Here is a 54,117-nt window from a genome sequence, read left to right as displayed (position 1 = left end):
GCGATCAGTCGATCCGCTTCTGCGAGGATGTGCGCAAGCTGCGCCCCGGTATCGTCTTTGGCGCCGACATCATCGCCGGCTTCCCGACCGAGACCGACGAAATGTTCGAGAACTCGGAAAAAATTGTCGAGGAGTGTGGCCTGACCCATCTCCACGTCTTCCCCTTCAGCCCACGCGAAGGCACGCCCGCCGCGCGCATGCCGCAGCTCCGCCGCGAGGTGGTCAAGCAGCGCGCCGCCCGGCTGCGTGCCGCCGGTGAAGCTGCCTATTTCAGGCATCTGTCGTCGCTCACCGGAACGCGCCAGTCGATCCTGATCGAGCGCGACGGCCTTGGCCGCACCGAGGGTTTTACGCTTGCCGCACTCGGCACGGGCGCACCGGGTGAGATCGTCGAGGCTGAGATATCAGGCCACGATGGTAGCAGGCTGATCGCGGCGCCCCTTGCCGCCCGCGCCGCCTGAGAACACAAAGCATGGCTGGTTTTTTCAAGAAGATATTTTCGTTCGGCAAGAAAGAGGTTGTCGAGGAGCGGATCGACGAGACCGCCCCGCTGCCGCCGATCAAATGGGAAGCACTCGATGCACTGAAGCCGGCGGCCGAACAGGTCGTTCCGGAGTTCTTGAAGCGCGACGAGTCGCGGCCCGAGGCGGAAACGACGCCCGCGCCGGTAGTCGAGCCGGAGGTAATTCCTGCGCCGGAACCGGCGCCTGTCGAGGAACCGGCGCCCGAGCCGGAGCCAACCATCCCGCCAGTACCGGAGCCGGCTGTTCCCTCAGAGCCAGAACCTCTGCCGGAGCCCGAGCCGGAAGAAGAACCGGCGCCCGAGACGCCAGCCGAGCCGCCGGCGCCCGAGGAGGTACCAACACCTCCCGCCGTTCCGGAACCTGCTCCCGAACCGCAGCCGCAAGAAGTCCCTGCTCCGGCGCCGGCCGAGCCGGAGATCGTCCCGTCGCGGCCGGAAAAGCAGCCGGAGCCGGCCCCGGTCGAAGTGCCGACGCCTGTCGAGGTTCCGGCCGAAACACCAGCCCCGATCGAGGTGCCGACACCGGCGCCGTCCCCTCTTCAGCCGTCTTCAGAGGCCGGCACAGCCCCTCATCCGCCTGCCGGCACCTTCTCCCCGTATAGAGACGGGGAGAAGGGGGCTAGCGGTGAAGCTGCGCCTCCTCTTGCAAACATCGAAGACGAAGCCTCAACGCTGACGCCCCCCTCTCTCCGTCCTTCACGGGGAGAGGGTAGGGGTGAGGGGCAGCACGAACTTGCGAAAGATTCGGCGCCACCCGTGGAAGCCATGCCGGCTGCTCTCGTGGCCGAAGCGCCCGCCGCCGAAATCGCACCTTTCATTCGCCAGCCGGCCCCGGTCGAGACGCAGCCGGTCATTGCCGAGATCGCGCCCGAACCGCAGGCCGTGCCGAAGCCGGAGCCAAAGCCCGCTCCCGGCAAGGTGACCGTCACCAAAAAAGTCGAGCAGAAGGCCGAGCCGCAGAAGGCGGCGGAGCCGGCGCCGAGGCGCTCCTGGTTCCAGCGCATGAAGGACGGGCTTGCCCGCTCCTCCAAGGAGCTAACCGGCAACATTGCCGGCGTCTTCACCAAGCGCAAGCTGGACGAAGAGACTTTGCAGGACCTTGAGGATGTGCTGATCCGTGCCGATCTCGGCATGGAGACGGCCTTGCGCGTTACCGACGCGCTGGCCGCCAGCCGCTACGGCAAGGACGTCTCCGACACCGAGGTCCGCGCCATCATGGCGGCCGAGGTGGAAAAGGTGTTGACCCACGTCGCCATGCCGCTGGAGCTCGACCTCTCCCACAAACCGCATGTCATCCTGGTGGTCGGCGTCAACGGCACCGGCAAGACCACCACGATCGGTAAGCTCGCCGCCAAGCTCACCGATGGCGGCCTGTCGGTGATGCTCGCCGCCGGCGACACCTTCCGCGCCGCCGCGATCGAGCAACTGAAGATCTGGGGCGAGCGGACGAAATCGCCTGTGATCGCCTCCAAGATCGGCGCCGATGCCGCAGGGCTCGCCTATGACGCCTTCGAGAAGGCCAGGGAGGCCGGTTCCGACGTGCTGATCATCGACACCGCCGGCCGCCTGCAGAACAAGACCGAACTGATGGCGGAGCTCGAAAAGATCGTCCGCGTGCTTGGCAAACTCGACCCGGAAGCACCGCACACCGTGCTGCAGACGGTCGACGCCACCACCGGCCAGAACGCGCTCAATCAGGTCGAGATCTTCCGCAATATCGCCGGCGTCAACGGCCTGGTGATGACCAAGCTGGACGGCACGGCACGCGGCGGTATTCTGGTGGCGATTGCGGCAAAGCACAAATTGCCGGTCTATTTCATCGGCGTCGGCGAACAGGTCGACGACCTCGAACCTTTCTCGGCAAGCGAATTCGCCAGGGCGATCGCTGGAGTAGCTTAATAAGCATGTCCCAAAAAGTCGCAGACTTATTGGATCAGATCATGCGCAAGAAAGAGATTCCATGAACCCACCCATTCTCGAACGCGATCCGTCGGACCCGCAGAAGCAGAAGAAGGAAGGCGTCAATCCGCTGCTCAAGCTGGTGCTGGAGCTTGGGCCGTTGATGGTGTTCTTCTTCGCCAATGCGCGCAGCGGATGGCTGGTGCAGAAATTCCCTGTTCTGGCCGAGTTCGGCGGGCCGATCTTCGTCGCCACCGGGCTGTTCATGGCCGCCACGGCAATCGCGCTGATTGCCTCGTGGCTGCTCACCCGCACCTTGCCGATCATGCCGATGGTGTCGGGCGTCGTCGTCTTCATCTTCGGCGCGCTGACGCTCTATCTGCAGGACGACATCTTCATCAAGATGAAGCCGACCATCGTCAACACGCTGTTCGGCGGCGTGCTGCTCGGCGGCCTCTACTTCGGCAAGTCGCTGCTTGGCTATGTCTTCGATTCAGCCTTCAGCCTCGACGCCGAAGGCTGGCGGAAACTGACCTTCCGCTGGGGCCTGTTCTTCCTGTTCCTGGCCATCGTCAATGAGGTGGTGTGGCGCAATTTTTCCACCGACGCCTGGGTTACTTTCAAGGTCTGGGGCATCATGCCGATCACGCTTCTGTTCACCTTCAGTCAGATGCCGCTGATCCTGCGGCATTCACTCGAGGACACGGCCGGCAAAGAAGAGAGAACCGGAAAGTAGAAACAGCGGTTCTGCGTTCGTGAAACAATGAAACGTTCTGGGGAGAGGGACATGGAATTCATCACCACGCGCGACCAGTTGAGGACGATCTACAAGACGCCACGGCCGACCGACGGTTCTATCCGCAAGGAGTTGAAAAAACTTGACGGCCATTGCCGCTCCTTCATCGGCAAGAGCCCGTTCGTGCTGATCGGCTCGTCCGACGGTGCCGGCAACGCCGACGTGACGCCGAAGGGCGATAAGCCGGGCTTTGCCACCGTTCTCGACGACACCACCATCGCCATTCCCGACCGGCCCGGCAACAACCGGCTCGACACGCTGGAGAACATCCTCCTCAATCCCTCGGTCGGGCTGCTCTTCCTCATTCCCGGCATGAACGAGACGCTGCGCGTCAACGGCGATGCCCGCATCACCGTCGACGCAAATTTGCGCGAACGGCTCGCAGTCGACGGCAGGGAGCCGCAAAGCGTCGTCGTGGTCAGCGTCAAGGCCGCCTACATGCACTGCGCAAAAGCCTTCATGCGCTCGGATTTGTGGAAGCCGGAAACCTGGTACGATCGCGCGACGCTGCCGACGCTCGGCCAGATCATGCGCGATCAGCTGGCGGTTGCCGATTCCGCCGAGGCGACCGATCGCTGGCTCGACGAGGAATACAAGAAGACGATGTGGTAGCTTTTCCGGACGCGATTCGCGTCTGGACCGATTCCATACCTTGCTGAACATCCTTACCATTTCCGGAAGCCTGCGCGCGGCTTCCACCAATTCGGCCCTGATCGCAGCACTGGCGCGCAACGCACCGCCCGGCTGCCGCGTCAGCGTCTATGACGGGCTTGGCTGTCTGCCGATCTTCAATCCCGACGACGAGGGCGAGCGGACGCCGCTCGAAGCCTCCAAGCTGATCGATGCCGTCAGCCGAGCCGACGGCCTGATCGTTTCCTGTCCGGAATATGCCCATGGCGTGCCGGGCGGGCTGAAGAACGCGCTCGATTGGCTGGTCTCGCGCGATGCCGCTGTCGCCAAGCCCGCCATGCTGGCACACGCCTCGCCGCGCTCGCTGTTCGCCCGCGCCGCACTGGCCGAGATCATGCGCACCATGTCGTTCGCGCTTTGTGACGATGTGCTGGAGATTGCCCTGCTCGGCAAGAAGCCGCCGGAGGTGGCGGGCATCCTGGCGGCGCCGGCGAACCGGCAGGCGATGCATGACGCGCTGAATGCCTTCGCGGAGTTTATCCGCTCGCGTTGAGCGGCGGCCACCCTACATCTTCGAGCTACCCCTTTCGCAGCGTCTCCACATCGGTCTTCCCAACGTACCAATCGCGCGCGTTGACCTCTTCAAAAACCACCCAGACATCGTCGTTGCTCAGCCCGGTGGCGTCCATGATGGCCGCCGTCACCTTTTTGGCGATGTCCGCCTTCTTGCCTGCCGGATCGGCTGATATCACTTCCTTGACGATGCGGATGTTGACGAATGGCATTTTTGTCCTCCCGGGATGTTCGTGCGCGCGACCCGCTTCGATGAAACCGTCGAACGGCCGCCAGTGCTCCAGTCTCAGCCAGTGCTCCAGTCTCAGTATGTCTTGGCGCCGTTGACCATCAGCCGCACCATGTAGAGCGACGTGGTGCCGGCGATATAGAGGCAATTCAGCTTGTTGCCGCCGAACACGCAGTTGGCGGTGACTTCCGGCACCTTGACCTTGCCGATCAGCGTGCCGTCCGGATCGTAGCAATGGATGCCGTCGGCGGCACTCGTCCAGATGCGGCCGTCCTCGTCGAGCCTGAAGCCGTCGAACAGGCCGGCCGTGCAGTCGGCGAAGATTTTCTCGCCCGAAACCTTCTTGCCGCCCTTGCCGACATTGAACACCCGCATATGTGCCGGATTCTGTGCGCCATGCGTGCGGCCGGTATCGACGACATAAAGCTTGCTCTCGTCGAGCGAGAAAGCCAGGCCGTTGGGCCGGACCATGTCGGTGATGACGGCTTCGACCTCGCCGGTGCCGGGATCGACCCGGTAGACATGGCAGGCGCCGATTTCGCTCTCGGCCCTGTCGCCCTCATAATCCGTATCGATGCCGTAGCTCGGATCGGTGAACCAGATCGAGCCGTCGGATTTCACCACCGCGTCGTTGGGCGAATTCAGCCGCTTGCCCTTCCATTTGGACGCGATCGTGGTGACCGAGCCGTCGAACTCGGTGCGGCTGACACGGCGGCCCGAATGCTCGCAGGTGATCAGCCGGCCCTGCCGGTCGACGCTGTTGCCGTTCGAATTGCCGGACGGCTGGCGGAAGACGCTGACATTGCCGTCGGTCTCGTCATAGCGCAGCATGCGGTTGTTGGGGATGTCGGACCAGACGACATAGCGGCCGGCGGCGAACCAGGCCGGCCCCTCCGCCCACTGGCATCCGGTGAACAGCTTCTCGACCTGCGCGTTGCCATTAAACAGGCGCGCGAAGCGCGGATCGAGAATTTCATAATAGTCTGCGGCCGCCATGCTTTTCCTCCCGGCATCAATGACACCCGGATCAAGCCAGCCGGAGGGACAGAAGGCAATGTGGGTACGCACAGTGTCATGCAAAAGATCGCTTGCCGGCTCTGCGCATGACGTTAGCGCCGTATTAACCGGCTATGCGTCCAGCGCAATGGTGCATTGCAACATCTTCTTTTTGCAATGCACCATTACTATGTCATGCTTCGTATCGATCAAGGGAGGAAGAAACCGCCGCCGAAACGCGGCGCCAAAAAAGGAACCTTGCTATGATCCTCGACAGTCTCATGACCCGCGCTCGCAACAGCATTGCCAAGCGCAAGCACTACAACCGCCTTGTCGCCGAAATCGACAGCTTTTCCAGCCGCGATCTGGCCGACATGCGCGCCGACCGCTCGGAAATGCTCTACCAGATCCACAAGCAGATCTACGGCTGAGTCCGGCTTGAGGGGAATCCCCCTCACCCGGATTGCCAAACCGAATTGCGAGAGCAATTCCGGGGCAATCCGACCTCTCCCCGAGAGGAGAGGAGCTACCTGGCGCCGCCGCTTCCCTCTTCTCCCCCACGGGGAGAAGGTGGCCGCATAGCGGCCGGATGAGGGGGCCTAGCGCTGCCGTCTAACCCGGAACCGCCAGCGCCTTGTCGATCTGTGGCAGCAAGAGATCCCTCGCCGTCTCGGGCGTCAGCGGGCCGACATGCTTGTAGGCGATCTTGCCGTCCTTGCCGATGACGAAGGTCTCCGGCACGCCGTAGACGCCCCAGTCGATCGCCGCGCGGCCCGCTTCGTCGACCCCTATCGCCTGGAACGGATTGCCGAGATCGCCGAGGAACCGGCGTGCATTTTCCGGCCGGTCCTTGTAGTTCAGCGCCGCCATTGTGAAACGCTTATCCTGCGACAGCGCCAGAAGCACCGGGTGCTCTTCGCGGCATGGCGCGCACCACGACGCGAAGACGTTGACCAATGTGACCTTGCCGGCGAAGGTTTTCGAATCGAGCCCCGGCAGGTTGGACCCCTCCAGCGCAGGCAGGCTGGTTTGCGGCGCAGGCAGGCCGATCAGGGCCGATGGCACTTCCGAAGCATCGCGCCCCGACAGCAGCTGCGACAGGAACAGTCCGGCCAGGCCGAGAAAGATCAGCAGCGGCAACAGCACGAACAGGCGACGAGTGCGTGGGGGCGACGTTTCCGTTTCGGTGCTCATGGCTTTGCGGCCTTGTCGGAGCGCCGCCGCACGCCGGATGCCTCCAGTTCGGCGAGTTCGCGCTTGCGCGCCCGCTGGTCGAGCAGGATCCAGCCGATCAATCCGGCCAGCACCACGGCCGTAATGCCATAGGCGGCGGTCACGTAGAGTGCATGCGCGCTCATGCGACGGGCCTCGCTGAAGTGGGGGCTTCCAAGCCGATCATGTCGCCCAGTCTAGACATGCCTTTCCCTTAGCCTCGCTCCGTCGGCTTCGCAATCGGTCGCCGCGCCGCAGTCATACGCTGCGTCAATCCGTGCCATGACGCAGCGCCAGTGCCGCCGAGACCGGACCCAGCACGCTAAGAAACAAGGTCAGCGCGGCAAGAATGAGGAAGGGCTGCAGAAACGGATCGGGATTGGCGGTCGCCCCATAGCTCGCCGAAACACCGAAGATCAGCACCGGAATGGTCAGCGGCAGCACCAGTACCGAGATCAGCAGCCCGCCACGCGGCAGCGCCACTGCCACCGCAGCACCGGCGGCGCCGATGAACGTGATTGCCGGGGTGCCGACCAGCAGCGTCAGCGCCGTGGCGCCGATGCCGAGCGGCTCCATGTTCATGAACAGCCCGAGCAGGGGCGCGGCGACCACCAGCGGCAGCACGCTGCCCGCCCAATGCGCCAGGCATTTCACCAGCACCGTCAAGGCCAGCATGTGGCGGTCGTTTCCGAGCACCAGGAGATCGAGCGAGCCATCCTCGCGATCGGCCTGGAACAACCGGTCGAGCCCGAGCAGGCAGGACAGCAGCGCGCCGATCCACAGGATGGCCGGTCCGATGCGGGCCAGCAGCTTCAGGTCTGGCCCTACTCCGAACGGGATGGTGGCGATGACGGCGAGGAAGAAGATGACCCCGGTCAGCGCCCCGCCGCCCGCACGGATGTTGAGGCGGATGTCGCGCAGGAAGAGGGCTAGCATGATTTGAGATGCTCGCGCGCCATCATCAACCAGTTCCCCCGATCCTCAACTCCGTCCCCTCGATCCCCAGCGGCAAATGCGTCGCCGCGACAATCATCCCTCCGCCTTCGCAATGCTTCGCCATCAACCCCGCGAACCGTCCCTCCGACGCCTTGTCCAGCCCCGCTGTCGGCTCATCCAGCAACCACAATGGCCGGTGGCTCACCATAAGTTTCGCGATAGCCGCGCGGCGGCGTTGCCCGGTCGACAGATAGCCGAACGGCAGGTGGCCGATGCCGCCGAGCCCGACCGTTTCCAGCGCCTCTTCGACGCCGAGCTGTCCGTCGCCGTTGAAGTCGCGCCAGAAGCGCAAATTCTCCGCCACGCTGAGCGCCGGCTTCATTGCGTTCTGGTGGCCAAGGTAGTGACAGGCCGAGGCAACAGACGGGAACGCTTCGTCCCCGTCTTCAATCTCCATGGCACCCTCGATCCTCACGCTGCCTTGCGCCGCCGGCAGCAGCCCGGCGATGACCCGCAGCAGGGTCGACTTGCCCGATCCGTTCGGCCCGGTGACGATGAGCGCCTGGCGCTCCTCCAGAACAAAGCCGATGCCGGAAAACACCGCGTCGCCGCCTCGCTCGCCGCCCAGATTTTCGGCGATCAGCCGCATTCCTCGCCTGCCCTGAAACCATGTGTCGCGGCCGCTGCCGCATCGCACAAATTTGCTTTCCAACTGTCTAGAACTATTCCAGAAAATTCTCTATATGCGGTGCATCCGTGCCAGCGGTCGGCACGGGAACAGAATTAGCGCCGAACCAGCGCACGCGCCGCCTTGAACGGCTCGGGTTGCTTGGGAACGGACAGCGGAAATGGCCGTACCCGCACCTTTGCGCGTGATTGCATGCCATCGGCGTCCGTTCCCTTTCAGGCTGAACAGACAAGGATCGCACGTGTCAAAATCCCTCGACAGTTTCAATTGCCGCCGCACGCTGACCGCAGGCGGCGCGGAGTATGCCTATTTCGACCTCATCGAGGCCGAGAAGAACGGTCTCACCGGCATCTCGCAGCTGCCCTATTCGATGAAGGTGCTGCTGGAAAACCTGCTGCGCAACGAAGACGGCCGCTCCGTCACCAAGGAATCGATCCAGGCGGTGGCCGGCTGGCTGACCGACAAGGGCACCGCCGGCGTCGAGATCGCCTATCGCCCGGCCCGCGTGCTGATGCAGGATTTCACCGGCGTTCCGGCCGTGGTCGACCTTGCCGCGATGCGCGACGCCATGGCCTCGCTCGGCGGCGATCCGCAGAAGATCAACCCGCTGGTGCCAGTCGACCTCGTCATCGACCATTCCGTCATCGTCGACGAATTCGGCAGCCCGATGGCCTTCGCCCGCAATGTCGAGCTGGAATATGAGCGCAACGAGGAGCGCTACAAATTCCTGAAATGGGGCCAGCAGGCGTTCCGCAACTTCCGCGTCGTGCCGCCGGGCACCGGCATCTGCCATCAGGTCAACCTCGAATATCTCGGCCAGGTGGTGTGGACCAACACCGAGGACGGCGAAACGACGGCCTATCCCGACACCTGCGTCGGCACCGATTCGCACACCACCATGATCAACGGCCTTGGCGTGCTCGGCTGGGGCGTCGGCGGCATCGAGGCCGAGGCGGCCATGCTCGGCCAGCCTGTCTCCATGCTTCTGCCTGAGGTGATCGGCTTCCGCCTCACCGGCAAGCTCAAAGAAGGCGTCACCGCCACCGACCTCGTGCTCACCGTCACCCAGATGCTGCGCAAGAAGGGCGTCGTCGGCAAGTTCGTCGAGTTCTTCGGCCCCGGCCTCTCCAACATGACGCTGGCCGACCGCGCCACCATCGGCAACATGGCGCCCGAATATGGCGCCACCTGCGGCTTCTTCCCGGTCGACTCGGAAACCATCCGCTACCTCACAATGTCCGGCCGCAGCGAGGACCGCATCGCGCTGGTCGAGGCCTATGCCAAGGCTCAAGGAATGTGGCGCGAGACCGGCTCGACCGATCCTGTGTTCACCGATCTGCTCGAGCTGGAACTTGGCTCCGTCGTGCCGTCGATGGCCGGACCCAAGCGGCCCGAAGGCCGCGTCGCCCTGGAAGGCATTCCGGAAGGTTTCGCCAAGGCGATGGAGACCGAATACAAGAAGGCCGCCGAGATCTCCAAGCGCTACGCAGTCGAAGGCACCGACCATGATCTCGGCCATGGCGATGTCGTCATTGCCGCCATCACTTCGTGCACCAACACCTCGAACCCGAGCGTGCTGATCGGCGCCGGCCTCCTGGCCCGCAACGCCAACCGCCTCGGTTTGAAGCAGAAGCCGTGGGTGAAGACCTCGCTGGCGCCGGGCAGCCAGGTGGTGGCCGAGTATCTGGAGAAATCCGGCCTGCAGAAGGAACTCGATCAGATCGGCTTCAACCTGGTCGGCTTCGGCTGCACCACCTGCATCGGCAATTCCGGCCCGCTGCCGGCGCCGATCTCGAAGACCATCAACGACAAGGGCCTGATCGCTGCCGCGGTCTTGTCCGGCAACCGCAACTTCGAAGGCCGCGTCTCGCCCGACGTGCAGGCCAACTATCTGGCGTCGCCGCCGCTGGTCGTGGCACACGCGCTGGCCGGCACCGTCACAAAGGACCTGACCACCGAGCCGCTTGGCGAGGACAAGAACGGCGAGCCGGTCTACCTCAAGGATATCTGGCCGAGCTCGGCCGAGATCCAGGAGTTCATCGAGAAGAACGTCACCCGCGAGCTGTTCGCCCGCAAATATGCCGACGTCTTCAAGGGCGACGAGTACTGGCAGAACGTCAAGGCGCCGGAAGGCCAGACCTATGCGTGGGACGACAACTCGACCTATGTGCAGAACCCGCCCTATTTCGCCGGCATGACGGCAGGTTTCGGCAAGATCGGCGACATCAAGGGCGCCCGCGTGCTCGGCCTGTTCGGCGACAAGATAACCACCGACCACATTTCGCCGGCCGGATCGATCAAGGCGGCCTCGCCGGCCGGCAAATACCTCACCGACCACGGCGTCGGCGTCGCCGACTTCAACCAGTACGGCACGCGGCGCGGCAACCACGAGGTGATGATGCGCGGCACCTTCGCCAACATCCGTATCCGCAACCACATGCTGGGCGAGAATGGCCGCGAGGGCGGCTACACCATCCACTACCCGTCCAAGGAAGAGGAATCGATCTACGACGCGGCGATGGAATACAAAAGGGAAGGCGTGCCGCTGGTTGTCTTCGCCGGCGTCGAATACGGCAACGGCTCGTCGCGCGACTGGGCAGCCAAGGGAACCAATCTCCTTGGTGTCCGCGCGGTCATCGCCCAGTCATTCGAGCGCATCCATCGCTCGAACCTGGTCGGCATGGGCGTCATTCCCTTCGTCTTCGAGGAAGGCACCTCATGGGCATCGCTCAACCTCAAGGGAGACGAGCTGGTCGAGATCGACGGCTTGAGCACCATCAAACCGCGCCAGACGATGATCGCCAAGGTCACCTATGGCGACGGCACGGTGAAAAATGTGCCGATCATCTGCCGCATCGATACGCTGGATGAGCTCGATTACTTCAAGAACGGCGGCATCCTGCAATACGTGCTGCGCGATCTGGCGGCTTAGTAAGGGAATAGGGCAGTAGGGCAGTAAGGGAGTAGGGAATAGAGCACCCTACTGCCCTACTGCCCTACTGCCCTACTGCCCTACTGCCCTACCCGTGGCTTCCCAAACCGCGCCGCTGCCGCCAAAAGCACGCCGAGCATCACGCCGTTGAGGATGTGCCAGAGGAAGTGCGTTCCGAGCGGAAAGCTGCCGCAGATCACCGGGTCGATCATCCGGCAGATGACGGACACGACGAAGATCGCCGATCCCGCCAGATTATACCAGCCGGCGCGATTGCCGCTCACCGTCACCCAGACACCGAAGAAGGCGAGCGCCAGGAACGGCGGCAGATAGCCCGTCGTGCCGTTCGACGCCTGGCGCAGCCAGTCCGGCACGGCCAGGGTTATCGCCCCGGCAATCACATAGAAGGCGATGAAGATGGCGATGGCTTTGCCCCATCGCATGCCGAGGAAGCGACGCAGATTGAACAGCGTGTAGGCCAGCGTGAAGCCGGCGATCGGCAGCACGTCGGCCCAGACCGTGCCCTTGGTGGCAAAGGTGTGGAAGATCGTCGAGCCGATGCCGATCGCCACCACCCACCAGGCCAGCACCTCGGCGAAGGCGCCGGTGCCCAGCCTTCGCACCTCGCGCACGCCCCACAGGCCGGCGGCGATGAAGGCGAGGTTGGTCAGGGCGTTGACTGGCTCGGACCAGAATTCCGGGCCGGTCCGCTCGCAATAGAGGTCGACCGGCGCCAAAAACGTTTGCCACATCGTGATTGTCGCCCGAATCGGTTTCTATCCTGAAGCGCAGATCCTTCCTATTGCGGGGTTGCGGTCGGCTGCAATGGCAAAATTTCACCGCAACGTGACTTCCCGTTGACTTCCGCTTCTGCCACATATTTTAGCAATCAAGATAAAGCCGGCACCACCGGCGGGAATCGGAATGGCCATGGCCTCGCGAAAATCATTGTGGCTGGCAGCTCTTGCGCTGGCCTTCTCGGCGTCTGCCGGCGCCGGGCATGCCGGCGAATCTGATCGCGCCCATGCCGACCGGGTCCAGATCGACAGGCCCCAGATCGACAGGCCATTGGGCGTGGTCGAACTGTTCACCAGCCAAGGCTGCAGTTCCTGCCCGCCGGCCGATACGCTGTTCTCCGAACTTGCCGCCAAGGAAGATATCGTCGCGCTCGCCTATCACGTCGACTATTGGGACTATCTCGGCTGGCAGGATACGATGGGCCGCAAGGAGAACACCGAGCGGCAATACGACTACATGCGCGCCTTCGGCAGCCGCTCCGTCTATACGCCGCAGGCCGTTATCAATGGCCGTGTCCACGTCAACGGTGCCAGCCGCGGCGAGGTCGATGGCGCGCTCGCCCGCATGGCCAAGAGCGGCGAAGGCATGCGCGTCGCCGTCAAGGTCAGCCGCACCAGCGACCGTGTGACGATCGACGCTGGCGATGCCGGCAACGGCCCCAGCGACGCCCATGTCGTCATCGTCTATTTCGACCCGCCGCAGACGGTCAAGGTCGGCGAGGGCGAGAACACCGGCCGCAAGATGACCTACTGGAACGCCGTCACCGGGATACAGACCGCCGGCATGTGGCATGGCAAGGCACAACGCTACGAACTGCCGATGAGCGAGATTGCCAAAAAGGGCGGCTGCGCCGTGCTGCTGCAGTCGGTCGGCAAGGACGGCATGCCCGGTCCCATTCTCGGCGCCGCGTTCATCCACAAGCCTTAAGGCCTTCTTTCCTTCTCCCCTTGTGGGGCGAGCAGCCGGTTCGTCGAAGGCGAATTCATCGTGCCGGTGGCACGATGAAGGCCGGCGAACGCCGGGACGCTGCGAAGCAGCGCGGACCCGGCAGGGTGGATCGACTAACCACGCCCGGCCCTTCGCAGGCTCAGGGCGTTCGAAGCTCGAAAAGCCAAGCAATTGGCTTTTCGTTCGCTGCGCGAACCGCTTCTCACCCAATAAAAAACCGACGTCAGCTTGCTTCTGACGTCGGTCATTTAGGTTTTGGGATCGTCGCACCCGGTTCTACCGAAGAAGAACCGAGGTTGGTTCGATCCGACGCAGACCCGTGGGCGGGGGGCTTGGGGTTTACGAGCCGGTGCCGGACCGAACCGTCTCAGGCAACACCGGTAAATTCGTCGGACATTGGGGCATGAGCGCGGATAAAAAAAGGCAGAAATGTGGCGGAACATCACCAATTCCAACACGGCGTTTCATAAAAGTGACTGGACGTAACGGAAACAGCGCGGCGCGGGGCTCGGTTCGCTGGGCTTGCAATTCAGTCGCGAACACGCCAACTTTGGTTGGCAAAGATTCATTTTGAAGGATCGAGGCATGACCGATGACAGCGGCGGGACGGGGGATGGGGATGCATCCGCGATATTGATCCCGCTGCACGAGGCGCGACGCGAACGTCTCGATCAGCCGGTGCGGTTCGACCGCCGCGAGCTGGACCAGATCCTCAGGCTCTACGGACGCATGGTCGCCGCCAATGAATGGCGCGACTACGCCATCGATCATCTTGCCGATCGCGCTGTGTTTTCCGTATTCCGCCGCACCAGCGAAGTGCCGCTGTTCCAGATCGTCAAGGATCCGAAACTGGCCCGCAAGCAGGGCGCTTTTGCCGTTATCGCCGCCGGCGGCCGCATCCTGAAGCGCGGCCAGGAACTCGGCCGCGTGCTTGGTGTGTTCGACAGCAAGCTGAAGCTGGTCGAAGCCTGAGCTGGGGAATTAGAGCAGGGGAATTGAAGAACTGGAGAATTGATGAAAAGGGCACTCGACGCCTGATGTAATCGCCTTCCTCTTCAGTTCTTCAGTTCTTCAATTCCCCAATTCTTCAGTTCCTTCTTCAATCCCCTCCAAGGCGAAACTTCCGCTCCGGCAGCGATTCGGGATCGGGCGGCAGCGTCGCACCGCCATTCAGCGACAGCTGCATGAACACCGTGTCCAGCCAGCGCCCATGCTTGTAGCCGGAACCATCAAGGCGCCCTGAATGGCGAAAGCCGAGCTTTTCGTGCAACCGCACCGAGGCGCTGTCGGGACGGCCATCGCCGATCACCGCGATGATCTGGCGAAAGCCCGCCGTCGTCACTGCCTCGATCAGGCTTTGCATCAGCTTGAGCCCGACGCCCTGGCCCTTGGCCTCGGGCGCGACATAGACCGAATCCTCGACGATGAAGCGATAGGCCGGGCGTGGCCGGAAGGCGCCGGCATAGGCGTAGCCGAGAACGGCGCCGTCCTTCTCCGCCACCAGGTAAGGAAAGCCGCCGGCCGTCAGGCTGTCGAATCGAACACCCATCTCCGCACGGCTCGGCGGCTCCAGCTCATAGCTCGCCGTGCCTTGGGTCACCGCATCGGCATAGATGTCCGTGACGCTGTCGAGGTCGGCCACCGTGGCAGGCCGGATCGCAATATTGCTCATTGTTTATGCATGCCGTTTCTCTGCTCGCAATAACAGCAAAGGCCAAGACAAAAGAAAAGGGCGGCCGTTGGGCCGCCCTTCCGGAAGTTGATGGTCCAATGCCGCTTTAGCGGCGGTCGCCCATGAACTGCAGCAGGAACATGAACAGGTTGATGAAGTCGAGATAGAGCGTCAGAGCGCCCATGATCGCCTTGCGGCCGGCGACGTCGGAAGTGTCGCCCTCGAAATACATCTCCTTGATCTTCTGCGTGTCATAGGCGGTCAGGCCCGCGAAGACCAGCACGCCGATCGCCGACACAGCAAAGGACAGCGCCGACGACTGCAGGAAGATATTGATCACCGACGCGATGATGATGCCGAACACGCCCATGATCAGGAACGAGCCCATCGCCGTCAGGTCGCGCTTGGTGGTGTAGCCGAACAGCGACAGCGCACCGAAGGCGGCGGCCGTGGCGAAGAAGGTCTGTGAGATGCTGGCCGTGGTGTAGACCAGGAAGATCGAAGACAGCGACAGGCCGACGAGACCAGCATAGACCCAGAACGTCGTCTGCGCCGCCGAAACGCTCATCGACTGAACGCGGAACGACAGGAACAGCACGGCAGCCAGCGGCGCCAGCATCACCACCCAGCGCAGCGGCGAGCCGAAGATCGCGTAGCCGAAGGAGGTCAGCATCTCGCCGCTTGGCAGCGTCGCGACAGCCGAAGCCGGATCGGTGGTGGTGGCCAGCATGATCGTGCCGATCGCGGCAAGACCAGTGATGAGGAGGCCAAGCCCCATCAGATTGTAGACCCTGATCATATAGGCGCGCAGGCCCTGATCGATGTCGGCACCGACGCTGACGCCGGGCACGGCGCGCGTCTGGTAGTTGCGAATGGGATCAGCCATTGTAGTCCTCTATTGCTTCTGCCCCGTCGGGTGTCAGGTCCTTCCGGACCCAGGCGCCGCTGGCAGGGCTCCAGCATGCCTGTGGCGAAATATGATGGTTATTCGCGTCAAGAACAAGTCCGTAACCGGATGTAACGGTTCGTGAGAGGGCGAAGTGCCGATTCCTCGGCTTTTCGGAGGGCTTTCTTACCAAGATTTAATCCAGCATGCCCATTTCCGGGCCTGTCGTCACAAATTGCGCAGCACCGGCGCTGCCTTGTGGCCGAGCACCCGCCAGGTGCCGGCAAGACCAATGCCGACCGTGATCACCAGCGAAAACAGAATGGTCGCCACTGCCACCTCGGGCATGAAATGCGACGGCAATGTCATGATGCGCGCGACGACGAACCAGGCCGCCGCACTGCCCGCCGCCAGCGCGAAGATGGCGGTGGCCAGTCCGATCAGCATGTATTCGAGCGAGAAGGCCGATATCAGCGTCGTGCGTGTCGCCCCCAGCGTCTTCAGCACCACCGCATCATGGATGCGCGCCCGGTTGCCGGCGGCGAGCGCACCGGCCAGCACCAGCACCGAAGCGATCAGCGCCACGCCGGCCGCGGCCCGGATCGCCGAGCCGAGCTGTCCGACCAGCCGGTTGACGACATCGAGCGCGTCCTTGACCCGCACCGTCGTCACCGCCGGGAAGGCGCGGGTGACGGCGTTGAGGATGCGGGCGTCGTCGGCCGTCGAGGTACTCTTTTCGGTCAGCGTCGCCATCCAGCCATGCGGGGCGCCCGCGAATGTGTTGGGCGAGAACACCATGACGAAATTGATGCCCATCGTCTCCCACTCGACCTGGCGGAAATTGGCGATCCTGGCGGTGACATTGCGTCCGAGCACGTTGACGGCGATGGTATCGCCGAGCTTCAGCCCGATCTCCTTGCCTTCTTGCGCCGAAAACGAAACCAGCGGCTCGCCGCTGTAATCTTCGGGCCACCAACTGCCCTCGGTCAACGTCGCGTTCTGCGGCTGCCTGGTGTCGTAGGTCAGGCCGCGGTCGCCCCTCAGCACCCAGGCGCCTTCCGCCGGCACCTTCACCTTGTCGACATCGATACCGTTCAGCGCCATCACCCGGCCGCGCAGCATCGGCACCTTGGCCAGTACGCCCTGCGGCGCCTCCTTGCCGATCAGCGCCGAGAAAGACGCGACATCGGCGCTCTGGATGTCGACGAAGAAGAAGTTCGGCGCCCGTTCCGGCAGGCTGCCGGAGATCTGCCGCCTGAGATTGCCGTCGATTAGCGCCAGCGTCACCAGCAGCGTCAGGCCGAGCCCCAAGGACAGCACCACCGATGGCGTCAGCGCGCCTGGCCGATGGATGTTGCCGATAGCGAGCCTGAGCGCCACGAAGCGCACGCGCGGGCTCTTCCTGGCCGCCCATTGCACCAGTGCGCCGACCACGCGCAGCACTAGGAAGGCGAAGACGGTAGCGCCGACAAAGATCGAGGCGATGCGCTGGTCGCCGGAAAACAGAATGGCCAGCGCCGCCAGCAACAGCGCGATGCCTATGGCCGCCGCGACATAGGCGGGGCGCGGCAAGCCGCGGCCTTCCAGCCCCATCTCGCGAAACAGCGCGGCTGCCGGCACATCGCGGGCGCGGCCGAGCGGCAGCAGCGCGAAAGCCAACGTCACCAGCAGGCCGAACAGCGCCGCCATGCCGAGCGCGCCGGGATAGAAGCCGCCTGCGGCCGGCACCGGAATGACGGATTGCAAGGCCGCACTCGCTGCGAACGGCATCAGCGCGCCGAGCACAAGGCCCAGCACGATACCCAATGCGGCAATGATCAGGATCTGCACCAGATAGACGGCAAAGACGAAGCCGCCCGAAGCGCCCAGGCTCTTGAAGGTGGCGATCACGCCGCGCTTGCCGTCGAGATAGGCGCGCACCGCATTGGCGACGCCCACACCGCCGACCACCAGCGCCGTCAGCCCGACCAGGGTCAGGAACTGAGAGAAACGTTCAATGTTGGACGACAGCGCGGGCGCCGCGTTGCTGCGTGTGCGGATCGACCAGCCTGCTTCGGGGAAATCCGTGGCCGCCTGGTCCTGGATGCCCTTCAGTCGCGCCTCGTCGGCGTCTGCCGGTAGGCGGATCTTGTAGGCATTCTCGACCAGGCTGCCCGGCTGGATCAGTCCAGTGGCCGCCAGCCCGTCCGTCGAGATCATCAGCCTTGGCGCGAAGCCGAAACCGTCGGACACGGCGTCCGGTTCGGCGACCAGCCTGGCGCGCAGTTCGAAAGTGGCGGTACCAAGCTTCAGCCGGTCGCCGATCTTGACGTGCAGCCGCTCGAACAGAAGGTCGGGTGCCGCCGCACCGAAGACGCCGAACTCTTCGCCGAACAGTTCCTGTTTCGAGAGTGCCGGCTCGGTCTCCAGCGTGCCATAGAGAGGATAGGCATGGTCGACCGCCTTGGCCTCGACCAGCGCCTGGTCGGATCCGTCGGCCAGACGCGCCATCGAACGCATGCTGGCGGTCCGGGAAACTGTGCCGAGCCCGTCAAGGAAGCTGCGCTCCGCCTGGCTGGCGTCACGCTGGTTGATCTCGAAGCGAAGGTCGCCGCCCAGCAGCGTCTGGCCCTGATTGGCGACACCGGCGGTGATCGAACGCGCCACCGAGTTGACGCCGCCGATGGCCGCGACGCCGAGCGCGATGCAGGCGAGAAAGATCAGGAAGCCGGACAGGCCGCCGCGCATCTCGCGCAACGAGAAGCGGACCGCGAGCCTCAACGTCCGGGACAGCGGCATCAGGCCGTCACCTTGACAGGCGCCGGCGCCTCGATCCGGCCCGAGCGCATCGATACCTGGCGCGAACAGCGTGCCGCGAGCGCCGGATCATGGGTCACCAGCACCAGCGTCATGCCGCGCCCGGCCGCTTTGGCAAACAGGAGGTCGGCGACCTGCCGCCCGGTCGCCTGGTCGAGATTGCCGGTCGGCTCGTCGGCGATCAAGATGCGCGGCGATGGCGCCAATGCGCGGGCGATCGCCACGCGCTGCTGCTCGCCGCCCGACAATTCGCCGGGATAGTGGGTGACGCGGTCGCTGAGGCCAACCGCCGCCAGCTCGCGCGCCGCCACCGAAAACGGATCGGCATGGCCGGCCAGTTCCAGCGGCACCGCGACATTTTCGAGCGCCGTCATGTTGGGAATGAGATGAAAGGACTGGAACACGATGCCAATGTTTCGGCCTCGAAACGAAGCAATCTGGTCCTCGCTTTTGCCGTTGAGCAACTCACCAGCGATTCGGACCGTACCCGAATCGACCCTTTCCAGGCCTGCCAGGACCATCAGCAATGTCGACTTGCCGGAACCCGAAGGCCCGACGATGCCGGTCGCCTCGCCGGTCGCCACATCAAGGCTGACACCCTTCAGCACATGGACCGATGAAGCGCCCTCGCCAAGGGTCAGGAATACATCTTTCAGCGCGACGACGGCTTCTGTCAAAATGAAATCGTCCTATAATCTGGGAAGGCTCTGCTTGCCGGAAGCCATCGACTGAAGAATTCCTAGCTCATATGGGGCCTGCCGCATGTCTTTCAAACGCAGTATTGCCGCAGGCCTCATGGTTTTCCTCGCCATTTGCGGCGCCATGCCGTCAGCGCGTGCCGAGCCGTTCAAAATCGTCGGCTTCGGCGACAGCCTGACGGCGGGCTATGGCCTTGGGCCTGACCAGGGCTTTACCGACAGGCTGCAGGCCGCCCTTCGCGCCAAAGGCCATGATGTGAGCGTCGCCAATGCCGGCGTTTCCGGCGACACGACGAGCGGTGGCCTGGCGCGGCTCGACTGGTCGGTGCCCGACGGCACGCAACTGGTCATCCTCGAACTCGGCGCCAACGACATGCTGCGCGGCGTTTCGCCCGACATCACCAGGAAGAACCTCGACGAGATGCTGAGCAAGCTGAAGCAGCGCAAGATTGCCGTGCTTCTGGCCGGCATGCGTGCCGCACCCAATCTCGGCCCCGACTACCAGAATGCGTTCGACGCCATTTTTCCGGACCTGGCGAAGAAATACGACGTCGTGCTCTACCCGTTCTTTCTCGACGGCGTCGCCGGCCAGCCCGGCATGCAACTTGAGGACGGCCTGCATCCGAGCGTTGAAGGCGTCGACCAGATAGTCGAACGCATCCTGCCGACGGTCGAGAAGGTGATCGCGGCAGTGCCGGGCGATTCCTAGCGGATTGGAACTGTTTCCGCCCGGCGAGCTTTTAACAGGGACTGTGGCCAACAAACCTCTTGCTCCGTTTGACTATCGATGATTCGCTGGGGATGACAGTTCGATTCGAGGAAGGGAGGCTCTTCATGCCGCGTCTTTTCACCGCCCTCGAAATTCCGCGTGACGCCGCCCTTTCGCTGTCCCTGCTGCGGGGGGGCTTGCCGGGAGCCCGCTGGATCGATGTCGAAAACTACCATCTGACGCTGCGCTTCATCGGCGATGTCCCCGGCCATATCGCCGACGAGATCGCCAACGCGCTCGACCGCGTCCACCGCCCTTCCTTCTCGCTGGCGCTGTCCGGCGTCGGCGCTTTCGGCCAGAAGAAGCCGCATGCGGTGTGGGCAGGCGCTTCCGCCTCGCCCGGTCTGGCCGCCCTTCAGGGCGAGATCGACCGCATCTGCCAGCGGCTCGGCATCCCGGCCGATCCCCGCAAGTTCATGCCGCATGTCACGCTGGCACGCTTACGCAATTCTACCCCGCTGGACGTCGCCCAATATCTGTCGGCGCGCGGCAATTTCTCGACGCTGCCATTCCGCGTCGGCCGTTTCGTGCTGATGTCGTCGCGCGATTCGGTCGGCGGTGGACCCTACATCGTCGAGGAAGCCTGGCCGCTGTCAGGCACGGACGCCCGCGCGTCCAGCCTTGTCGCCAGCGCCTCCGACGCCTCGCGGATCATGCGATAGGCGGAAGCGAAGGCTTCTGCCTCGTCATGATAAGGATCCGGCACGTCGCGTGCCTTTCCCTGCGCGAACTCCAGGAACAGATGGATGCGGTCCTGCACGGCTGCCGGCGCCAGCGCCTTCAGGTCGGCGACATTCGACCGGTCCATGCCGAGGATCAGGTCGAAACGGTGGAGGTCCTGCGGCGTGACCTTGCGCGCCCTCTGTCCTGAAATGTCGACGCCGTGCCGCACCGCGATCGCGATCGCGCGTCGATCGGGGGCAGAGCCGGCTTCCCAGTCACTGGTTCCCGCTGAATCGAGCAGGATATCCCGGGCCGATCCGCGCTCGGCCCAAACGGCGCGGAAGACACCTTCCGCCAGCGGCGACCGGCAGATATTGCCGAGGCAGACGAAGAGAATGGAGTTTATGGGCTTCGCGCTCATCGATCCGTCGCTATGGTAAGGGCTCGTTTTCGAATAGCACAGGATATGGACATGGCGAGAGAGAAACTGGGCAGGCAAGCCGCTGAAGCCGCATTGACCGGTCTTGACGGCTGGGCGCTGGCGGAAGACGGCGCTTCCATCAAGCGCACATTCACCTTCGCGAATTTCTCCGAGGCTTTCGCCTTCATGACCCGCGTCGCGCTTGCCGCCGAGACGATGGACCATCATCCCGACTGGTCGAATGTCTACAAGACCGTCGATGTGACGCTGAACACTCACGACGCCGGCGGCGTCACCGCGCTCGATATCGATCTGGCCAAGAAAATGAACCGTTTTGCCGGCGCCTGAGGCCTGGTATCGCCTCGACAAGCCCAAATCGGCACCGGCATCTTGTAGCCGGGGTCGGGTTTCACCACATTTTCCCCCGCGGGCATGCGCCGGATGCGCATGGGCGCTCGCAAGGAGACACTGATGGCGCAACAATCCGGTTTTGATTTCTTCGGCTTTGGCGGCAAGCTGGCAAACGAGAGCGAAGTGCGCGAGAAATTCTGGCGCACAGCCAAGAAGGCCGCGCGGCAGATCCCCTACATGGAAGAGGTCGTGGCCGCCTACTACTGCGCCATGGACAAGAACACCCCGCTGCGCGCCAAAGGCATTCTGCTCGCGGCGCTCGGTTATTTCGTGCTGCCGGTGGATGTCATCCCCGACTTCGTCTTCGGGCTTGGCTTCACCGACGACATCGCCGTGCTCACCGCCGCGATCACCGCCGTCAGTGCCCACATCACCACTGCGCACCGGCAGGCCGCCAGGGACGCCATGGCCGACAAGGGCTGAACTCGCGCACGGAACGCCGTTGAAGCCGGCTTTCTGCGGCAGCGTAAAAAGTCAAACTCTTGCCGCTTTCGTGGCCTCCAAGTCGCCAAAGGGATGTCGCGCCAGCCGCTCGCAAGGCGGCGGCGCGGGAATGGCGGCGGTTTCCTCGGGTAAGAATCCTTTTCTCTTCGGAAATTCACCGTTTGGTAACCCAGATTAAATCAAAATGAAGCGACGGGCAGGACGCCAAGCCGGCCTGCCTCCGCACCATTTGGAATACGGGAAAAGCGATGCGCGGATTGATTGCACTAGTTTCGAGCCTGGTCCTGGTGGCCGTGGCAGCGCCGGCGCTGGCGCAGTCGGCGACCAAGATCGGCCAGCACAATGCCTGGGGCACCTACAGCTACCAGGCATCGGGCGGCAAGGTCTGCTATGTCCTGACGGTGCCGACCGACAAGCAGCCGCCTACGCTCGATCATGGCGACATGTTCTTCTTCGTCAGCCAGCGGCCCGGCCAGCAAGTGTCCTACGAGCCGCAATTCATTGCCGGCTACAATTTCCAGGACGGCTCCAAGGCCACCGTGACCATCGACAAGAAGACGTTTTCGATGTTCACCCGCGGCAAATCGGCCTGGGTCGAGAATGCCGCCGAGGAGCCGGTGCTGATCGCCGCCATGAAGACCGGCACCGACATGAAGGTGACGGCGAAGTCCGGCCGCGGCAATCCCACCTCCTATGTCTTTTCGCTGAAAGGTATTTCGGCGGCGCTGACGTCGATTGCCAAGTGCAAATAGGCAAGGAGTGCAAGCACTCACTTCGCTTTGAATGAAAGGCCGGGCCGCGAAGCCCGGCCTTTTGCTTTCAGCCTTGCGCCGATCCCGGCCCGGCCTCCGCCCGCCGCCGCCGGATCGCCTCGGCGATGAAGACGCGCGACAGCGCGTGGTAGAGCGGCTCGTGCGAGATCATGCGCGCCGTGCCATAGCCCAGCATCGAGGCCAGCATCAGCGCGATGACATTGTCGTGATTGCCGGTCATCTCCAGGATGATGACGAAGGCCGTCATCGGCGCCTGCACCACGCCGGCGAAGTAGCCGGCCATGCCGAGCAGTGCCGCAGCCCCCGTGCTGGCGCCGAAGAGGAGGCCGAGCGAACTGCCGATGCCGGCGCCGACCGCCAGCGAGGGCGCGAAGATGCCGCCCGGAATGCCCGAGATCATCGACAGCAGTCCCGCCAGGAACTTTTCGGCAAAGAAGAACCACGGCAGCGGCGTGCCTTCGACGGCGCCCCGTGCCTGCATGTAGCCGGTGCCGAAGGTCGGCCCGCCCGAGGCGATGCCGATCACTGCAACCAGCAGCCCGCAGACGGCCGCGACCAGCAAGGCGCGCCGCAAAGGCTGGCCAGTGTTCCAGCGCCGGATCCGGCGTGTCACATTCAACGCCAGCAGCGAAAACAGCGCGCCGAGCCCGCCGCCGATGACGCCGCAGGCGATCACCAGCGGCCACTCGGCGGCAAACGAGATGGTGTCTTTGGCGACGCCGAAATAGGTGTAGTTGCCGAGCAGGCCGAGCGAGGCGAGGCCGGCCAGGATCACCGCCGTCAGCACCAGCCCATTGGTGCGTGCCTCATAGGTGCGGCCCATTTCCTCGATGGCGACGACGATGCCGGCCAGCGGCGTGTTGAAGGCGGCGGCGATCCCGGCGGCCGACCCGGCCAGGATCAGACCCCGGGCCTGCACCATGCCGCCCCAGCGTGCCGCCTGCAGCATCAGCGACGCGCCGACCTGCACGGTCGGACCCTCGCGGCCGATCGAGGCGCCGCAGAACAGGCCGACGATGGTGAGCATGATTTTGCCGACCACCAGCTTGAGGGACAGGATATGACTTCGGTCCTCGTCGTCGCGAAGATGGCGGGCGGCGATCGCCTGCGGAATGCCGCTGCCTTGCGAGCCGGGAAAGAAGGTGTGGGCAAGCCAGGCGCACAGCACGAAACCCAACGGCGTAACGGCAAGCGGCAGATAGAAACGCCAGCCGCCTGCGTCTCCTGTCATCAGGTGAAACAGTTCCTGCGCCCTGTCCGCCAGCACCGCGAACAGCACGCTGATCACACCGATGCCAAGCGCCCCGGCCCAGAACACCAGGCGCGGCTGCCACACCCGCCGTGAGCCCCACATCGCGCGCGAACGCCGCAGCATGGGATATCTTCGCGATGTGCCGGCCATGTCTGTCCTCGAGCGGGGAGTATCGAGCCCTAACACGTGCAGGCCAGAGGTTAAACCGGCACAACCCATGACTCTGCCCTCAACCTGTGCTATGCGCCGCGCTTCCTTTCCGGCACGATGCGTGAAATCGGCCGCAAACCGCTTATATCAGTGCAACCATGACCCTTTCATTCGATCTCACCACTGACGGCGCCCGCGACGCGTTGCGCGCCCGCGCGGCACAGCCCGAAAAGCCGTCGCTGATCGGCCTGACGCGGGTCGAACTCGCCGAGGCTCTGGTTGCATCAGGCACTGTGCCCGAGCGCCAGGCGAAAATGCGCGCCCAGCAGCTTTGGCACTGGATGTATGTGCGCGGCGTCTCCGATTTCGCCGGCATGTTCAACATTTCCAAGGATCTGCGCGCCGAGCTGGACAAGCACTTCACCGTCGCCAGGCCCGAGATCGTCGAGGAGCAGATTTCCGCCGACGGCACGCGAAAGTGGCTGTTCCGCTTTCCGCCGCGCGGCGCCGGCCGGCCGGTCGAGATCGAGACGGTCTACATCCCCGAAGAGGGTCGCGGCACGCTGTGCATCTCCTCGCAGGTGGGCTGCACGCTGACCTGCTCGTTTTGCCACACCGGCACGCAGAAGCTGGTGCGCAATCTGACGGCTGAGGAGATCCTCGCCCAGTTGCTCACCGCCCGCGACCGGCTCGGCGATTTTCCCGACCGCGACACGCCCGACGGCGCCATCGTGCCGGCCGAGGGCCGCAAAGTGTCCAACATCGTCATGATGGGAATGGGCGAACCGCTTTACAATTTCGAAGCGGTCAAGAAGGCGCTGCTGATCGCTTCCGACGGTGACGGCCTTTCCTTGTCGAAGCGCCGCATCACGCTATCGACCTCCGGCGTCGTGCCGGAAATCTTCCGCACCGGCGAGGAGATCGGCGTCATGCTGGCGATCTCGCTGCATGCCACCAATGACGATCTGCGCGACCTGCTTGTGCCGATCAACAAGAAGTATCCGCTGAAGGAGCTGATCGCCGCCTGCCGCGCCTATCCCGGCCTGTCGAACGCCAGGCGCATCACCTTCGAATATGTGATGCTGAAGGACGTCAACGATTCCATCGAGGACGCCAAGGGCCTGATCAAGCTGCTCAAGGGCATTCCGGCCAAGATCAATTTGATCCCGTTCAATCCGTGGCCGGGCACCAACTATCAGTGCTCGGACTGGGAGACGATCGAGAAATTCGCCGATTACATCAACAATGCCGGCTATGCCTCGCCGATCCGCACGCCGCGCGGCCGCGACATCCTCGCCGCCTGCGGCCAGCTCAAATCCGACTCCGAGCGCATGCGCAAGGTCGACCGGCTGGCGCTGGAAGCGATGATGATAGCGGGGCACGGCGAGGCGTGAGCCGCCCCGTCGCCTGGCTAAGACGCTTCGCCATCATGGCGGTCGGCTATGTCGCCGCGGTGCTGACTTCGATCCTGGTGCCGGTGCTGCTGATCGCTCTTCTGGAAGGCATCGAAGACGGCAACTGGTCCATCATTTTCGCCTTCGACTGGCTGGGCTCGTTCCCGCTCGCCGTGTTGACCGTGATGATCGGCGCGCTGTTGATCGTCGGTCCGGCGCTCTTCGTCGCCGAACGGTTTTCGCTGCGGGGATGGTTCTACTTCGCCGCCACGGGTGCGATCACGTCCATCGCCTTTGGCGTATCCATGCCGCGCTCGGCCAGCAGCTTTGTCTTCAATCCGGGCTTTCTGGGTTTTCTCGCCACCGCCGGCATCGCCGCCGGTTCGGTCTACTGGCTTCTGGCTGGACGCAGATCCGGCACGCGACAGACTCTGGGCCGGGATTGATGGCGCGTCTCGTCGGCTACCTCGTCCGTTTCACCGTCATCCTGTTCGGCTATGCCGTCGCCTCGCTGGCGGCGAGCGCCTTCCTCAATATCCTGTTGCTGGCATCGCTCGGCTACACGCCGGAGCATGCGCATCCGACGGCGACGGCTTCCCTGTATTTCTCAATTCCCTTCGCCGCCCTGTTCGTCGCCTATTTCGCCCTGATGCCGGCCTCTGTCGTCATCCTGCTTGCCGAAATCCTCGGCCGGCGCGACTGGCTGTTCTATGCGCTGGCGGGCGCGGTGGTTGCCGGTGTTTTCCTCGGGCTTGCCGACCACAGCGGTGACACCGCCTTCGCCGTCAGGGACACCAGCGCCATCATGGCCGTGATCGGCAGCGGCATGGTCGGTGGTATCTTTTACTGGCTCAGCGCCGGGCGGTGGGCCGCAAGCTGGTGGCAAGGCGAACCAGGATCAAAAGAGGATGGCCAGACAGGATGACGGCGCCTACTTCGCCTGGGCCGTCAGGATCTTGAGGGCGAAGGCGGAGAACACGCCGGCAAACAGATAGTCGACCACCCGCGTGACGCGCGGGCTGGCCTTCATCGCCGCCGAAAACTTTTCCGCCGCCAGCACCATCGGTACCGTCACCGGCACCGACAGCACGATGAACATCAGCCCAAGGAAAAACAGCTTTCCCGGTGCGTTCGGATCATGCGCGGAGACGAACTGCGGCAGGAAGGTCATGAAGAACAGGATGATCTTCGGATTGAGCAGATTGACGCCAAGGCCCGCCGCCCAGCTGCGCAACAGCGAAATCTCGGGGCCTGTCTTCTTCTCCGGCGAAAAGGCCGAGCCCCTGGTGATTGCCTGCCAGGCCAGGAAGACGAGATAGCCCGCGCCGAAGATCTTCAGCACGAAGAAAGCCATCGGCGAGGCGACGATCAGCGCCGAGACACCGACAACCACCAGCGTGGTGTGGATCAGCGTGCCGCACAGCGCGCCGGCCATCGAGGCAAAGCCGGTGGCACGGCCCTGGTGGAGCGTGCGCGAGACGAACAGCGTCATGTCCGGACCCGGCGTGATCGCCAGGATGACCGTGGCAATGGCGAACTGGATCAGCGTGGCGGTGTCTGGAATGAACGACATGAGCGGCCCCAGGGAATTGGGAGGCCTATACAGGATGCGCCATGACGATGCCAGACACAGCAGCCACCCGATGTCGATCCAGAAGGCGTCCGCAAGGCATTCGCTGGACGGCCGGCCGCGGCGTCCTATGCCTGCCTGCTCAGCCGCATCCTCGCCGGCTCCTCCGCGACGAGTTGATCGTTGCGAACATCGGCGTCCCCGGTGATCTGGTCGATCGGCTTGGGCCGGCCGAGGAAATAGCCTTGCGCCTCGTTGCAGCCTTCGACCTGCAGGATGGTGAGCTGGACATGCGTCTCGACGCCTTCGGCAAGCACCGGAATGTCGAGGCTGCGGCCCAGCGTCAGCACCGCCCGGATGATGGCCTTGGCCTGCGGGCTTCGCTCGACGTCAGCCATGAACGAGCGGTCGAGTTTGATCTTGTCGAAGGGAAACGAGCGCAGCGTATCGAGCGATGAATAGCCGGTGCCGAAATCGTCGATCGCGATCGTCACCCCCAGCGCCTTGATCTGGCGCAGGACATGCAGCGTGCGCACCTTGTCGGCGACGATCGTCGATTCGGTCAACTCCAGTTCCAGCCGTTTCGGCGACAGTCCGGTCTCGATCAGGATTTGATGGATGAGCTTGGCGAGATCGGCATGGGCGAACTGTACCGGTGACAGATTGACCGCAATCTTGTGGCCATTGCCCCACGAGGCCGCCTGCCGGCACGCGGTCCGCAGCACCCATTCGCCGATCGCCATGATCGAGCCGTTCTCTTCGGCAATCGGGATAAATTCAGCGGGCGGGATCATGCCGTGCACGGGATGGGTCCAGCGCAGCAGCGCCTCGTAGCCGCAGGTGGCGCCGGTCGGGACCGAGGTCTGCACCTGATAGTGCAGCGAAAGCTCGCCGCGGTCGATCGCCTGGCGAAGGTCGGAGGCCAAGGCACGGCGCGCCCGCGCCGTCTCGTCCATGGCGGATTCGTAGAAGCAGACGGCTCGCGTGACGTCGTTCTTCGCCCGGTACATGGCAAGATCGGCATTGCTGACCAGCCGCTCGCGGTCGGCTCCGTCGCGTGGATAGACCGCGACGCCGATGCTGGCGCCCGCGGCGATTTCGAAATCGTCGAGCCGCAACGGCTCGAACAGCGACTTCTCCAGCCGCGAGACCAGCCCGAGAAGGTCCTTCTGATCCTTGAAGCGCTTGATCGCGGCGAACTCGTCACCGCCGAGCCGGGCGACGAATTCGCCCTCGCCGATGAGTCTCGACAGCCTGCGGGCGACGATCTTGAGCGCCTGGTCGCCGGCCGCATGCCCCCTGAGGTCATTGATCTCCTTGAAGCGGTCGAGATCGATGACGATGACCGCCGTCATTGTGTCCTCGCCCTCGCATGCCCGGTCGATCTCATGGTCGAGGCGGTCGTTAAAGGAAACCCGGTTGGGAAGGCCGGTAAGGGCGTCGTTGAGGGCGAGATGCTGAAGCCGCTCGAAACTCTCCAGACGGCCACGCTCATCGATCAGATAGCTGGCGAAGCCGGTGGCCGCGACGATCAGGCCGACCACGGCGACGGCGACCGCCATTGCCACCAAAATATCGGGATTGGTGCCTGTGCTGATGAAGGACAGCGGCGTCACCGCCACCGCGGCCATAGCCGTGAAATGCAGGCCGACGATCGCCAGCACCAGCAGCCCGATAGCGAGATAATGCGACCAGCCGTATGGCCGGCGCACGGCATGGCCGACGGCCAAGGCGGAGAACACCGCCGAGATGACCAGTGAGGCCACGACATAGGAGCCGTCCCATTCGACGATGCCGGCAACGTGATAAGCCATCATGCCGGTGTAGTGCATGGCCGAGATCGCCAGGCCAACGACGATGCCGCCCCATTCCGGAGCCAGGCGCCGGCTCTTGCCGGATGCGAGGGTGAAGCCCAGCCCGGTGCCGATGATGGCGATGACCAGGGATGCCATGGTCAGGACCGGATCGAAGGTGATCGGCGCGCCGGGCTGGTAGGCCAGCATGGCGATGAAATGGGTGCACCAGATCGACGAGCCGGCGGCAACCGCGGTCAGGAACAGCCAGCCCTTCATCTGCACGCCGGTGGTTTTCCTCGAACGGTCGAAGAGGCCGATCGTCACCCAGCAGCCGGTGACGCACATCAGCGCCGCCAGCAGGACAAGCCACAGATTATGCTCCATGGCGATGCATGATATAACGCGCATCAAGAACGGCCCGAGCCCGAGGACACCCGCGACAAAGCTGGCAAGAAGCCGCCCGGAACGTGCCCAAGGCGGCTTTGTCGTAAGTGTTAGCGGCACGGCGTGAAAACTTGATTAAGTCCCTCCAGCAAATGCAGCCTTTGATTGCAGCAGATTGTTTTCGCTGCCGGCCGCCCCCGGCCATGCGCTGGACCAGAAGCCATGCACGCACGCGTGCTTGCTCGCTCTGCCGTTCCTGCTAAAAGGCGCTGCGACAATCCGTGACGCCCAGGCTGGGGCGTCCGCCATCGACGGGGTAAAAATGTCCAAGGCCAAAGACATCAAGAAAGTCGTGCTCTCCTATTCCGGCGGTCTCGACACATCCATCATCCTGAAATGGCTGCAGACGGAGTTCGGCGCCGAGGTCATCACCTTCACCGCCGATCTCGGCCAGGGTGAAGAACTGGAACCGGCGCGCCGCAAGGCCGAGATGATGGGCATCAAGGACATCCGCATCGTCGACGTGCGCGAGGAATTCGTCGCCGACTTCGTCTTCCCGATGTTCCGCGCCAACACCGTCTATGAAGGCACCTACCTGCTCGGCACCTCGATCGCCCGGCCGCTGATCTCCAAGCATCTGGTCGAGATCGCCCGCGAAACCGGCGCCGACGCGATTGCGCATGGCGCCACCGGCAAGGGCAACGATCAGGTTCGCTTCGAGCTTTCGGCTTACGCACTGAACCCCGACATCAAGGTCATCGCGCCGTGGCGCGACTGGTCGTTCAAGTCGCGTACCGACCTGATGAATTTCGCCGAGCAGCACCAGATCCCGGTGCCGAAGGATAAAAAGGGCGACGCACCTTTCTCGGTCGACGCCAACCTCTTGCATTCGTCCTCCGAGGGCAAAGTGCTGGAAGACCCGTGGGTGGAGCCGCCCGAATTCGTCCACCAGCGCACAGTGTCCCCGATGGATGCGCCTGATACCGTCACCGAGATCGAGATCGAATTCCTGAAGGGCGATCCGATCGCGCTGAACGGCAAGAAATTGTCGCCGGCAACAATGCTTGCGGCACTCAACGATCTTGGCCGCGACAATGGCATCGGCCGGCTCGACCTGGTCGAGAACCGCTTCGTCGGCATGAAATCGCGCGGCGTCTACGAAACACCAGGCGGCACCATCCTGATCGCTGCCCATCGCGCCATCGAATCGATCACGCTCGACCGTGGGGCCGCCCACCTCAAGGACGAGTTCATGCCGCGCTATGCCGAGCTGATCTACAACGGCTTCTGGTTCGCGCCCGAACGGCTGATGCTGCAGGCGATGATCGACAAGAGCCAGGAAGACGTCGAGGGCACGGTGCGCCTCAAGCTCTACAAGGGCAATGTCATGGTCACCGGCCGCAAGTCGAAGAAGACGCTTTACTCCGATGCGCTGGTCACCTTCGAGGACGACCGCGGCGCCTACGACCAGAAGGACGCCGCCGGCTTCATCCGTCTCAATGCGCTGCGGCTGAGGACGCTGGCCGCGCGCAACCGCAAGGGTTGACAGCTCTATTGATCGCCAAGGGCGACACGCGCCAAGAAACCCGAGGGAGCCGCCAGGTTTATAGTTTGACCTTCTCGCAACTTCATCTTACGTCTCTTGTGGGATGATGGGGTTTGACAATGAAAACTGGTATTGTTCTTCTGCTTCTGGCGACGGCCGTCTTTGCAGGGAGCCAGTCTTCGCAGGCAGCCGGTAAGCGCGAGCCGAAGGCGGACTTGAGCAGCTGCGTCAGCGCTGTCCAGGCAGCATGGGACCTTACGTTCAAGCACGAGATCGCCTCTTTCATGGGCGTCTCGCAGGAGCGCATGCCGGCGCTGTTTTGCCACCGCATTGCCGAAGGGCTGCGCAGCGGGCGGATCAGCTATTCCGACATAAACAATCTGCAACTTGATCAGGCGACCGAATTCTGGACGGTTATCAAGGGCAAGCCAAAGCCCGCCAAGGTCACGCAAGCCCCGGCGCCACGGTCGCTCAAATTCCGCAACTGCAGCGGTGTTGACGGCGCCTTCCAAGTTCCCATTTCTCAGAATTGCCCGTTGAGCGGCTGGGCGAATCATTGAGTGATGTGTGCAGGCGCTCGGCCGTTCTTGGCACCCGTTTTCTGTCCGTGTTGGCTGTCCTGGCGAGCTTGGCCGTTGCCAAAGCCAACGACTATGACCCCGCCTCCCTCGACCTTCCCGCGCTGATCGAGTGCAGGGCGGACGTTCCGACCTACAACGACTTTGCCCTGTGGCTGTCCAGCGCACCGGGTGCCGTTGAAACGCTTGGCTGGAAGGAGGTTGACTCGGGCAATCCCTTTCTCAGCCAATACGAACTGCCGGCCAAGATCCGCGTGTTCAACCGCGAGACGGGATCGATCGTGTTTACCGCTGCGGGGCCGATGGCCGTGCTCGACGGTGTTGCCGCGCCGGAGCTTGCCAAAGAACTCAACGTCGTCGCCGTTTATTCCACGCCGCAAAAATTCCTTGGCGAGAAGGTCGTTGTCCAAAACACCGAAGAGTCGGAAGGATTGACCTTCTCAACGGACGTCAAGCTCAACGTCTCGACCGTCGAGTCGCACCCCGGCAAGACCCTGGCCGGCTGCTCCTACACGCTCGAAATCAAATAAAAACCCGGCATTCGCGCCGGGTTTTCGATCAAGTCAGAAATGGCGTCAATCGCCGTCGATCGCCGTGGCAATGCGGGCGATGGCCTGCTGATAGACGCTCGCGGAATTCCAGCCGGCAATCGCGCCCATATTCGCACTCGCGCTCGCGCCCGCCCGCCAGCCATGGCCCTTGAGGAAGTTGGCGGTGGAAGCCAGCGCCGTGCCCTTGTCGCGCAGGTTTCCGCCGCCGACGCCATATTTCAGGACGTTTCCTGGCAGGAACTGCGTGTGTCCGATCTCGCCATGCGCGGCGCCGACCGACGAGGCTGACAACGCCCCGCGATCAACCAGCTTCAGGGCTGCGATGGCATGCGGGTAGAAGAACCCCGGGCGGCGGCAATCATAGGCAAGCGTCAAAATGGCAGAGACGGTGTTCTGGTTGCCCATGGCCGAACCGAAGCCGGTTTCCATACCCCAGATGGCGAGCAACACGCCCGGCGACACGCCGTAATTCGCTTCGATCTTGGCGAACAGCGCCGCATTCGACTTTTTCAGCGACCGGCCCTTGGAAATAATCGCCGCGCCGCCGCGCCGCCGCATGAAATCCTCCACCGAGCCGCTGAAGGCCTTGTGAATGCCGCGGTCGACGGAGATCGTCTTTGTCGCGTAGTTCGCCCCGGCCAGAGCGGCCAGCCCCTTGGCGCCCACACCTTCCGACCTGGCCTGCGCGGCAAAGTCCTGCTTCCAGGCCTCGAAGCCGGCGCCGGTCTTGCCGCAGCTGGCCGCTGCCTGTGCGCCCGTCGCCAGCGCAAGCACCGCCACCACGGCCGCTGCAAACATCTTTCCCTTGGCAAGAATTGCCATGTTGATCTCCTGGTTGCCTGAATCACGTCCCAATTGCGAACTTGCCAGCGAAACGCGCACTTGTCACTGTCACCGCTGCAATGCTGGCGAATGCCGTGGAATTTGCCTAGGATCAAGTGATTATTGTGGCAAGGGGGCTGCATGCAAGACGTTGATGTCGTCATCATCGGTGCCGGGTCGGCGGGTCTTGCCGCCGCCAGGACCCTGCAGGCCGCGGGGCTTTCCTTCACGCTGCTCGAAGCGATGGACCGAATCGGCGGGCGAGCCTGGACCAGCGACCAGCATTTCGGCGTGCCTTTCGACATCGGCTGCGCCTGGCTGCATGCCGCCGACCGCAATCCCTATTTTCCCGAAGCCCAGGCGGCAGGCTGGACGTTGCATCATCACGACATGAACGTCGATCATCTCTACTACCGCGAGCGCAAGGCGAGCGAAGCGGAAGAAGCCGACATGAAGGCCGCCGACGCAAAGCTGTTCGAACTGCTGGCCAGGCATGAAGTGAAGGACGGAGATGACGATCGTCTTTCGGCGCTGTTGGCAAAAGGCCATGCACCGCGCGCCGCCGCCACCTTCGCCGGGCCGATGGATTTCGGTGCCGACGAGGACGAAATCTCGATCCTGGACTTCCAGGCCGCGGCCGATCTCGACCCGAACTACTTCAGCAAGGAGGGCCTTGGCGCGCTGGTGGCGCGTTTCGGCGCCGGCGTGCCGGTCGAACTGTCGACGCCGGTGCGCAAGATCCTGTGGGACCTGCCCGGCGTCGCCTGCGTCACCGATCGCGGCACCGTCCGCGCCAAAGCGGTGATCGTGACCGCTTCGCCGGCGGTGCTCGCCTTCGAGGAGATCGCGTTCTCGCCGGCCCTGCCCGACACGCATTTCGGCGCCTTCTTCGACCTGCCGATGGGCATGCTGACCAAATTGCCAGTCGAAATATCGGGCACCAGGCTCGGGCTGCAGCCCTTCGACGACCTGCTGATCGAACGGATGGCCAGGCACGACATCTACTTCCTCTGCTTCCCGTTCGACCTTGACTTGATGGTCGGCTTCGTCGGCGGCGATTTCGCCTGGGAAATGTCGGCGGCCGGCGAGGCGGCCGGCATCGACTTCGTCGTCGACCGGCTGTGTGGCATCTTCGGCGGCGATACGCGCAAGCATGTCGGACGCGCAATGATGACCAATTGGGGCGGCGAGCGCTTCGTGCGCGGCGCATATGCCGCGGCCCGCCCCGGCCGTTCACTGGCGCGCGCCGCACTCATGCAGCCGGTGGCCGACAAGATCTTCTTCGCCGGCGAGCATCTGGCCGGCTCGCTGGTCCAGACCTGCGGCGGCGCACGGCTGTCGGGCGAGGCGGTGGCAAGGCAGGTTGTCGCCCAGCTTGCGGCCAAATAGCTTCAGGAAAATGTGGAACACCGCGCGGCTGTTCGCGTTGGGCACGGGCCGCCGTGAACATTTGTGTCACCTCCGGTGAATTGAGACCAACATGAAACTCTTCGACTGCCCGCATTGCGGCCATCGCATCTATTTCGAGAACGCCCAGTGCCTGAACTGCGGGAACCCCGTGCTCTACGATCCCGAGCACGCCTGTTTTGCGCTGGCAGGCGTCGATGGCGTCTTCCAGTGCACCAACGCCGATGAATGCGCCTGCAACTGGATGGCGGAACCGGGTCACGCTTTTTGCCGCGCTTGCGTGCTGAACCAGTTGATCCCAGATCTCTCCGTCGACGGCAACCGCCGCCGCTGGATCCGTGTCGAAGCGGCGAAGAAGCGCGCCATCTACTCGCTGCTGGCCTTCGGGCTGCCGGTGGCGCCCAAGCAGAACCCGGCCGACGAAATCGGCCTTGCCTTCGACTTCCTCGCCGATCCGATCGGCGGCGGCCCCGGCGGCGAGCGGATTCTGACCGGCCACGACAATGGTTTGATCACGCTCAATGTCGCCGAGGCGGATTCGGCCGAGCGCGAGAAGCGGCGCGTCGAGATGGGCGAGAACTACCGCACCTTGCTCGGTCATTTCCGTCATGAGCTCGGGCACTATTACTGGGACCGCCTGATCCGCGACGATCCGCACAGGCTCGAAGCTTTCCGCGCACTGTTCGGCGATGACCGCGCCGATTACGAACAGGCGCTGAAGGCCTATTATGCCAATGGTGCGCCCCCCGACTGGCAGCAAGACCACATCTCGGCCTATGCGACCTCGCATCCTTGGGAGGACTGGGCCGAGACCTGGGCTCACCACCTGCACATCACCGACACGCTGGAAATGGTGCACGCGCTGAACTTTCCGCTCGGCCGGCTGGAGACGGTGGAGGCCAACGACTTGCCGCGCGGCGACACAGGCGGCGGGTTGCAGGCCGCACCCTCGGATCCGGCGACCGCGCCCGAGCCTTTCGAAAAGATCCTTGCCCGCTGGCTGGTGCTGTCGGAGGCCTCCAATTCGATCAACCGCTGCATGGGCCTGCCCGACCTTTATCCCTTTGTCATTTCGGACGTCACGGCGCGGAAATTGGAATTCGTTCACGAACTTCTGACCGATTTGCCGAAAGAAGCGGGAACAAATCGTGAGTTGGCGCAAGCGTTTTAGCGGGAACGCATAAGCTGCTGCCCCGTTTTGGCTGCCGAGGGACCTGAAAACGGAGAGAAACCATGAAATCCCTGTTGTTTCCGGCGGTAGCCGGAATGCTGACCGTGATGTCGGGCGCCGCGCTTGCCGATACCGCTGTCTCAGCCGTCACCGATCTTAACGTGCGCGCCGGACCCGGCCCGCAATATCCTGTGATCGGCGTGCTCACCGCCGGCCAGTCGGCAACGCTCAATGGCTGCATCGAAAACAGCAAATGGTGCACCATAGCCGAGGCCGGCGGCCAGGGCTGGGTCTATTCCGACTATGTCACGGCCGATATCGGCGGCAGCCGCGTGGTGCTGACGGAACGGCGCTCCAGCGTTGCTGTCGTCTCGCCGCCTGAGGACATCGGCAACTACTCGACCGATTATACCGGCGCGATCATCGCCAGCGATCCGGTCGTGGATGACTTCCCGCCGCCTCCGGCTGAAATCCGCACCTATGTCGACACGCATCGCCTCGATCCCATCTATCTCGAAGGCGAAGTGGTGACCGGCGCGACCCTGCCCGACACCGTCGAGCTACGCGAGATTCCGGACTACAATTACCGCTATGTCTATGTGAACGGCCAGCGGGCGCTGATCGATCCGCAGACCCGGCGCATCATGTACGTCGTTCGCTGACGACAAATCGGCACAAGCGGCCGCTGCGATTGCAGCGGCCGCCAGCAGGCGGCGCCGCCGCGCGGCGCTCTCCTGCGCCGACTTGCTTGGCCTAGTCCTTTGCGGAAAACCATTCCGATTTTTCCGGCCATCGGTTAGTCAAATAGGCGATGACTTTGGCAAGGGAGCCCGCGTGACCATCGATCCGGCCGCCTTCGAGCGTTACAGGCATTCGCCGAACGCCAAGACGACCTTACCGCGCCTGTTGCTCGGAACGGGCATCGTGGTCCTTTTTTGGGGAGCAACCACCGTGGCCGTGCTGGTCGGCGGCACCTATGCCTTCATCGCCTGGCAGGCGACCCCATCATCCGGCATTCAGGGCTTCCTCGCTTCGCCCCTCGGCATCCTCACCGCGCTCGTCTCGTTCGCCGGCATCTGGATCGGCCTGTGGGTCGCGATGCGCTGGGTGCACGGCGAGAAGCTGTCGGCGCTGCTCGGCAACAGCCGACGAGTTTCATGGCCCGACTTCCTCAAAGGGCTGATCGCGGTGCTGATCACGTCGTTCATATCCGAGGTCCTGCTCTATCTGCTGCAGCCGCAGATCACGCGTGGCCCGATCGGCCTGTCGTCCTGGCTGCTGTTTGCGATCCCGATCGCCGCGCTCACTTTGCTGCAGACATCCTCTGAAGAGGTGCTGTTTCGCGGCTATCTGCTGCGCGGTCTCGCCAACCGGTTCACGAGCCCGGTAATCTGGGCCCTGCTGCCGGCCCTGCTGTTCACCTCGCTGCATTGGAGCGCGAGTTCGTCGCCAGCCATCAATGCTTGCGTGCTGGCGTCTATCGCCGCTTTCGCGCTGCTGCTGACGCTAGTGGTCTACGCAACCGGCAATCTCGGCGCCGCCTTTGGTGCTCATCTCGGCAACAACCTGACCGGGTTTCTCTTGATCTCGCATCAGGACAGCTACAATTCCTTCGCCCTGTTCAACGCCAGGCCGCTCGAAGGGCCGGGCTGGGCGACGTCGGATGCGGTTCTCATCGCCTTCATCGGCATCGCCTGCAGCCTGCTGACCATCGTGCTGCTTCTACATCCGCGTTCGCCGCTCAAGCTCGCCGCCGAGCTTCCGGACCGGACGAGCACGGCGTGATTGCAGGCCCGGGAACGACGCAATCCGGCCTTGTCTTGACTCCGCGTCCGATTTCCTGTCTACACGCCCCGAATTCCGCGACGAGTATCCCTCCGAGCAAGCCGACCAGGACGCCGAAACCTCTTTGAGGTGAAGTGCTGTAAATCGATCCTGGAGGCCAACACCCGGCAGCGCTGAGCGCCCCCGGGTGCTTTTTGGTTTTGGCTTTTGGTTGGACACTGGGCGCGAACGCATTACCTCTCGGGCATCATCCGGGTGCCAGGGAAAAGGAAAACGAATGTTTGAATCGCTACAGGAACGTCTTGGTTCGATCCTGAACGGCCTCACCGGCCGCGGCGCGCTGTCGGAGGCTGATGTCTCGGCAGCACTGCGCGAGGTGCGCCGCGCGCTGCTCGAAGCCGATGTGGCGCTGGAAGTGGTGCGTTCCTTCACCGACAAGGTGCGCGAGAAGGCCGTCGGCGCTGCCGTGGTCAAGTCTATCAAGCCCGGCCAGATGGTCGTCAAGATCGTCCATGACGAACTGGTCGACATGCTCGGCGCCGAAGGCGTCGCCATCGATCTCAATGCCCCGGCGCCGGTCGTCATCATGATGGTCGGCCTGCAGGGTTCCGGCAAGACGACCACTTCGGCCAAGATCGCCAAGCGTCTTTCCGAGCGTCAGAACAAGAAGGTCCTGATGGCCTCGCTCGACACGCGGCGCCCCGCCGCGCAGGAGCAGCTTCGCCAGCTCGGCGAACAGGTCAAGGTTGCCACGCTGCCGATCATCGACGGCCAGTCGCCGGTCGACATCGCCCGCCGCGCCGTGCAGGCGGCCAAGCTCGGCGGCCACGACATCGTCATCCTCGACACCGCCGGCCGTACCCATATCGACGAGCCGCTGATGGTCGAGATGGTCGACATCAAGAAGGTGTCGAGCCCACACGAAATCCTGCTGGTCGCCGATTCGCTGACCGGCCAGGACGCCGTCAATCTGGCCAAGAGCTTCGACGAGCGCGTCGGCATCACCGGCCTCGTCCTGACCCGCATGGACGGCGATGGCCGTGGCGGTGCGGCTCTTTCGATGCGCGCCGTCACCGGCAAGCCGATCAAGCTGATCGGCACTGGCGAAAAGATGGACGGGCTGGAGGAATTCCACCCCAAACGCATCGCCGACCGCATCCTCGGCATGGGCGACATTGTCTCGCTCGTCGAAAAGGCCGCCGAGAACATCGACGCCGAACAGGCGGCGGCGATGGCCAAGAAGATGCAGTCGGGCAAGTTCGACCTGAACGATCTCGCCGGCCAGCTTCAGCAGATGTCGAAGATGGGCGGCATGGGCGGCATCATGGGCATGATGCCCGGCATGGGCAAGATGAAGGACCAGATGGCCGCCGCCGGTCTCGACGACAAGATGTTCGGCCGCCAGCTCGCCATCATCTCGTCGATGACCAAGGCCGAGCGCGCCAATCCCGATTTGCTCAAGCATTCGCGCAAGAAGCGCATCGCCGCCGGTTCCGGCACCGACGCGGCCGAAATCAACAAGCTGCTCAAGATGCATCGCGGCATGGCCGACATGATGAAGGCGATGGGCGGCAAGGGCAAAGGCGGCGGCCTGATGCGCGGCATGATGGGCGGTCTCGCCTCCAAGATGGGCCTCGGCGGCATGATGCCCGGCGGTATGGGCGGCATGATGGGCGGCGGCATGCCGGACCTGTCGAAGATGGACCCTAAGCAGCTCGAAGCCTTGCAGAAGCAGGCACAGGCAGCCGGCCTTGGCGGCGGCATGAAAGGCCTTCCCGGCGGCGGTGGCCTGCCTAGCGGCATGCCCGGTCTGCCCGGCGGCATGAAACTCCCCGGGCTTCCCGGCCTCGGCGGTGGCGGGCTGCCCGGCCTTGGCAAGAAGAAGTGAGGACGCCATGAACGAAGAGAAGGACATGGCCGACGCCCGCGCTCTCCTGGCCGATTACCGCGCCTCGATCGACAACATCGACGCGGCCCTCATCCACATGCTGGCCGAGCGCTTCCGCTGCACCAAGGCGGTCGGTGTGCTGAAGGCGACGCATGGCCTGCCCCCGGCCGACCCGGCACGCGAGCAGCAGCAGATCGCCCGGCTTCGCCAGCTGGCGAAGGACGCCCATCTCGACCCGGATTTCGCGGAAAAATTTCTCAACTTCGTCGTCCGCGAAGTGATCCGCCACCACGAACAGATCGCCGCTTCCGCTTCCAACGGCGTGACGAAAACCAACTGAAACCCAATCAACGAACTTAGTTTAGGAGAAAAGAAATGCCCTTGAAGATCCGACTGGCCCGTGCGGGCTCGAAGAAGCGTCCTTACTACCACGTCGTCATTGCCGACGCCCGTTCGCCGCGTGACGGCCGGTTCATCGAGTCGATCGGCTCGTGGAACCCGCTGCTGCCCAAGGACGGCGAACGCGTCAAGGTCGACGCCGACCGCGTCAAGCATTGGCTGGCGCATGGCGCCCAGCCGACCGACCGCGTGCTGCGCTTCCTCGACGAGGCTGGCCTCGTCAAGCGCGACGCCCGTTCCAACCCGAAGAAGGCCGAGCCGGGCAAGAAGGCGCAGGAACGCGCTGCCCTTCTGAAGAAGGCGCAGGAAGATGCCGCTGCTGCTGTTGCGGCCGCCGCTGCACCGGCCGAGGCGGAAGCCGCCACCGCCGAATAATTGCTCTATTCGCATCCAGGAAAACGGCGGGCCATGTGCCCGCCGTTTTGCTGTCCAGTTCTGTCTGTAAGAGCTGCCGATCAATAACCGTCCGGGCAGCGGTCGACGTAGACGCGGCCACGGCGATCACGGTAGCGGCATTCGCCACGCTCGCTCGCCCGGCCGATCAGCGCGCCGGCAACGGCGCCGACAGCACCACCGACGACGGCGCCTTCAACCGGATCGCCAGCGACCGCCGCACCGACGGCAGCCCCACCGAGGCCGCCTACGGCCGCGCCTTTTTCCGTTTGCGAACAAGCGGCGAGCGGCACCAGCAGCGCCATCAAAAGCATCGTTTTCTTCATCATCGTTCCTCTCCGATAGGAGCCGCCTCCGCCGCCAGGCAAATCTCTAACTCGCAACTCGGCGATTCGATCCCTGAGACATTGCCCGGCAAAGGGTTCAGGCTTCGAGTTGAAAGCGATGCTTCGATCTGGATCTAACGGCTGAACGGGATCAGCGCGCGGACCCTGGCATCGCGCAGACACAGGCCGCCCCACAGGATAATGCCGAGATAGACGCCGAACAGCATGTGCGAGAACAGCGGGTTGTCGACGCGGACATTGGTGGCGATAGCGCCGCCCATATAGGCGGTGAGCAGGATGGCGCCGAGCAACGAAGTGCGCGGCAGTGCATAGAGAGCGGTCGAGATCAGGCCGATGACGCCCAGCATGCGCGCGGCATTGGCATCGGCCGGCCAGCCGAGCGGCACCATCGTCTGGGTGACGACATCGAGCGGCGGCAGCTTGATGACGCCATCGAAAATCATGAACAGCACGATGACGCCGCTGAGCGCGCGGCCGGCCCATAAAGCGCCCGGCGAGACGGGCGCGATTTCGGAAATGCTCATGGTGGTCCCTCCTAGTGGTTCGAGCCCTTTTCGCTGGGGTCGAACCAAGGACGTGGCATGGGGCTGCGATCCGACAGAGGTCCGATTGTTTTAAGCCCGCGCGCCTTCGCCTAGGAAAAATAAAACTTTTCCGCGGGGATCATCTTCGGCGGCGTTTCGCCCAGCGCTTCGAACACCGAGATTTCGCAGACACGGCAGAGGCCGTCGAGTGCAAGGTCGTTGGCCTCGGTGCCGAACGGATCCTCGAGCTCTTCCGACAGCGCGTCGAGGCCGAAGAAGGTGTAGGCGATCAACGCCGTGAACAGCGGCGTCGCCCAACCGGTGGTCGAGATCAGGCCGATCGGCAGCAGCAGGCAGACGATATAGGCCGTGCGATGCACCAGCAGCGTGTAGGCGAAGGGTAACGGCGTACCGGCGATCCGCTCGCAGCCGGCCTGGATGGCTGCGATCGACGCGAGCCTCTCATCGAGGATACGAAAGCCTATCGAGTCGACGTCGCCCGCCCGGCGCTGCGCATTGGCACGCCGGCCCATGCGCCTGACCATCTCATCTGCCGGATTGGAAAAGGCTGCGGCCTTGTCCGCCTCGGCGTCGATGAAGGCGCGGGCATCCTTCATGCTGTCGATCTTGCGCAACTGCCCGCGCAGGAAATGACAGAAGGCGAGCGCTTCCATCAGCAAGGCGCGCTGCTCGGTCTGGTCCGGGATGAGGCTGGTGGTGGCGCGGGCCAGGTTGCGCATTTCGAAGACCAGCGCGCCCCACAGCTTGCGCGCCTCCCACCAACGGTCGTAGGCGGCGTTGTTGCGGAACGAGAGATAGATCGACAATGTCACGCCGACCAGGCCGAAAGGCGTGATGTTGAAGATGCTGAAATCAAGCTGGAACCGGCGCGCCACGGCCAGGATGATCGCGGAATAGAGCGCGAAGCCCAATATCTGCGGCAGGATGCGTGGCACGACCGAACCGCGCATGATGAAGAACAGCTGCAGGAATGTGGGGCGCGGGCGAACGATCATCGAAGGCCTTTCACGGACCGGCATCGGCCCTCAGCTCCTCTATTGTGCGATGCGACAGGTCCGCAAGCCCAGCCGCCAGCGACATCGCCATGTCGTCCTTGCAGCGCCAGGACTATCGGCACGCGCCGGTCGCGGATATTGAAGAGCACGTGGGCTGCGGCCCATTTCTGCAGGCGAGAGAAACGAATGACCGGCGAGACCGATCTGAAGACACTGCTGGCATCGATGACGCCGGAACTGCTGGCCGGCACCTATGTCTTCGCCACGCTGGCGCCTGGCGTCGCTCAGCCGGAAGGCCTCGAGCCGGTGATGGTGTTTCGCGAGCGCGAGGGCGTGACGCTGATCGTAACCGAGGAGAAGGCCATCGCTGCGGCACTGACCGCGTCATTCCGCTGCCGGATGGTCACGCTGAACATCCATTCGTCGCTGGAGGCCGTCGGCTTCCTCGCCGCCATCACCATGCGCCTCGCCGCCGCCGGCATGGGCGTGAACCCGGTTTCGGCCTTCTACCACGACCATCTGTTCGTCCCCGCCGACCGGGCGGAGGAAGCGCTGGAGCTGCTGGTTGGGTTGGCGGCTGAGAATCGAAGCTGAGGCTGGTGCTGCCCCTCATCCCCCTGCCGGGACCTTCTCCCCGTGAACGGGGAGAAGGGAGCTAACGGCCAAAGGCCGAACACGCGACTGCGGGCCGCCGATCGTTCGGCGCCCCCGCGGAGGGCCCGCCGCGGCAGCGGCGATACGGCCCGTGAGCGAAAACTAAGCCGCCTTCTTCTTCGGCTGGATCAGGCCGCGTTCGACCAGCAGTTCGGCGATCTGCACCGCGTTGAGTGCGGCGCCCTTGCGCAGATTGTCGGAGACGATCCACATCGACAGGCCATTGTCGATGGTCGAATCCTCGCGGATGCGCGAGATGAAGGTGGCGTCCTCGCCGGCCGATTCCAGCGGCGTGATGTAGCCGCCGTCCTCGCGCTTGTCCAAGACCTGGCAGCCTGGGGCTTCACGCAGGATATCCCGCGCCTCGTCGGCGGTGATCGGCTTTTCGAACTCGATGTTGACCGCTTCCGAATGGCCGATGAACACCGGCACGCGCACGCAGGTCGCCGTCAGCTTGATCTTGGGGTCGAGCATCTTCTTGGTCTCGGCGACCATCTTCCACTCTTCCTTGGTGGAGCCGTCGTCGAGGAACACGTCGATGTGCGGGATGACGTTGAAGGCGATGCGCTTGGTGAACTTCTTGACCTCGACGCCATCGGCGACGAAGACCGCGCGGGTCTGGGTAAAGAGTTCGTCCATACCTTCCTTGCCGGCGCCGGATACCGATTGATAGGTGGCGACGACGACACGCTTGATGGTGGCGAAGTCATGCAGTGGCTTCAATGCCACCACCAGCTGCGCCGTCGAGCAATTCGGATTGGCGATGATGTTCTTGCGCGTGAACAGCGAGATCGCGTCCGGGTTCACTTCCGGCACGATCAGCGGCACGTCCTGGTCGTAGCGGAAGGCCGACGAATTATCGATGACGACGCAGCCCTGCTTGCCGATCTTCGGCGACCATTCCTTGGAGACGCTGCCGCCGGCCGACATGATGCAGATGTCGGTGTCGGAAAAATCATACTGGTCGAGCGTCTTCACCTTCAGCGTGCGGTCGCCGAACGACACTTCCGTGCCCTGGCTGCGCCGCGACGCCAGCGCCACGACTTCGCTTACCGGAAAGCCGCGCTCTTCCAGTATGTTGAGCATTTCCCGGCCCACATTGCCCGTGGCGCCGACGATCGCTACCTTGAAACTCATCGAAAAATCTCCTGTCCCTCTCCGCTTGGTTTTTGGAGAAACCCGCTGGCCGATGCGGGTTCCGTCCCCCGGGCCGAACCCGGGAGAGGGTGGTTAGGCCAAGGGAGTCACACCGTTTTGGTGGTGGTTTTGGCCATAGTTTTGGTTGAACGCAGGAACGCGTGCTCCGACCGTCCGCGAACCATGCTGCCATGGCCGGAGAAGTCGAGTGCATAAAGCGCCATCAAAAGGCCGCGCATCGAAACTGTCCTGTTCGGTGCCGGCTTTTACGCGGTTTGCGTCAAGAGTCAATTGGCGAGCGACGCCGGTTTCCCCTGCGCCCTGTACAATCGCGGCTGCGCGAAGTACGAACGGTCAAGATTGTTTGGCTGGCGCTAGGTCGGCCCCGGCATGTGCTCCATGATGAGCGCGGACCCTAAATTCCGAAAGAGTGAGATGTCCAACTTCGAAGCACTTGTTCCAGCGCTTGCCAGGGCGCTGGAAAAACGCGGCTATTCCGAGCTGACGCCCGTCCAGAAGGCGGTCGTCGCGCCGGAACTCGGCGAGGCCGATGCGCTGGTTTCGGCGCAGACAGGCTCCGGCAAGACGGTGGCCTTCGGCCTCGCTCTGGCGCCGACCCTGCTTGAGGGCGCGGAGCGCTTTGGCCACGCCGCCGCACCGCTGGCGCTGGCGGTGGCGCCGACGCGCGAACTCGCCTTGCAGGTGACGCGCGAACTGGAATGGCTCTACGAACTGACCGGCGCCACCGTGGCGTCCTGCGTCGGCGGCATGGACATGCGCTCGGAGCGGCGTGTGCTGGAGCGCGGCGCCCATATCGTCGTCGGCACGCCCGGCCGGCTGCGCGACCACATCACCCGGCGCTCGCTCGACATGTCGGCGCTGAAGGCGGTGGTGCTCGACGAGGCCGACGAAATGCTCGATCTCGGCTTTCGCGAGGACCTCGAATTCATCCTCGACGCCGCTCCGGCCGAACGCCGCACGCTGATGTTCTCGGCCACCGTGCCGCGCTCGATCGCCACGCTCGCCCAGGGCTACCAGCGCGATGCGGTGCGCATTTCGGCCGCCGGCGAGGAGAAGCAGCATCTCGACATCGAATACCGGGCGCTGAGCGTCGCCCAGCCCGACCGCGAGAACGCCATCATCAACGTGCTGCGCTATTACGAAGCCAAGAACGCGCTGGTGTTCTGCAACACGCGTGCCGCCGTCAATCATCTGACCGCGCGCTTCAACAACCGCAACTTCTCCGTCGTGGCGCTTTCGGGCGAGCTCAGCCAGAACGAGCGCAGCCATGCCTTGCAGGCAATGCGCGACGGCCGCGCAAAAGTCTGCATCGCCACCGATGTCGCGGCGCGCGGCATCGACCTGCCCAATCTCGAGCTGGTCATCCACGCCGATCTGCCGACCAATCCGGAAACGCTGCTACACCGCAGCGGCCGCACCGGTCGCGCCGGGCGCAAGGGCGTCAGCGCGCTGATCGTTCCCAACAGCGCCCGCAAGCGCACCGAGCGGCTGCTGCAGAACGCCGGCCTCAAGGCAACATGGGCGAGCCCGCCCTCGGCCGACGACGTGATGCGGCGCGACGACGAGCGCATCCTGGCCGATCCGGTTTTCGACGAGCCGGTGAAGGACGACGAACGCGGTTTCATCGACGCGCTCCTCGCCAGACATGGCGCCGAACAGGTGGCCGCTGCCTTCGTGCGCCAGTGCCGCGCCAGTCGCTCGGCGCCCGAAGACCTCATGGAGATCGCGCCGTTCACGCCGTCGCGTGAAAGACCGGCGGGCGAAGGTTTCGCGCGCCGCGACGAGGCGCCCAGCCGCCGCGACGATTTCGGTGACAGCGTCTGGTTCTCGCTGTCGATCGGGCGCCGGCAGAATGCCGAGCCGCGCTGGCTGATCCCGATGCTGTGCCGCACCGGCAGCATCTCGAAGCGCGAGATCGGCGCCATCAAGATGCAGCCGGAAGAGACCTACGTGCAGATATCAGCCGACTGGGCCGACCGCTTCCTGGCCGCGATCGGTCCCGACCGCAAGCTGCAAGGCAACATCCTGGTGAAGCGGCTCGATGGTACGCCCGATCTTTCACGCGCCGGCTATCAGCCGCCAAGCCCCGACAAGAAGCCGCATCGCGGCAAGGCGCCGTTCGACCCCAACGCGCCGAAGCGCAAATTCGAAAAACGTGCACCGGCAGCAGTCGATCAGCGCCCGGCCGCCGCGCATGAGGCAAAGCCATGGGCGAAAAAGCCGGGCAAGCCGAAATTCGACACCACCGGCGCGCCCAAGCACAAGAAGGCGAAGAAACGGCCCACCTAGAGCATTTCACCGTTTCACGGAAACGGCGATCTGCTCTAACTCTTTGTTTTGACGCAATTCCCAAGGGAAAACACTATGCGTTTTCCCGGGAAAACGGCTTCACACTTTTCCTAGAATTGCTCTAGGACTTCGGCCGGAGGGAAGCGCTTGCCTGCAGGCCAGCCTTGATGGCAGCCCAGCTGGCCGATGCCGGCGTCGGGCGATGCTGCTTTGCGATGCGTTCCGTCAGCGATGAGCGCCAGTCCGCGTCTTCCGCCATCCTGCGGATCGCAGCGTACCAGCTGGCCTGGTCATTGGAATCGATCGCCGGCATCAGCCCGCCGCTCGCCTCGATCAGCGACGGCGCGGTCGAGACGATGACCGGAATGCCAAAATCGAGACATTCCGAGGCGCCATAGCCCCAGCCCTCGATATACGAGGGAAAGACGCCGAAGGAAGCGCTGCGATAATATCGGATGAGCTCCTCATCGCTGATCGCTCCGGTGAACGTAACCCGCTCGAGCAGTCTCGGATGAGCCTTAAGATAGGCGCGCAGCGGATCGATCATCCAGCCCCAGCGCCCGGCGCAGACGAGCCGCGGCAGCTTGACGTCCTCGTCGAGCGCCTGCTGCCATATCCGTGCCAGCAGGATGTGGTTCTTGCGCACTTCGATGGTCGAGCAATAGAGCACGAACGGCTCGTCGGCCTCGATGCGCGAAGTCTGGCCGATGCGCGAAGCCGTCTCGTACAGGATGGACGGCATCGGAAACCGGTATACCACCGGCTGCGTGACGCCTGCCTGTTGCATATGATCGGTCAGCGTCGCACCAACTTCGTCGGATGCACAAAATGCCGGCGCGCCGGAACGCACGAGGTGCTCGAGATATGACCCGTAGCGAGCCTCGCCAGGGCTCATACCAACCATGTCGGGGCGCAGTGTCGGGATGAGATCGTGGCAAAGAAACGCAAGGCCACCGGCGCGCCCCGAGACGGCGGTTCGGTCATCCCCGGTCAGAATGTGATGGCTGATCAGGACAAAGCCGCGTTCGGTCTCGTTCGGTTGGCTTGGAACCTGACGCGGGGCCGACTGGATCCGCGCCCGCTGGTACAGACGATAGGCCCTGATCAGCAGCCTCGTCGCCTGATAGGCAATCCCTTTGCGGCCATGGGTCACCGTCTTGGCGAGATGGCGGTCGGCGTCGCGCTTGCCCCATGGCTGCTGCCTCACCGCTTCGAGGGCCTGCGACATCGCCGTGCGTCTCCCAGGCCATCGTTTGAGGCGCCAGGGTGAAATCTCGCCCGTCGCCACATGGTCCTGCTCGAAAGGAGCGAGGGGGCGAAACCGACCTTCCCACGGTCGGAACGCCACCACCTCCACGCTAGGGTCGGGATCGGCCAGGGCTGCGCTGACGAGAAAGCTTTCCACCCGCGGGATGCCGACAAGTCCCTGGCCGGACGACCAGAACGTCAGGCCGGTGGCGTCGATGGCCAGCCTGGGAGGCCTTCTTTCCCCTCCATCTTCAATCACGGTTTTACTGTCAGGACTCTCGACTGTCATGTTCTGCTTCTGTCGAAGGCGGTTGCACTCGATGCCTTATGCTTCATTTGCCGCGAAGAGGGTAGCCACGGCTTGCCCATCGGCTCGGCCCTGTGCCACCTTCGGTCGGGACGTGGCGAGCGGGGGTGGCAAATGCGCGGCGAAGTGCTTCACTATGACGAGGACCACGGTTTTGGCTTCATCACCGGAGCCGACGGCAACCGTTACACCTTCACCCGCGAGAACCTGCGCCGGAAAACCGCCATGCCCAACGGCACGGCCGTCGAGTTCCAGCCGGGCGGCGACCAAGCGCGCGACGTCTTTTCGATCGCTGCTGCGACCGCCCCTCCGGCGGCCGCAGACCCCAGCATCAAGGCCGCACCGGCCCAGGCCAGCGTTCCGCCTGCAGCGGCCCCATCTCCTACGCAGCATTTCGGTCGGTCTTCCGAGACAGCCGAGCCCAGCGATCTCTGGGGCTATTTCTGGCGTGGCGTGACGCAAAACTATTTCAATTTCGGCGGGCGCGCCCGCCGTAAGGAGTATTGGGGCTACTGCCTGTTCTGGACGGTGTGCCTGCTGATCATCGGCGGCATCGGCCTGTACACCGATATGGATATGGGCGGTTTCGACAGTGATATCTCGGGCGCGATAACGGTCGGGCTGTTCGGCACGTTCCTGCTGGCGACACTCCTTCCCAGCCTCGGCATGATCGTGCGCCGGCTGCACGACATCGGCCTGTCGGGCTGGCTCTGCCTGCTGATCCTGATCCCGACCATCGGCAGCCTGATCATCCTGGTCTTCGCGCTGATCCCGACGCAGGCCAGGGAAAACCAGTGGGGGCCGGTGCCTACGGGCGTCAGGATTTAGCCGCCACGTGTATTGCAATCATAAACAACCTTGGGTAGTATTTGCGCAACGCGGGGGAGAAACATGCGTGGCACGATATTCCACTAAGATCAGGATCAGGACTACGGCTACATCGACGGAATCGACAGCAAGCGTTATATTTTTGCTCGTGACGGTGTGAGCCATGAAGTGACCCTCGTCAGGGGCACCCTTGTCGAGTTTCAACCGGATGACGGTACGGCGCACGATATAGTCGCCGTCACCCCGACAGCGCCATCGCCAAGCACGGGCCAGCCACGGCAGCCCCGCCGTTCGGCCGAGAGCAGGCCCGCCTATTCCACGGGTCTGTGGGCTTACTTCTGGCGCGCGATAATTGCAGACTATAGCAATTTCAAAGGTCGCGCCCGCCGCAAGGAATTCTGGGCCTTCTGGCTATTCTACACCCTCGGGATATTGGCGCTTCTAGGCTTCGGAATACTCGTTGACCTAGCGTTCAATGGCTTCAAAACCAATGCGGACAGGACGCCGATGAGGGCCATAGGGCTCATACCCTTGCTGGTTTTCTTTTCGGGATTGATCCTGCCGTCGATTGCCCTCGTCGTGCGGCGTGTGCATGACGCGGGTCTGAGCGGCTGGTTTGCACTGCTGGGCTTCATCACTCCCATTGGCAGCATTGCCTTGCTGGTCTTCGGACTTCTGCCGTCCCAGGTGGGCGAAAACCCTTGGGGACCAGTGCCGGCAGGCGTCAGGAGCTAGCCGCTTTTCAGCGCCTCGCCCGAAAGCCTGAGAAAGACCTTCTGGCCGTGGCGTTCGGCGCCAAGCCGGTCGTAGAAGCGCAGTGCGCCCTCGTTCCAGTCCTCGTGGTCAGGTCGATGCGGCCGATGCCTTCGCGCAGGCAATGATCGGCGAGAAAGCCGATCAGCGCCCGGCCCACGCCGGCGTTGCGGGCTTTGTCGCGCACGAACAGATCCTTGAGGAACAGCAGCCGCTCAAGATCGATACCGGGATGCGCGATCGCCACCGACGCCAGGCCGCTGACCTCGCCGTCGACGAAGGCGAGCGCGAAATGCGGATAGGCCGGGCTTTCCTCGCCAAGCCATTTGCGTGCAGCAGACAGGGCCCGGTCGGCATCGAGAGGTGGCTGCCGGTAGTGAACAGCCATCTCGCACAATATGGCCGCGAGTGCCGCGGCGTCCTCGATCGTCGCCCAGCGGACGTCGACCGTCACGGTATCAGCCCAGGAATTTGGCGATGATCGCGTCGCCCATCTGAACCGTACCGACCTCGGTCATGCCATCGGACATGATGTCTTTCGTCCGCAGGCCCGCGTCGAGCACAGCGGCGATCGCGCTTTCGACGCGGTCGGCTTCCTCGACCATGCCGAAGGAATAGCGCAGGCACATGGCGAAGGACGCGATCATGGCGATCGGGTTGGCGATGCCCTTGCCGGCGATGTCGGGGGCCGAGCCGTGCACCGGCTCGTACAGCGCCTTGCGCTTCTTGGTCTTCACGTCAGGCGCGCCGAGTGAGGCCGACGGCAGCATGCCGATCGAGCCGGTCAGCATGGCGGCGATGTCGGACAGCATGTCGCCGAACAGATTGTCGGTGACGATGACGTCGAACTGCTTTGGCCAGCGCACCAGCTGCATGCCGCCGGCATCGGCCAGCATGTGGTCGAGCTTGACGTCGGAATAGCGCGCCTTGTGGGTCTGGGTGACGACCTCGTTCCACAGCACGCCCGACTTCATCACATTGCGCTTTTCCATCGAAGTGACGTGGTTCTTGCGCGTGCGTGCCAGTTCGAAGGCGACGCCCGAAATGCGCTCGATCTCGAACGTGTCGTAGACCTGCGTGTCGATGCCGCGCTTCTGGCCGTTGCCGAGATCGATGATCTGCTTGGGCTCGCCGAAATAGACGCCGCCGGTCAGCTCGCGCACGATGAGGATGTCTAGACCCTCGACCACCTCCTGCTTGAGCGAGGAGGACGCCGCCAGCGCCGGATAGCAGATGGCCGGGCGCAGATTGGCGAACAGCTCCATGTCCTTGCGCAGGCGCAGCAGGCCGGCCTCAGGGCGCACCTCGTAGGGCACCGCGTCCCATTTCGGACCGCCGACGGCGCCGAACAGCACTGCGTCGGCCGCCATCGCCTTTTCCATGTCGGCATCGGAGATCGCCGCGCCATGCGCGTCATAGGCGCAGCCGCCGACCAGCCCCTCATCGGTGGCAAAACCGCTGCCGAGCTTGTCGTTCATGACCGCGATCAGTTTCTTGACCTCGGCCATGGCCTCGGGACCGATGCCGTCACCGGGGAGCAGGAAAAGATGCTTCGTTGCCATGGAGGAACCGTCCTGGAAAGAATTTGAACCGCGGCCTTGCTAAACGCCAAGCCGGTTGTGCGCAAGGAGTAACGCAGCGATCAAGAACAACCTCGTTCGTTTGCGATCCTTCGCGCTCCCCTCTGCCCCGCCAGCCTCCCGCAAATTGCAGCGCCTTGCCTTCACCGATGCGAGAGAATGTTGACCAGCCAGCCGAACGGATCGCGGACATAGAAGCGGCGCACGCCCCAGGGTTCGTCGGCCGGTCCGTATTCGATGGCGAAGCCCGCCGCTTTCATGGCATCGAACGCCGCATCGACATCATCGACCTCGATCGAAAGATCCGGCACCGGCGTTTCGGAGCCGCCCTGCACCATGAAGCTGACCTGGACATCCATCTTTGCTTGCGAGCCGTAGGTGGCGATCCAGCCAAGGTCCATAAGCACATCGAGGCCGAGGACATCCTGATAGAAACGCTTGGCCGCAGTGGCATCCGATGTCTCGATATTGGCAACGATGCGCCGGACTTTCATCGTCGGTCGCCTTTCATTCCGTGCGCCGCAACGCCGTCACCTCGATCTCGATCTTCATTTCCGATCTGTTGAGCTGGCAGACGATCATCGTCGCCGCCGGCCTGATGTCGCCGAACGTCTCGCCGAGGATCGGGAAGACCACGTCCACGAAGGCCTGGTCAGTGATGTAGTAATGCGCCCGCACCACGTCGGCCATCTCGAAGCCGCCGTCCTGAAGCGCCTTGCCGATCGTCGCCAGGCAATTGCGCGTCTGCGCCTCCACCGTCTCCGGCATCGTCATCATCGCATAGTCGTAGCCGGTCGTACCGGACACGAAACACCAGTCGCCCTGCACCACTGCACGCGAATAGCCGGCGGTCTTTTCGAACGGCGAACCGGTGGAGATGAGTTTGCGCATGGGGCCTCGCAGGATTTGGTGGCCATTTTGCCGGAAAAGGGTAGGGCGGGTCATGGGCCAGAGGCCACCAATTGTTGCCACGAGCCGGAGCTAGGACGGTGGAGATTAGCCGAACCCTGGCGTCTTCGTCATCCTATGGCGAAGCAAGGAGCGAAGCGACGCGGCGCAGACCCCTGGAGCTGCTCCGCAGCCCAAGGGATCCATGCCGCGACTTCAAAGCGTTGCAGCGGTTCAGAATTCTGCTCCGCCGCGCCCTCCGACAACCGTCACGGCATGGATCCTCGGGTCAAGCCCGAGAATGACGAAGGCGTGGTGGTCGCTGCCGCGTCTAGTTCCCCAGCGCCTTGTCCAACGCCGCCTTCACATCCGCCGGCCATGTCGCTACATCAGGCCACGCCTGCGGCTGGCCATTGTCGCCGCGGCGCGCAAAATAGAGCTTGTGCTGGGCCGGGTCGACCGCCATGAAGCCGTCATTGCCGCCGCAATTATGCGGCACGCAGCCGCTGGCGTAGAAGGCGCCCGAAGCGGCCTTTTCGGTACCGCCGCCGACCAGCAGGCTGGTCGCCATGTCGGGCATGTCCTTGCCGAGCAGCTTTTCGGCTTCCTTGTAGACGGCCTCGTTGTGGAAGGCGTCGATGATGTTCTGGTACTTTTCCGGATCGATGTCTTTCCAGTCCGTGCCGGGTTCCGGCATGTAGGTCAGATTGCCCGAAATCGTCAGCCCATCGGTCGGCGACCATTGCAAAGCCGGCTTCTCATCCCCCGGCAGCAGATAGGGCACGAAATAGATGGCGTTGTCGGACACCGCCGAGGGCGGCGCGCCGCACTGGTCCTGCTCGACCGTGGTGCTCTGGATGGTGCCGCCTTCCGGTTTCCAGACGATCACCGTCGCCGGCCCGCATTGGTTGCCGCCGTCGCCGACATCGAACAGCGCCACCTTGACGCCGCCGACCTCGACTATTTTGTCGAAGAAGACGTCATAGTTGGTGGCCAGCTGCTTGCCGTCATAGGCAAGCACCTTCTCACCGTCCTGTTCCGGTTGGGTGATGGTCAGCGTGCCGCCCTCGAAGGGGACGCGCGCCTGCTTGTCGTCATCGGCAGCGTCGGCGGCGTTCGTCCCCTGATCGGCGGACGGCTGGTCCGTCGCCGGGGCCGGCTGGGTGGCGGGTGCCTGTGTCTGCGCAAACGCGCTCACGGTTTGCCCTAGCAACAAGGCCAGCCCGCAAACGCCGGCAAGAAGCAAACGTGTCATGACTGTCCCTCCACTCAATCGCAACGAACCCGGCGCAACGAAGGCCTGAGAGCGGCCGGGCCTCCGCCTGGAGTGTGTACCGCTCAGGCCCAGGGGCGCTGTTCGGCGTTGCGCTTCTCGAACGACGCGATGGCGCCGGCCTTCTCCATGGTCAGGCCGATGTCGTCGAGCCCGTTCAAGAGGCAGTGCCGCTTGAAATCGTCGAGGTCGAAGGTGACGACACCGCCGTCGGGACCACGGATTTCCTTGGCTTCGAGGTCGACCGACACTGTGGCATTGGAGCCGCGCGAGGCGTCGTCCATCAGCTTCTCGAGATCCTCGGGGCTGACGGTGATCGGCAGGATGCCGTTCTTGAAGCAGTTGTTGTAGAAAATGTCGGCGAACGAGGTCGAGATGACGCAGCGAATGCCGAAGTCGAGCAGCGCCCATGGGGCATGCTCGCGGCTGGAACCGCAGCCGAAATTGTCGCCGGCAACCAGGATCTGCGCCTTGCGGTAGGCCGGCTTGTTGAGCACGAAATCCGGATTTTCCGAGCCGTCATCCTTGTAGCGCATTTCGGCGAACAGGCCGGTGCCGAGCCCGGTGCGCTTGATCGTCTTGAGGTAATCCTTCGGGATGATCATGTCGGTGTCGACATTGACGATCGGCATCGGAGCGGCGACGCCGGTGAGCTTGGTGAACTTTTCCATGGCTTTTGCCCGTGTTTTCGTTGCGGGGGGATTGCTGAGGCACGGTTTACACAAAGCCGGCAGCAAATAAAAGGCAACTGTTCGTGCACGGTGGCACAAGCCAGCCCGATGGTGCAGTCTGGCGGCCATGGCAGAAAACGCACACGTCCTCTATAACAGCGAACCCGCGCTCGACATCGCCGAATTCCGGCGTGTGCTGGTCGAATCCGGCCTCGGCGAGACACGGCCGGTCGATGATGAAGCACGGCTGCGGGCGATGCTGTCGAGCGCCAATCTGGTGCTGACCGCGCGTCTCGACGTCGAAGGCAAGCCGCTGGTCGGCGTGATCAGAGGCATCACCGACTTCTCCTGGGTCTGCTACATCTCCGAACTCCCCGTTTCCCGATCGGCACAGGGGCTCGGCATCGGCAAGGGCCTGACGGACGAGGCGCGCCGGCAGCTTGGACCGTCGGTCGCCATCAGCCTGATCTCCATGCCCGATGCCGTAGGCTTCTACGAACGTATCGGCATGAAGCGCATGGCGGATGCCTTCTGGTTCGACCGCAAGGGCTGAGGTCTCTCTGGTTGGGGAACGAGAGAAGCGCGCCTTTCCTTCTCCCCCTGTGGGAGAAGGAAACGCCAACGCTCAAATCACATTCAATTCCCGGAACGCCCGCCCTTCCGCGACTCGACCGTACCCGAACGCCGAACAATCCACCGTGCGATAGCCGCCATGCACGATCAGTTCGGCCAGCGCCTTGCCGACCGCCGGCGCCTGCTGCAGGCCATGGCCGGAGAATCCGTTGGCGAACAGGAAATTGCC

The 54,117-nt window shown here is 63.7% G+C and carries 60 protein-coding genes and 1 pseudogene (1 of these 61 only partly in view); 32 read left to right on the top strand and 29 right to left on the bottom strand.

Annotation, left to right across the window (positions count from 1 at the left end; all coding sequences use genetic code 11):
* From mtaB to AC0L24_RS26815, 5 genes are all read left to right on the top strand, one after another.
* Positions 1 to 461: the final stretch of a tRNA (N(6)-L-threonylcarbamoyladenosine(37)-C(2))-methylthiotransferase MtaB gene (gene mtaB, locus AC0L24_RS26835; protein ID WP_473564374.1), read on the top strand. 853 nt of this gene lie to the left of the window's left edge; 461 of the gene's 1,314 nt are visible here — the last part of the coding sequence; its start codon lies off the left edge, out of view; it ends in the stop codon at positions 459 to 461.
* A gap of 11 nt (positions 462 to 472) precedes the next feature.
* Complete coding sequence (ftsY, locus tag AC0L24_RS26830; protein ID WP_473564373.1) at positions 473 to 2,422, top strand: signal recognition particle-docking protein FtsY; 1,950 nt, start codon at positions 473 to 475, stop codon at positions 2,420 to 2,422.
* A gap of 61 nt (positions 2,423 to 2,483) precedes the next feature.
* The gene (locus AC0L24_RS26825; protein WP_127808692.1) at positions 2,484 to 3,158 is read left to right on the top strand and encodes a septation protein A; all 675 of its coding nucleotides are present in this window, start codon (positions 2,484 to 2,486) and stop codon (positions 3,156 to 3,158) included.
* Between the two features lie 51 nt (positions 3,159 to 3,209).
* Positions 3,210 to 3,830, top strand: a complete 621-nt coding sequence (locus AC0L24_RS26820; RefSeq protein WP_023811295.1) for a pyridoxamine 5'-phosphate oxidase family protein — start codon at positions 3,210 to 3,212, stop codon at positions 3,828 to 3,830.
* Between the two features lie 40 nt (positions 3,831 to 3,870).
* Complete coding sequence (locus AC0L24_RS26815) at positions 3,871 to 4,401, top strand: NADPH-dependent FMN reductase (protein ID WP_127808691.1); 531 nt, start codon at positions 3,871 to 3,873, stop codon at positions 4,399 to 4,401.
* 25 nt (positions 4,402 to 4,426) lie between these two features.
* Here the strand turns inward: AC0L24_RS26815 and AC0L24_RS26810 are convergent, their stop codons facing one another.
* Positions 4,427 to 4,633, bottom strand: a complete 207-nt coding sequence (locus tag AC0L24_RS26810) for a tautomerase family protein (protein ID WP_023811297.1) — start codon at positions 4,631 to 4,633, stop codon at positions 4,427 to 4,429.
* Between the two features lie 92 nt (positions 4,634 to 4,725).
* Complete coding sequence (locus tag AC0L24_RS26805; RefSeq protein ID WP_127268186.1) at positions 4,726 to 5,646, bottom strand: SMP-30/gluconolactonase/LRE family protein; 921 nt, start codon at positions 5,644 to 5,646, stop codon at positions 4,726 to 4,728.
* A 263-nt stretch (positions 5,647 to 5,909) separates the two neighbouring features.
* Here AC0L24_RS26805 and AC0L24_RS26800 point away from each other — a divergent pair, with 263 nt between their 5' ends.
* Positions 5,910 to 6,077, top strand: coding sequence for a hypothetical protein (locus AC0L24_RS26800; protein ID WP_013528833.1), 168 nt, complete (start codon positions 5,910 to 5,912; stop codon positions 6,075 to 6,077).
* Between the two features lie 181 nt (positions 6,078 to 6,258).
* Here the strand turns inward: AC0L24_RS26800 and AC0L24_RS26795 are convergent, their stop codons facing one another.
* From AC0L24_RS26795 to ccmA, 4 genes are all read right to left on the bottom strand, one after another.
* Entirely contained in the window at positions 6,259 to 6,840 is a 582-nt protein-coding gene (locus AC0L24_RS26795) for a DsbE family thiol:disulfide interchange protein (protein WP_127808690.1), read from the bottom strand.
* Positions 6,837 to 7,004 (bottom strand): heme exporter protein CcmD, encoded by a 168-nt coding sequence (gene ccmD / locus AC0L24_RS26790; RefSeq protein WP_127268184.1) that lies wholly within the window; start codon positions 7,002 to 7,004, stop codon positions 6,837 to 6,839. The genes AC0L24_RS26795 and ccmD overlap by 4 nt, the downstream gene beginning before the upstream one ends.
* A gap of 124 nt (positions 7,005 to 7,128) precedes the next feature.
* The gene (gene ccmB, locus AC0L24_RS26785) at positions 7,129 to 7,794 is read right to left on the bottom strand and encodes a heme exporter protein CcmB (RefSeq protein WP_128364031.1); all 666 of its coding nucleotides are present in this window, start codon (positions 7,792 to 7,794) and stop codon (positions 7,129 to 7,131) included.
* A gap of 25 nt (positions 7,795 to 7,819) precedes the next feature.
* A complete protein-coding gene (gene ccmA / locus AC0L24_RS26780; protein WP_127808688.1) occupies positions 7,820 to 8,443 on the bottom strand; it encodes a heme ABC exporter ATP-binding protein CcmA in 624 nt (207 codons plus the stop codon).
* 280 nt (positions 8,444 to 8,723) lie between these two features.
* On the opposite strand from ccmA, the gene acnA reads away from it, so the two are divergent.
* Entirely contained in the window at positions 8,724 to 11,414 is a 2,691-nt protein-coding gene (acnA, locus tag AC0L24_RS26775; RefSeq protein ID WP_473564370.1) for an aconitate hydratase AcnA, read from the top strand.
* A gap of 80 nt (positions 11,415 to 11,494) precedes the next feature.
* On the opposite strand, the gene AC0L24_RS26770 is transcribed toward acnA, so the two are convergent.
* Positions 11,495 to 12,166: a ceramidase domain-containing protein gene (locus tag AC0L24_RS26770; RefSeq protein WP_128289721.1), complete on the bottom strand. Its 672-nt coding sequence runs from the start codon at positions 12,164 to 12,166 to the stop codon at positions 11,495 to 11,497.
* 172 nt (positions 12,167 to 12,338) lie between these two features.
* On the opposite strand from AC0L24_RS26770, the gene AC0L24_RS26765 reads away from it, so the two are divergent.
* Positions 12,339 to 13,139 carry a DUF1223 domain-containing protein gene (locus AC0L24_RS26765; RefSeq protein ID WP_128289722.1) on the top strand — a complete coding sequence of 267 codons (801 nt, stop codon included), beginning with the start codon at positions 12,339 to 12,341 and terminating at the stop codon, positions 13,137 to 13,139.
* A gap of 606 nt (positions 13,140 to 13,745) precedes the next feature.
* Positions 13,746 to 14,132: a DUF2794 domain-containing protein gene (locus AC0L24_RS26760; protein ID WP_127269004.1), complete on the top strand. Its 387-nt coding sequence runs from the start codon at positions 13,746 to 13,748 to the stop codon at positions 14,130 to 14,132.
* A 127-nt stretch (positions 14,133 to 14,259) separates the two neighbouring features.
* On the opposite strand, the gene AC0L24_RS26755 is transcribed toward AC0L24_RS26760, so the two are convergent.
* From AC0L24_RS26755 to AC0L24_RS26740, 4 genes are all read right to left on the bottom strand, one after another.
* Positions 14,260 to 14,832 (bottom strand): GNAT family N-acetyltransferase, encoded by a 573-nt coding sequence (locus tag AC0L24_RS26755; RefSeq protein WP_128289723.1) that lies wholly within the window; start codon positions 14,830 to 14,832, stop codon positions 14,260 to 14,262.
* A gap of 106 nt (positions 14,833 to 14,938) precedes the next feature.
* A complete protein-coding gene (locus AC0L24_RS26750; RefSeq protein WP_127271172.1) occupies positions 14,939 to 15,718 on the bottom strand; it encodes a Bax inhibitor-1/YccA family protein in 780 nt (259 codons plus the stop codon).
* A gap of 228 nt (positions 15,719 to 15,946) precedes the next feature.
* Positions 15,947 to 18,496 carry an ABC transporter permease gene (locus AC0L24_RS26745; RefSeq protein ID WP_473564368.1) on the bottom strand — a complete coding sequence of 850 codons (2,550 nt, stop codon included), beginning with the start codon at positions 18,494 to 18,496 and terminating at the stop codon, positions 15,947 to 15,949.
* Positions 18,496 to 19,191, bottom strand: a complete 696-nt coding sequence (locus tag AC0L24_RS26740; RefSeq protein WP_128289725.1) for an ABC transporter ATP-binding protein — start codon at positions 19,189 to 19,191, stop codon at positions 18,496 to 18,498. Before AC0L24_RS26740 ends, AC0L24_RS26745 begins: the two co-directional genes overlap by 1 nt.
* Before the next feature lie 85 nt (positions 19,192 to 19,276).
* On the opposite strand from AC0L24_RS26740, the gene AC0L24_RS26735 reads away from it, so the two are divergent.
* Entirely contained in the window at positions 19,277 to 19,921 is a 645-nt protein-coding gene (locus AC0L24_RS26735; protein ID WP_127268358.1) for an arylesterase, read from the top strand.
* Positions 19,922 to 20,046: 125 nt separating this feature from the next.
* The gene (thpR, locus tag AC0L24_RS26730) at positions 20,047 to 20,643 is read left to right on the top strand and encodes an RNA 2',3'-cyclic phosphodiesterase (RefSeq protein WP_292680034.1); all 597 of its coding nucleotides are present in this window, start codon (positions 20,047 to 20,049) and stop codon (positions 20,641 to 20,643) included.
* Here thpR and AC0L24_RS26725 read toward each other — a convergent pair.
* The gene (locus AC0L24_RS26725; RefSeq protein ID WP_127268360.1) at positions 20,547 to 21,065 is read right to left on the bottom strand and encodes a low molecular weight protein-tyrosine-phosphatase; all 519 of its coding nucleotides are present in this window, start codon (positions 21,063 to 21,065) and stop codon (positions 20,547 to 20,549) included. The two genes, thpR and AC0L24_RS26725, sit on opposite strands and share 97 nt — an antisense overlap.
* Before the next feature lie 51 nt (positions 21,066 to 21,116).
* On the opposite strand from AC0L24_RS26725, the gene AC0L24_RS26720 reads away from it, so the two are divergent.
* From AC0L24_RS26720 to AC0L24_RS26710, 3 genes are all read left to right on the top strand, one after another.
* On the top strand, positions 21,117 to 21,413 hold the full coding sequence (locus AC0L24_RS26720; protein ID WP_023811314.1) for a 4a-hydroxytetrahydrobiopterin dehydratase: 297 nt from the start codon (positions 21,117 to 21,119) through the stop codon (positions 21,411 to 21,413).
* A 123-nt stretch (positions 21,414 to 21,536) separates the two neighbouring features.
* Positions 21,537 to 21,899, top strand: coding sequence for a YkvA family protein (locus tag AC0L24_RS26715; protein WP_128307367.1), 363 nt, complete (start codon positions 21,537 to 21,539; stop codon positions 21,897 to 21,899).
* Positions 21,900 to 22,168: 269 nt separating this feature from the next.
* On the top strand, positions 22,169 to 22,672 hold the full coding sequence (locus AC0L24_RS26710; protein ID WP_127268363.1) for an invasion associated locus B family protein: 504 nt from the start codon (positions 22,169 to 22,171) through the stop codon (positions 22,670 to 22,672).
* Positions 22,673 to 22,739: 67 nt separating this feature from the next.
* On the opposite strand, the gene AC0L24_RS26705 is transcribed toward AC0L24_RS26710, so the two are convergent.
* Positions 22,740 to 24,095, bottom strand: coding sequence for a chloride channel protein (locus AC0L24_RS26705; RefSeq protein WP_473564365.1), 1,356 nt, complete (start codon positions 24,093 to 24,095; stop codon positions 22,740 to 22,742).
* A 158-nt stretch (positions 24,096 to 24,253) separates the two neighbouring features.
* Here AC0L24_RS26705 and rlmN point away from each other — a divergent pair, with 158 nt between their 5' ends.
* The 3 genes from rlmN to AC0L24_RS26690 are packed head-to-tail and all read left to right on the top strand — an operon-like array spanning position 24,254 to position 26,414.
* A complete protein-coding gene (rlmN, locus tag AC0L24_RS26700) occupies positions 24,254 to 25,489 on the top strand; it encodes a dual-specificity RNA methyltransferase RlmN (RefSeq protein ID WP_127329343.1) in 1,236 nt (411 codons plus the stop codon).
* Positions 25,486 to 25,935 (top strand): hypothetical protein, encoded by a 450-nt coding sequence (locus AC0L24_RS26695; RefSeq protein ID WP_127321011.1) that lies wholly within the window; start codon positions 25,486 to 25,488, stop codon positions 25,933 to 25,935. The genes rlmN and AC0L24_RS26695 overlap by 4 nt, the downstream gene beginning before the upstream one ends.
* The gene (locus AC0L24_RS26690) at positions 25,935 to 26,414 is read left to right on the top strand and encodes a hypothetical protein (RefSeq protein ID WP_127808680.1); all 480 of its coding nucleotides are present in this window, start codon (positions 25,935 to 25,937) and stop codon (positions 26,412 to 26,414) included. Before AC0L24_RS26695 ends, AC0L24_RS26690 begins: the two co-directional genes overlap by 1 nt.
* Before the next feature lie 6 nt (positions 26,415 to 26,420).
* Here the strand turns inward: AC0L24_RS26690 and AC0L24_RS26685 are convergent, their stop codons facing one another.
* Together AC0L24_RS26685 and AC0L24_RS26680 are read right to left on the bottom strand one after the other, a co-directional pair.
* Positions 26,421 to 27,062, bottom strand: coding sequence for a LysE family translocator (locus AC0L24_RS26685; RefSeq protein WP_127808679.1), 642 nt, complete (start codon positions 27,060 to 27,062; stop codon positions 26,421 to 26,423).
* Positions 27,063 to 27,187: 125 nt separating this feature from the next.
* Positions 27,188 to 29,263, bottom strand: a complete 2,076-nt coding sequence (locus AC0L24_RS26680) for a putative bifunctional diguanylate cyclase/phosphodiesterase (protein ID WP_127808678.1) — start codon at positions 29,261 to 29,263, stop codon at positions 27,188 to 27,190.
* A 298-nt stretch (positions 29,264 to 29,561) separates the two neighbouring features.
* Here AC0L24_RS26680 and AC0L24_RS26675 point away from each other — a divergent pair, with 298 nt between their 5' ends.
* The 3 genes from AC0L24_RS26675 (at position 29,562) to AC0L24_RS26665 (ending at position 31,893) form a co-directional block, all read left to right on the top strand.
* Entirely contained in the window at positions 29,562 to 30,785 is a 1,224-nt protein-coding gene (locus AC0L24_RS26675; RefSeq protein WP_127808677.1) for an argininosuccinate synthase, read from the top strand.
* A 284-nt stretch (positions 30,786 to 31,069) separates the two neighbouring features.
* Positions 31,070 to 31,345: a hypothetical protein gene (locus AC0L24_RS26670; protein ID WP_473564362.1), complete on the top strand. Its 276-nt coding sequence runs from the start codon at positions 31,070 to 31,072 to the stop codon at positions 31,343 to 31,345.
* 68 nt (positions 31,346 to 31,413) lie between these two features.
* Complete coding sequence (locus AC0L24_RS26665; protein ID WP_348629730.1) at positions 31,414 to 31,893, top strand: hypothetical protein; 480 nt, start codon at positions 31,414 to 31,416, stop codon at positions 31,891 to 31,893.
* A gap of 45 nt (positions 31,894 to 31,938) precedes the next feature.
* On the opposite strand, the gene AC0L24_RS26660 is transcribed toward AC0L24_RS26665, so the two are convergent.
* A complete protein-coding gene (locus AC0L24_RS26660) occupies positions 31,939 to 32,736 on the bottom strand; it encodes a lytic murein transglycosylase (protein ID WP_127398635.1) in 798 nt (265 codons plus the stop codon).
* Positions 32,737 to 32,877: 141 nt separating this feature from the next.
* On the opposite strand from AC0L24_RS26660, the gene AC0L24_RS26655 reads away from it, so the two are divergent.
* From AC0L24_RS26655 to rpsP, 7 genes are all read left to right on the top strand, one after another.
* Complete coding sequence (locus AC0L24_RS26655) at positions 32,878 to 34,125, top strand: flavin monoamine oxidase family protein (RefSeq protein ID WP_127808676.1); 1,248 nt, start codon at positions 32,878 to 32,880, stop codon at positions 34,123 to 34,125.
* A gap of 91 nt (positions 34,126 to 34,216) precedes the next feature.
* Positions 34,217 to 35,314, top strand: coding sequence for a zinc-binding metallopeptidase family protein (locus AC0L24_RS26650; RefSeq protein ID WP_127382298.1), 1,098 nt, complete (start codon positions 34,217 to 34,219; stop codon positions 35,312 to 35,314).
* Positions 35,315 to 35,376: 62 nt separating this feature from the next.
* Positions 35,377 to 35,976 carry a DUF1236 domain-containing protein gene (locus tag AC0L24_RS26645; RefSeq protein WP_127397842.1) on the top strand — a complete coding sequence of 200 codons (600 nt, stop codon included), beginning with the start codon at positions 35,377 to 35,379 and terminating at the stop codon, positions 35,974 to 35,976.
* Between the two features lie 172 nt (positions 35,977 to 36,148).
* Complete coding sequence (locus AC0L24_RS26640) at positions 36,149 to 37,099, top strand: CPBP family intramembrane glutamic endopeptidase (protein ID WP_127808675.1); 951 nt, start codon at positions 36,149 to 36,151, stop codon at positions 37,097 to 37,099.
* 277 nt (positions 37,100 to 37,376) lie between these two features.
* Positions 37,377 to 38,987: a signal recognition particle protein gene (gene ffh / locus AC0L24_RS26635; protein ID WP_127808674.1), complete on the top strand. Its 1,611-nt coding sequence runs from the start codon at positions 37,377 to 37,379 to the stop codon at positions 38,985 to 38,987.
* A 7-nt stretch (positions 38,988 to 38,994) separates the two neighbouring features.
* Positions 38,995 to 39,327, top strand: coding sequence for a chorismate mutase (locus AC0L24_RS26630; RefSeq protein WP_127261568.1), 333 nt, complete (start codon positions 38,995 to 38,997; stop codon positions 39,325 to 39,327).
* Positions 39,328 to 39,362: 35 nt separating this feature from the next.
* Complete coding sequence (gene rpsP, locus AC0L24_RS26625; RefSeq protein WP_127808673.1) at positions 39,363 to 39,761, top strand: 30S ribosomal protein S16; 399 nt, start codon at positions 39,363 to 39,365, stop codon at positions 39,759 to 39,761.
* An 80-nt stretch (positions 39,762 to 39,841) separates the two neighbouring features.
* Here the strand turns inward: rpsP and AC0L24_RS26620 are convergent, their stop codons facing one another.
* The 3 genes from AC0L24_RS26620 to AC0L24_RS26610 form a co-directional block, all read right to left on the bottom strand.
* Positions 39,842 to 40,105 (bottom strand): YMGG-like glycine zipper-containing protein, encoded by a 264-nt coding sequence (locus AC0L24_RS26620; protein WP_027037482.1) that lies wholly within the window; start codon positions 40,103 to 40,105, stop codon positions 39,842 to 39,844.
* Between the two features lie 134 nt (positions 40,106 to 40,239).
* Positions 40,240 to 40,650 carry a DoxX family protein gene (locus AC0L24_RS26615; RefSeq protein ID WP_127808672.1) on the bottom strand — a complete coding sequence of 137 codons (411 nt, stop codon included), beginning with the start codon at positions 40,648 to 40,650 and terminating at the stop codon, positions 40,240 to 40,242.
* 110 nt (positions 40,651 to 40,760) lie between these two features.
* Entirely contained in the window at positions 40,761 to 41,690 is a 930-nt protein-coding gene (locus AC0L24_RS26610) for a bestrophin family protein (RefSeq protein ID WP_245481828.1), read from the bottom strand.
* Between the two features lie 162 nt (positions 41,691 to 41,852).
* On the opposite strand from AC0L24_RS26610, the gene AC0L24_RS26605 reads away from it, so the two are divergent.
* Entirely contained in the window at positions 41,853 to 42,260 is a 408-nt protein-coding gene (locus AC0L24_RS26605; RefSeq protein ID WP_127808671.1) for an ACT domain-containing protein, read from the top strand.
* A 162-nt stretch (positions 42,261 to 42,422) separates the two neighbouring features.
* On the opposite strand, the gene AC0L24_RS26600 is transcribed toward AC0L24_RS26605, so the two are convergent.
* Both AC0L24_RS26600 and AC0L24_RS26595 read right to left on the bottom strand, forming a co-directional pair.
* Positions 42,423 to 43,457, bottom strand: coding sequence for an aspartate-semialdehyde dehydrogenase (locus AC0L24_RS26600; protein WP_023814446.1), 1,035 nt, complete (start codon positions 43,455 to 43,457; stop codon positions 42,423 to 42,425).
* A gap of 107 nt (positions 43,458 to 43,564) precedes the next feature.
* Positions 43,565 to 43,696, bottom strand: coding sequence for a hypothetical protein (locus tag AC0L24_RS26595; protein WP_281040148.1), 132 nt, complete (start codon positions 43,694 to 43,696; stop codon positions 43,565 to 43,567).
* A 196-nt stretch (positions 43,697 to 43,892) separates the two neighbouring features.
* Here AC0L24_RS26595 and AC0L24_RS26590 point away from each other — a divergent pair, with 196 nt between their 5' ends.
* Positions 43,893 to 45,767, top strand: coding sequence for a DEAD/DEAH box helicase (locus tag AC0L24_RS26590; RefSeq protein ID WP_127808670.1), 1,875 nt, complete (start codon positions 43,893 to 43,895; stop codon positions 45,765 to 45,767).
* A gap of 121 nt (positions 45,768 to 45,888) precedes the next feature.
* Here AC0L24_RS26590 and AC0L24_RS26585 read toward each other — a convergent pair whose 3' ends face one another.
* Positions 45,889 to 47,304: a glycosyltransferase gene (locus AC0L24_RS26585; RefSeq protein WP_127808669.1), complete on the bottom strand. Its 1,416-nt coding sequence runs from the start codon at positions 47,302 to 47,304 to the stop codon at positions 45,889 to 45,891.
* Between the two features lie 132 nt (positions 47,305 to 47,436).
* Between AC0L24_RS26585 and AC0L24_RS26580 the strand changes: the two genes are divergently transcribed.
* Together AC0L24_RS26580 and AC0L24_RS26575 are read left to right on the top strand one after the other, a co-directional pair.
* Complete coding sequence (locus tag AC0L24_RS26580; protein WP_127808668.1) at positions 47,437 to 48,150, top strand: DUF805 domain-containing protein; 714 nt, start codon at positions 47,437 to 47,439, stop codon at positions 48,148 to 48,150.
* A 168-nt stretch (positions 48,151 to 48,318) separates the two neighbouring features.
* Positions 48,319 to 48,885: a DUF805 domain-containing protein gene (locus AC0L24_RS26575; protein WP_473564356.1), complete on the top strand. Its 567-nt coding sequence runs from the start codon at positions 48,319 to 48,321 to the stop codon at positions 48,883 to 48,885.
* A 7-nt stretch (positions 48,886 to 48,892) separates the two neighbouring features.
* Here AC0L24_RS26575 and AC0L24_RS26570 read toward each other — a convergent pair whose 3' ends face one another.
* The 6 genes from AC0L24_RS26570 to leuD all read right to left on the bottom strand — a co-directional run bounded on the left by AC0L24_RS26570 (position 48,893) and on the right by leuD (position 53,315).
* The gene (locus AC0L24_RS26570; protein WP_473564354.1) at positions 48,893 to 49,357 is read right to left on the bottom strand and encodes a GNAT family N-acetyltransferase; all 465 of its coding nucleotides are present in this window, start codon (positions 49,355 to 49,357) and stop codon (positions 48,893 to 48,895) included.
* Positions 49,358 to 49,361: 4 nt separating this feature from the next.
* Positions 49,362 to 50,465 carry a 3-isopropylmalate dehydrogenase gene (gene leuB, locus AC0L24_RS26565; protein ID WP_127297862.1) on the bottom strand — a complete coding sequence of 368 codons (1,104 nt, stop codon included), beginning with the start codon at positions 50,463 to 50,465 and terminating at the stop codon, positions 49,362 to 49,364.
* 161 nt (positions 50,466 to 50,626) lie between these two features.
* Positions 50,627 to 50,977, bottom strand: a complete 351-nt coding sequence (locus AC0L24_RS26560; RefSeq protein WP_127808665.1) for a VOC family protein — start codon at positions 50,975 to 50,977, stop codon at positions 50,627 to 50,629.
* Positions 50,978 to 50,990: 13 nt separating this feature from the next.
* Positions 50,991 to 51,374 carry a RidA family protein gene (locus AC0L24_RS26555; protein ID WP_473564352.1) on the bottom strand — a complete coding sequence of 128 codons (384 nt, stop codon included), beginning with the start codon at positions 51,372 to 51,374 and terminating at the stop codon, positions 50,991 to 50,993.
* 328 nt (positions 51,375 to 51,702) lie between these two features.
* Complete coding sequence (locus AC0L24_RS26550) at positions 51,703 to 52,626, bottom strand: hypothetical protein (RefSeq protein WP_473564350.1); 924 nt, start codon at positions 52,624 to 52,626, stop codon at positions 51,703 to 51,705.
* Between the two features lie 83 nt (positions 52,627 to 52,709).
* Positions 52,710 to 53,315 (bottom strand): 3-isopropylmalate dehydratase small subunit, encoded by a 606-nt coding sequence (leuD, locus tag AC0L24_RS26545; RefSeq protein ID WP_023810900.1) that lies wholly within the window; start codon positions 53,313 to 53,315, stop codon positions 52,710 to 52,712.
* Between the two features lie 127 nt (positions 53,316 to 53,442).
* Here leuD and AC0L24_RS26540 point away from each other — a divergent pair, with 127 nt between their 5' ends.
* Entirely contained in the window at positions 53,443 to 53,868 is a 426-nt protein-coding gene (locus AC0L24_RS26540) for a GNAT family N-acetyltransferase (RefSeq protein ID WP_127808662.1), read from the top strand.
* Positions 53,869 to 53,940: 72 nt separating this feature from the next.
* Here AC0L24_RS26540 and AC0L24_RS26535 read toward each other — a convergent pair.
* A pseudogene (locus AC0L24_RS26535) lies at positions 53,941 to 54,117 on the bottom strand (FAD-dependent oxidoreductase); the annotation flags it as partial.

This window comes from Mesorhizobium sp. WSM4809, assembly GCF_055811655.1.
This window is presented reverse-complemented; position numbering and strand designations above follow the sequence as displayed.

Coding starts and splice junctions, on each gene's coding strand:
- AC0L24_RS26685 (WP_127808679.1), bottom strand. CDS start 27,062: ATGTCGTTCATTCCAGACACCGCCACGCTGATCCAGTTCGCCATTGCC.
- AC0L24_RS26770 (WP_128289721.1), bottom strand. CDS start 12,166: ATGTGGCAAACGTTTTTGGCGCCGGTCGACCTCTATTGCGAGCGGACC.
- AC0L24_RS26715 (WP_128307367.1), top strand. CDS start 21,537: ATGGCGCAACAATCCGGTTTTGATTTCTTCGGCTTTGGCGGCAAGCTG.
- rpsP (WP_127808673.1), top strand. CDS start 39,363: ATGCCCTTGAAGATCCGACTGGCCCGTGCGGGCTCGAAGAAGCGTCCT.
- leuB (WP_127297862.1), bottom strand. CDS start 50,465: ATGGCAACGAAGCATCTTTTCCTGCTCCCCGGTGACGGCATCGGTCCC.
- ccmD (WP_127268184.1), bottom strand. CDS start 7,004: ATGAGCGCGCATGCACTCTACGTGACCGCCGCCTATGGCATTACGGCC.
- thpR (WP_292680034.1), top strand. CDS start 20,047: ATGCCGCGTCTTTTCACCGCCCTCGAAATTCCGCGTGACGCCGCCCTT.
- AC0L24_RS26750 (WP_127271172.1), bottom strand. CDS start 15,718: ATGGCTGATCCCATTCGCAACTACCAGACGCGCGCCGTGCCCGGCGTC.
- AC0L24_RS26550 (WP_473564350.1), bottom strand. CDS start 52,626: ATGACACGTTTGCTTCTTGCCGGCGTTTGCGGGCTGGCCTTGTTGCTA.
- AC0L24_RS26645 (WP_127397842.1), top strand. CDS start 35,377: ATGAAATCCCTGTTGTTTCCGGCGGTAGCCGGAATGCTGACCGTGATG.
- ffh (WP_127808674.1), top strand. CDS start 37,377: ATGTTTGAATCGCTACAGGAACGTCTTGGTTCGATCCTGAACGGCCTC.
- AC0L24_RS26690 (WP_127808680.1), top strand. CDS start 25,935: ATGGCGCGTCTCGTCGGCTACCTCGTCCGTTTCACCGTCATCCTGTTC.
- AC0L24_RS26615 (WP_127808672.1), bottom strand. CDS start 40,650: ATGAGCATTTCCGAAATCGCGCCCGTCTCGCCGGGCGCTTTATGGGCC.
- AC0L24_RS26560 (WP_127808665.1), bottom strand. CDS start 50,977: ATGAAAGTCCGGCGCATCGTTGCCAATATCGAGACATCGGATGCCACT.
- AC0L24_RS26675 (WP_127808677.1), top strand. CDS start 29,562: ATGTCCAAGGCCAAAGACATCAAGAAAGTCGTGCTCTCCTATTCCGGC.
- AC0L24_RS26605 (WP_127808671.1), top strand. CDS start 41,853: ATGACCGGCGAGACCGATCTGAAGACACTGCTGGCATCGATGACGCCG.
- rlmN (WP_127329343.1), top strand. CDS start 24,254: ATGACCCTTTCATTCGATCTCACCACTGACGGCGCCCGCGACGCGTTG.
- AC0L24_RS26620 (WP_027037482.1), bottom strand. CDS start 40,105: ATGAAGAAAACGATGCTTTTGATGGCGCTGCTGGTGCCGCTCGCCGCT.
- leuD (WP_023810900.1), bottom strand. CDS start 53,315: ATGGAAAAGTTCACCAAGCTCACCGGCGTCGCCGCTCCGATGCCGATC.
- AC0L24_RS26810 (WP_023811297.1), bottom strand. CDS start 4,633: ATGCCATTCGTCAACATCCGCATCGTCAAGGAAGTGATATCAGCCGAT.
- ccmB (WP_128364031.1), bottom strand. CDS start 7,794: ATGCTAGCCCTCTTCCTGCGCGACATCCGCCTCAACATCCGTGCGGGC.
- AC0L24_RS26595 (WP_281040148.1), bottom strand. CDS start 43,696: ATGCGCGGCCTTTTGATGGCGCTTTATGCACTCGACTTCTCCGGCCAT.
- AC0L24_RS26795 (WP_127808690.1), bottom strand. CDS start 6,840: ATGAGCACCGAAACGGAAACGTCGCCCCCACGCACTCGTCGCCTGTTC.
- ftsY (WP_473564373.1), top strand. CDS start 473: ATGGCTGGTTTTTTCAAGAAGATATTTTCGTTCGGCAAGAAAGAGGTT.
- AC0L24_RS26610 (WP_245481828.1), bottom strand. CDS start 41,690: ATGCCGGTCCGTGAAAGGCCTTCGATGATCGTTCGCCCGCGCCCCACA.
- AC0L24_RS26590 (WP_127808670.1), top strand. CDS start 43,893: ATGTCCAACTTCGAAGCACTTGTTCCAGCGCTTGCCAGGGCGCTGGAA.
- AC0L24_RS26585 (WP_127808669.1), bottom strand. CDS start 47,304: ATGACAGTCGAGAGTCCTGACAGTAAAACCGTGATTGAAGATGGAGGG.
- AC0L24_RS26825 (WP_127808692.1), top strand. CDS start 2,484: ATGAACCCACCCATTCTCGAACGCGATCCGTCGGACCCGCAGAAGCAG.
- AC0L24_RS26760 (WP_127269004.1), top strand. CDS start 13,746: ATGACCGATGACAGCGGCGGGACGGGGGATGGGGATGCATCCGCGATA.
- AC0L24_RS26655 (WP_127808676.1), top strand. CDS start 32,878: ATGCAAGACGTTGATGTCGTCATCATCGGTGCCGGGTCGGCGGGTCTT.
- AC0L24_RS26765 (WP_128289722.1), top strand. CDS start 12,339: ATGGCCATGGCCTCGCGAAAATCATTGTGGCTGGCAGCTCTTGCGCTG.
- AC0L24_RS26660 (WP_127398635.1), bottom strand. CDS start 32,736: ATGGCAATTCTTGCCAAGGGAAAGATGTTTGCAGCGGCCGTGGTGGCG.
- AC0L24_RS26710 (WP_127268363.1), top strand. CDS start 22,169: ATGCGCGGATTGATTGCACTAGTTTCGAGCCTGGTCCTGGTGGCCGTG.
- AC0L24_RS26820 (WP_023811295.1), top strand. CDS start 3,210: ATGGAATTCATCACCACGCGCGACCAGTTGAGGACGATCTACAAGACG.
- AC0L24_RS26580 (WP_127808668.1), top strand. CDS start 47,437: ATGCGCGGCGAAGTGCTTCACTATGACGAGGACCACGGTTTTGGCTTC.
- AC0L24_RS26670 (WP_473564362.1), top strand. CDS start 31,070: ATGGGCGTCTCGCAGGAGCGCATGCCGGCGCTGTTTTGCCACCGCATT.
- AC0L24_RS26725 (WP_127268360.1), bottom strand. CDS start 21,065: ATGAGCGCGAAGCCCATAAACTCCATTCTCTTCGTCTGCCTCGGCAAT.
- AC0L24_RS26800 (WP_013528833.1), top strand. CDS start 5,910: ATGATCCTCGACAGTCTCATGACCCGCGCTCGCAACAGCATTGCCAAG.
- AC0L24_RS26600 (WP_023814446.1), bottom strand. CDS start 43,457: ATGAGTTTCAAGGTAGCGATCGTCGGCGCCACGGGCAATGTGGGCCGG.
- AC0L24_RS26805 (WP_127268186.1), bottom strand. CDS start 5,646: ATGGCGGCCGCAGACTATTATGAAATTCTCGATCCGCGCTTCGCGCGC.
- AC0L24_RS26720 (WP_023811314.1), top strand. CDS start 21,117: ATGGCGAGAGAGAAACTGGGCAGGCAAGCCGCTGAAGCCGCATTGACC.
- AC0L24_RS26755 (WP_128289723.1), bottom strand. CDS start 14,832: ATGAGCAATATTGCGATCCGGCCTGCCACGGTGGCCGACCTCGACAGC.
- AC0L24_RS26705 (WP_473564365.1), bottom strand. CDS start 24,095: ATGGCCGGCACATCGCGAAGATATCCCATGCTGCGGCGTTCGCGCGCG.
- AC0L24_RS26735 (WP_127268358.1), top strand. CDS start 19,277: ATGTCTTTCAAACGCAGTATTGCCGCAGGCCTCATGGTTTTCCTCGCC.
- AC0L24_RS26680 (WP_127808678.1), bottom strand. CDS start 29,263: ATGCGCGTTATATCATGCATCGCCATGGAGCATAATCTGTGGCTTGTC.
- AC0L24_RS26555 (WP_473564352.1), bottom strand. CDS start 51,374: ATGCGCAAACTCATCTCCACCGGTTCGCCGTTCGAAAAGACCGCCGGC.
- AC0L24_RS26745 (WP_473564368.1), bottom strand. CDS start 18,496: ATGCCGCTGTCCCGGACGTTGAGGCTCGCGGTCCGCTTCTCGTTGCGC.
- AC0L24_RS26540 (WP_127808662.1), top strand. CDS start 53,443: ATGGCAGAAAACGCACACGTCCTCTATAACAGCGAACCCGCGCTCGAC.
- ccmA (WP_127808688.1), bottom strand. CDS start 8,443: ATGCGGCTGATCGCCGAAAATCTGGGCGGCGAGCGAGGCGGCGACGCG.
- AC0L24_RS26650 (WP_127382298.1), top strand. CDS start 34,217: ATGAAACTCTTCGACTGCCCGCATTGCGGCCATCGCATCTATTTCGAG.
- AC0L24_RS26630 (WP_127261568.1), top strand. CDS start 38,995: ATGAACGAAGAGAAGGACATGGCCGACGCCCGCGCTCTCCTGGCCGAT.